The sequence below is a fragment of the Mesorhizobium sp. B2-2-4 genome, from assembly GCF_006442375.1.
Lineage (GTDB): Bacteria > Pseudomonadota > Alphaproteobacteria > Rhizobiales > Rhizobiaceae > Mesorhizobium.
The window spans coordinates 57,114-111,928 of the sequence record NZ_VFWB01000002.1; the positions used below are offsets into that span (position 1 = coordinate 57,114).

60 protein-coding genes (2 of these 60 cut by a window edge) are annotated in these 54,815 nt (G+C 62.2%); 31 read left to right on the forward strand and 29 right to left on the reverse strand.

Going from position 1 to position 54,815, the window contains the following annotated elements; translation table 11 throughout:
* The 3 genes in view from FJ959_RS05360 to FJ959_RS05370 are tightly spaced (each overlapping or abutting the next) and all read right to left on the reverse strand, a layout consistent with a single transcriptional unit that may run on beyond the window.
* Positions 1–294: the 5' end (the start) of a TIGR04295 family B12-binding domain-containing radical SAM protein gene (locus tag FJ959_RS05360; protein ID WP_140497414.1), read on the reverse strand. Its footprint begins 999 nt before the window's first position; only the first 294 of its 1,293 coding nucleotides appear in the window; the start codon lies at positions 292–294; the stop codon falls past the left edge of the window.
* Complete coding sequence (locus FJ959_RS05365; protein ID WP_140561678.1) at positions 291–1,370, reverse strand: NAD-dependent epimerase/dehydratase family protein; 1,080 nt, start codon at positions 1,368–1,370, stop codon at positions 291–293. Before FJ959_RS05365 ends, FJ959_RS05360 begins: the two co-directional genes overlap by 4 nt.
* Complete coding sequence (locus tag FJ959_RS05370; RefSeq protein ID WP_140628910.1) at positions 1,367–2,473, reverse strand: SDR family NAD(P)-dependent oxidoreductase; 1,107 nt, start codon at positions 2,471–2,473, stop codon at positions 1,367–1,369. Before FJ959_RS05370 ends, FJ959_RS05365 begins: the two co-directional genes overlap by 4 nt.
* 216 nt (positions 2,474–2,689) lie before the next feature.
* Between FJ959_RS05370 and FJ959_RS05375 the strand changes: the two genes are divergently transcribed.
* Positions 2,690–2,962 carry a hypothetical protein gene (locus tag FJ959_RS05375; protein ID WP_140497420.1) on the forward strand — a complete coding sequence of 91 codons (273 nt, stop codon included), beginning with the start codon at positions 2,690–2,692 and terminating at the stop codon, positions 2,960–2,962.
* A 40-nt stretch (positions 2,963–3,002) separates the two neighbouring features.
* Here the strand turns inward: FJ959_RS05375 and FJ959_RS05380 are convergent, their stop codons facing one another.
* Positions 3,003–3,740 (reverse strand): response regulator, encoded by a 738-nt coding sequence (locus FJ959_RS05380; RefSeq protein WP_246680780.1) that lies wholly within the window; start codon positions 3,738–3,740, stop codon positions 3,003–3,005.
* A gap of 132 nt (positions 3,741–3,872) precedes the next feature.
* Between FJ959_RS05380 and FJ959_RS05385 the strand changes: the two genes are divergently transcribed.
* Positions 3,873–6,980: a CheR family methyltransferase gene (locus tag FJ959_RS05385; RefSeq protein ID WP_140628913.1), complete on the forward strand. Its 3,108-nt coding sequence runs from the start codon at positions 3,873–3,875 to the stop codon at positions 6,978–6,980.
* Positions 6,977–7,348, forward strand: coding sequence for a response regulator (locus FJ959_RS05390; protein ID WP_140515210.1), 372 nt, complete (start codon positions 6,977–6,979; stop codon positions 7,346–7,348). The genes FJ959_RS05385 and FJ959_RS05390 overlap by 4 nt, the downstream gene beginning before the upstream one ends.
* A 404-nt stretch (positions 7,349–7,752) precedes the next feature.
* Here the strand turns inward: FJ959_RS05390 and FJ959_RS05395 are convergent, their stop codons facing one another.
* The 3 genes from FJ959_RS05395 to FJ959_RS05415 form a co-directional block, all read right to left on the reverse strand.
* Positions 7,753–8,931, reverse strand: a complete 1,179-nt coding sequence (locus FJ959_RS05395; RefSeq protein WP_140497428.1) for a zinc-dependent alcohol dehydrogenase — start codon at positions 8,929–8,931, stop codon at positions 7,753–7,755.
* Positions 8,932–9,003: 72 nt separating this feature from the next.
* Positions 9,004–9,789: an SDR family NAD(P)-dependent oxidoreductase gene (locus FJ959_RS05400; protein WP_140583960.1), complete on the reverse strand. Its 786-nt coding sequence runs from the start codon at positions 9,787–9,789 to the stop codon at positions 9,004–9,006.
* An 805-nt stretch (positions 9,790–10,594) separates the two neighbouring features.
* On the reverse strand, positions 10,595–12,928 hold the full coding sequence (locus FJ959_RS05415; RefSeq protein ID WP_140555673.1) for an FdhF/YdeP family oxidoreductase: 2,334 nt from the start codon (positions 12,926–12,928) through the stop codon (positions 10,595–10,597).
* A gap of 178 nt (positions 12,929–13,106) precedes the next feature.
* Here FJ959_RS05415 and FJ959_RS05420 point away from each other — a divergent pair, with 178 nt between their 5' ends.
* From FJ959_RS05420 to FJ959_RS05450, 7 genes are all read left to right on the forward strand, one after another.
* Positions 13,107–13,325 (forward strand): hypothetical protein, encoded by a 219-nt coding sequence (locus tag FJ959_RS05420; protein WP_140555671.1) that lies wholly within the window; start codon positions 13,107–13,109, stop codon positions 13,323–13,325.
* A gap of 34 nt (positions 13,326–13,359) precedes the next feature.
* Entirely contained in the window at positions 13,360–13,962 is a 603-nt protein-coding gene (locus FJ959_RS05425) for a diguanylate cyclase (protein WP_140628916.1), read from the forward strand.
* Positions 13,963–14,101: 139 nt separating this feature from the next.
* Complete coding sequence (locus FJ959_RS05430; RefSeq protein ID WP_140497440.1) at positions 14,102–14,338, forward strand: hypothetical protein; 237 nt, start codon at positions 14,102–14,104, stop codon at positions 14,336–14,338.
* A 185-nt stretch (positions 14,339–14,523) separates the two neighbouring features.
* Positions 14,524–15,141 (forward strand): hypothetical protein, encoded by a 618-nt coding sequence (locus FJ959_RS05435; RefSeq protein WP_246679021.1) that lies wholly within the window; start codon positions 14,524–14,526, stop codon positions 15,139–15,141.
* Positions 15,138–16,358, forward strand: coding sequence for an Nramp family divalent metal transporter (locus tag FJ959_RS05440; protein WP_140628919.1), 1,221 nt, complete (start codon positions 15,138–15,140; stop codon positions 16,356–16,358). Before FJ959_RS05435 ends, FJ959_RS05440 begins: the two co-directional genes overlap by 4 nt.
* Complete coding sequence (locus FJ959_RS05445) at positions 16,358–16,717, forward strand: hypothetical protein (protein WP_140515218.1); 360 nt, start codon at positions 16,358–16,360, stop codon at positions 16,715–16,717. The genes FJ959_RS05440 and FJ959_RS05445 overlap by 1 nt, the downstream gene beginning before the upstream one ends.
* Before the next feature lie 2 nt (positions 16,718–16,719).
* Entirely contained in the window at positions 16,720–17,070 is a 351-nt protein-coding gene (locus FJ959_RS05450; RefSeq protein ID WP_140497446.1) for a hypothetical protein, read from the forward strand.
* A gap of 82 nt (positions 17,071–17,152) precedes the next feature.
* On the opposite strand, the gene FJ959_RS05455 is transcribed toward FJ959_RS05450, so the two are convergent.
* Positions 17,153–17,482 (reverse strand): hypothetical protein, encoded by a 330-nt coding sequence (locus FJ959_RS05455; protein ID WP_140525120.1) that lies wholly within the window; start codon positions 17,480–17,482, stop codon positions 17,153–17,155.
* Positions 17,483–17,731: 249 nt separating this feature from the next.
* Here FJ959_RS05455 and FJ959_RS05460 point away from each other — a divergent pair, with 249 nt between their 5' ends.
* Together FJ959_RS05460 and FJ959_RS05465 are read left to right on the forward strand one after the other, a co-directional pair.
* A complete protein-coding gene (locus FJ959_RS05460; protein ID WP_140628922.1) occupies positions 17,732–18,478 on the forward strand; it encodes a DUF4142 domain-containing protein in 747 nt (248 codons plus the stop codon).
* Between the two features lie 21 nt (positions 18,479–18,499).
* Complete coding sequence (locus FJ959_RS05465) at positions 18,500–19,093, forward strand: general stress protein (protein ID WP_140628925.1); 594 nt, start codon at positions 18,500–18,502, stop codon at positions 19,091–19,093.
* Between the two features lie 138 nt (positions 19,094–19,231).
* On the opposite strand, the gene FJ959_RS05470 is transcribed toward FJ959_RS05465, so the two are convergent.
* The 8 genes from FJ959_RS05470 to FJ959_RS05500 all read right to left on the reverse strand — a co-directional run bounded on the left by FJ959_RS05470 (position 19,232) and on the right by FJ959_RS05500 (position 25,012).
* Entirely contained in the window at positions 19,232–19,393 is a 162-nt protein-coding gene (locus tag FJ959_RS05470) for a hypothetical protein (protein ID WP_140497454.1), read from the reverse strand.
* Between the two features lie 83 nt (positions 19,394–19,476).
* Positions 19,477–19,947, reverse strand: a complete 471-nt coding sequence (locus FJ959_RS05475; RefSeq protein WP_140497456.1) for a YbhB/YbcL family Raf kinase inhibitor-like protein — start codon at positions 19,945–19,947, stop codon at positions 19,477–19,479.
* A gap of 133 nt (positions 19,948–20,080) precedes the next feature.
* Positions 20,081–20,218, reverse strand: coding sequence for a hypothetical protein (locus tag FJ959_RS31570; RefSeq protein WP_181167175.1), 138 nt, complete (start codon positions 20,216–20,218; stop codon positions 20,081–20,083).
* 154 nt (positions 20,219–20,372) lie between these two features.
* Positions 20,373–20,891, reverse strand: a complete 519-nt coding sequence (locus FJ959_RS05480; RefSeq protein ID WP_140497458.1) for a ferritin-like domain-containing protein — start codon at positions 20,889–20,891, stop codon at positions 20,373–20,375.
* Between the two features lie 227 nt (positions 20,892–21,118).
* Positions 21,119–21,667 carry a DUF6496 domain-containing protein gene (locus FJ959_RS05485; RefSeq protein WP_140628928.1) on the reverse strand — a complete coding sequence of 183 codons (549 nt, stop codon included), beginning with the start codon at positions 21,665–21,667 and terminating at the stop codon, positions 21,119–21,121.
* Between the two features lie 120 nt (positions 21,668–21,787).
* A complete protein-coding gene (locus FJ959_RS05490; RefSeq protein ID WP_140628931.1) occupies positions 21,788–22,246 on the reverse strand; it encodes a DUF1772 domain-containing protein in 459 nt (152 codons plus the stop codon).
* Positions 22,247–22,325: 79 nt separating this feature from the next.
* Entirely contained in the window at positions 22,326–22,991 is a 666-nt protein-coding gene (locus FJ959_RS05495; protein WP_140628934.1) for a dienelactone hydrolase family protein, read from the reverse strand.
* A gap of 29 nt (positions 22,992–23,020) precedes the next feature.
* Positions 23,021–25,012, reverse strand: coding sequence for an erythromycin esterase family protein (locus FJ959_RS05500; protein ID WP_246679020.1), 1,992 nt, complete (start codon positions 25,010–25,012; stop codon positions 23,021–23,023).
* A 310-nt stretch (positions 25,013–25,322) separates the two neighbouring features.
* Between FJ959_RS05500 and FJ959_RS05505 the strand changes: the two genes are divergently transcribed.
* Positions 25,323–25,514: a DUF2934 domain-containing protein gene (locus FJ959_RS05505; RefSeq protein ID WP_140497466.1), complete on the forward strand. Its 192-nt coding sequence runs from the start codon at positions 25,323–25,325 to the stop codon at positions 25,512–25,514.
* 81 nt (positions 25,515–25,595) lie between these two features.
* On the opposite strand, the gene FJ959_RS05510 is transcribed toward FJ959_RS05505, so the two are convergent.
* Positions 25,596–26,024, reverse strand: a complete 429-nt coding sequence (locus FJ959_RS05510; RefSeq protein ID WP_140515225.1) for a hypothetical protein — start codon at positions 26,022–26,024, stop codon at positions 25,596–25,598.
* A gap of 252 nt (positions 26,025–26,276) precedes the next feature.
* Entirely contained in the window at positions 26,277–26,618 is a 342-nt protein-coding gene (locus FJ959_RS32060) for a sensor histidine kinase (RefSeq protein WP_224519092.1), read from the reverse strand.
* Here FJ959_RS32060 and FJ959_RS32065 point away from each other — a divergent pair.
* Positions 26,601–27,239, forward strand: coding sequence for a hypothetical protein (locus tag FJ959_RS32065; RefSeq protein ID WP_246670975.1), 639 nt, complete (start codon positions 26,601–26,603; stop codon positions 27,237–27,239). The genes FJ959_RS32060 and FJ959_RS32065 overlap by 18 nt on opposite strands.
* A 219-nt stretch (positions 27,240–27,458) precedes the next feature.
* On the opposite strand, the gene FJ959_RS05520 is transcribed toward FJ959_RS32065, so the two are convergent.
* Together FJ959_RS05520 and FJ959_RS05525 are read right to left on the reverse strand one after the other, a co-directional pair.
* Positions 27,459–28,232: a Crp/Fnr family transcriptional regulator gene (locus tag FJ959_RS05520; RefSeq protein WP_140497473.1), complete on the reverse strand. Its 774-nt coding sequence runs from the start codon at positions 28,230–28,232 to the stop codon at positions 27,459–27,461.
* Positions 28,229–28,618 (reverse strand): response regulator, encoded by a 390-nt coding sequence (locus FJ959_RS05525; RefSeq protein WP_140497475.1) that lies wholly within the window; start codon positions 28,616–28,618, stop codon positions 28,229–28,231. The genes FJ959_RS05520 and FJ959_RS05525 overlap by 4 nt, the downstream gene beginning before the upstream one ends.
* 231 nt (positions 28,619–28,849) lie before the next feature.
* Here FJ959_RS05525 and FJ959_RS05530 point away from each other — a divergent pair, with 231 nt between their 5' ends.
* Positions 28,850–29,071 (forward strand): hypothetical protein, encoded by a 222-nt coding sequence (locus FJ959_RS05530; protein ID WP_140497477.1) that lies wholly within the window; start codon positions 28,850–28,852, stop codon positions 29,069–29,071.
* 121 nt (positions 29,072–29,192) lie between these two features.
* Here the strand turns inward: FJ959_RS05530 and FJ959_RS05535 are convergent, their stop codons facing one another.
* On the reverse strand, positions 29,193–29,492 hold the full coding sequence (locus FJ959_RS05535; RefSeq protein WP_224519082.1) for a DUF1236 domain-containing protein: 300 nt from the start codon (positions 29,490–29,492) through the stop codon (positions 29,193–29,195).
* Positions 29,493–29,686: 194 nt separating this feature from the next.
* Here FJ959_RS05535 and FJ959_RS05540 point away from each other — a divergent pair, with 194 nt between their 5' ends.
* On the forward strand, positions 29,687–30,556 hold the full coding sequence (locus FJ959_RS05540; protein ID WP_140628937.1) for a DUF1236 domain-containing protein: 870 nt from the start codon (positions 29,687–29,689) through the stop codon (positions 30,554–30,556).
* A 93-nt stretch (positions 30,557–30,649) separates the two neighbouring features.
* On the opposite strand, the gene FJ959_RS05545 is transcribed toward FJ959_RS05540, so the two are convergent.
* Genes FJ959_RS05545 through FJ959_RS05555 form a run of 3 tightly spaced genes read right to left on the reverse strand, consistent with a single transcriptional unit; the run spans position 30,650 to position 33,339 of the window.
* Positions 30,650–31,759 (reverse strand): mannonate dehydratase, encoded by a 1,110-nt coding sequence (locus FJ959_RS05545; protein ID WP_140628940.1) that lies wholly within the window; start codon positions 31,757–31,759, stop codon positions 30,650–30,652.
* A gap of 10 nt (positions 31,760–31,769) precedes the next feature.
* The gene (locus FJ959_RS05550; protein WP_140583951.1) at positions 31,770–32,555 is read right to left on the reverse strand and encodes an SDR family oxidoreductase; all 786 of its coding nucleotides are present in this window, start codon (positions 32,553–32,555) and stop codon (positions 31,770–31,772) included.
* A complete protein-coding gene (locus FJ959_RS05555) occupies positions 32,548–33,339 on the reverse strand; it encodes a FadR/GntR family transcriptional regulator (RefSeq protein WP_224671760.1) in 792 nt (263 codons plus the stop codon). The genes FJ959_RS05550 and FJ959_RS05555 overlap by 8 nt, the downstream gene beginning before the upstream one ends.
* Before the next feature lie 134 nt (positions 33,340–33,473).
* Here FJ959_RS05555 and uxuA point away from each other — a divergent pair, with 134 nt between their 5' ends.
* The 13 genes from uxuA to FJ959_RS05620 all read left to right on the forward strand — a co-directional run bounded on the left by uxuA (position 33,474) and on the right by FJ959_RS05620 (position 47,933).
* Positions 33,474–34,658 carry a mannonate dehydratase gene (gene uxuA / locus FJ959_RS05560; RefSeq protein ID WP_140628943.1) on the forward strand — a complete coding sequence of 395 codons (1,185 nt, stop codon included), beginning with the start codon at positions 33,474–33,476 and terminating at the stop codon, positions 34,656–34,658.
* A 126-nt stretch (positions 34,659–34,784) separates the two neighbouring features.
* On the forward strand, positions 34,785–35,933 hold the full coding sequence (locus FJ959_RS05565; RefSeq protein ID WP_140583948.1) for an extracellular solute-binding protein: 1,149 nt from the start codon (positions 34,785–34,787) through the stop codon (positions 35,931–35,933).
* A complete protein-coding gene (locus FJ959_RS05570) occupies positions 35,933–36,784 on the forward strand; it encodes an IclR family transcriptional regulator (protein ID WP_140555656.1) in 852 nt (283 codons plus the stop codon). Before FJ959_RS05565 ends, FJ959_RS05570 begins: the two co-directional genes overlap by 1 nt.
* Before the next feature lie 27 nt (positions 36,785–36,811).
* Positions 36,812–37,843 carry a sugar ABC transporter substrate-binding protein gene (locus FJ959_RS05575; RefSeq protein WP_027027652.1) on the forward strand — a complete coding sequence of 344 codons (1,032 nt, stop codon included), beginning with the start codon at positions 36,812–36,814 and terminating at the stop codon, positions 37,841–37,843.
* Between the two features lie 132 nt (positions 37,844–37,975).
* Positions 37,976–38,959: an ABC transporter permease gene (locus tag FJ959_RS05580; RefSeq protein WP_140628946.1), complete on the forward strand. Its 984-nt coding sequence runs from the start codon at positions 37,976–37,978 to the stop codon at positions 38,957–38,959.
* Complete coding sequence (locus FJ959_RS05585; RefSeq protein ID WP_140515235.1) at positions 38,949–40,481, forward strand: sugar ABC transporter ATP-binding protein; 1,533 nt, start codon at positions 38,949–38,951, stop codon at positions 40,479–40,481. Before FJ959_RS05580 ends, FJ959_RS05585 begins: the two co-directional genes overlap by 11 nt.
* A gap of 3 nt (positions 40,482–40,484) precedes the next feature.
* Positions 40,485–41,480 (forward strand): ABC transporter permease, encoded by a 996-nt coding sequence (locus tag FJ959_RS05590; RefSeq protein ID WP_140515236.1) that lies wholly within the window; start codon positions 40,485–40,487, stop codon positions 41,478–41,480.
* A gap of 2 nt (positions 41,481–41,482) precedes the next feature.
* Entirely contained in the window at positions 41,483–42,268 is a 786-nt protein-coding gene (locus FJ959_RS05595) for an SDR family oxidoreductase (RefSeq protein WP_140515237.1), read from the forward strand.
* A gap of 22 nt (positions 42,269–42,290) precedes the next feature.
* On the forward strand, positions 42,291–43,496 hold the full coding sequence (locus FJ959_RS05600) for a CaiB/BaiF CoA-transferase family protein (RefSeq protein WP_140628948.1): 1,206 nt from the start codon (positions 42,291–42,293) through the stop codon (positions 43,494–43,496).
* Positions 43,497–43,498: 2 nt separating this feature from the next.
* Positions 43,499–44,287 carry an enoyl-CoA hydratase/isomerase family protein gene (locus tag FJ959_RS05605; protein ID WP_140497502.1) on the forward strand — a complete coding sequence of 263 codons (789 nt, stop codon included), beginning with the start codon at positions 43,499–43,501 and terminating at the stop codon, positions 44,285–44,287.
* Positions 44,284–45,300, forward strand: coding sequence for a hypothetical protein (locus tag FJ959_RS05610; protein WP_140628951.1), 1,017 nt, complete (start codon positions 44,284–44,286; stop codon positions 45,298–45,300). Before FJ959_RS05605 ends, FJ959_RS05610 begins: the two co-directional genes overlap by 4 nt.
* Before the next feature lie 14 nt (positions 45,301–45,314).
* Positions 45,315–47,084, forward strand: a complete 1,770-nt coding sequence (locus tag FJ959_RS05615) for a CoA-transferase (protein WP_140628954.1) — start codon at positions 45,315–45,317, stop codon at positions 47,082–47,084.
* A gap of 6 nt (positions 47,085–47,090) precedes the next feature.
* On the forward strand, positions 47,091–47,933 hold the full coding sequence (locus FJ959_RS05620) for an SMP-30/gluconolactonase/LRE family protein (protein WP_140628957.1): 843 nt from the start codon (positions 47,091–47,093) through the stop codon (positions 47,931–47,933).
* Positions 47,934–47,947: 14 nt separating this feature from the next.
* Here the strand turns inward: FJ959_RS05620 and FJ959_RS05625 are convergent, their stop codons facing one another.
* The 5 genes from FJ959_RS05625 to FJ959_RS05645 all read right to left on the reverse strand — a co-directional run bounded on the left by FJ959_RS05625 (position 47,948) and on the right by FJ959_RS05645 (position 53,548).
* The gene (locus FJ959_RS05625; protein ID WP_140515241.1) at positions 47,948–48,868 is read right to left on the reverse strand and encodes an ABC transporter permease; all 921 of its coding nucleotides are present in this window, start codon (positions 48,866–48,868) and stop codon (positions 47,948–47,950) included.
* Positions 48,869–48,899: 31 nt separating this feature from the next.
* A complete protein-coding gene (locus FJ959_RS05630; protein WP_140561639.1) occupies positions 48,900–49,994 on the reverse strand; it encodes an ABC transporter permease in 1,095 nt (364 codons plus the stop codon).
* A complete protein-coding gene (locus FJ959_RS05635; protein ID WP_140628960.1) occupies positions 49,978–51,525 on the reverse strand; it encodes an ABC transporter ATP-binding protein in 1,548 nt (515 codons plus the stop codon). Before FJ959_RS05635 ends, FJ959_RS05630 begins: the two co-directional genes overlap by 17 nt.
* 98 nt (positions 51,526–51,623) lie before the next feature.
* Entirely contained in the window at positions 51,624–52,718 is a 1,095-nt protein-coding gene (locus FJ959_RS05640) for a BMP family ABC transporter substrate-binding protein (protein WP_140555643.1), read from the reverse strand.
* Positions 52,715–53,548: a GntR family transcriptional regulator gene (locus FJ959_RS05645; RefSeq protein ID WP_140497518.1), complete on the reverse strand. Its 834-nt coding sequence runs from the start codon at positions 53,546–53,548 to the stop codon at positions 52,715–52,717. Before FJ959_RS05645 ends, FJ959_RS05640 begins: the two co-directional genes overlap by 4 nt.
* 249 nt (positions 53,549–53,797) lie before the next feature.
* Here FJ959_RS05645 and FJ959_RS05650 point away from each other — a divergent pair, with 249 nt between their 5' ends.
* Positions 53,798–54,655, forward strand: a complete 858-nt coding sequence (locus FJ959_RS05650; protein ID WP_140628962.1) for an aromatic ring-hydroxylating dioxygenase subunit alpha — start codon at positions 53,798–53,800, stop codon at positions 54,653–54,655.
* Between the two features lie 31 nt (positions 54,656–54,686).
* Positions 54,687–54,815 carry the start of an aromatic ring-hydroxylating dioxygenase subunit alpha gene (locus FJ959_RS05655; protein ID WP_140555640.1) on the forward strand. It continues 762 nt past the right edge of the window, so only the first 129 of its 891 coding nucleotides appear in the window; the start codon lies at positions 54,687–54,689; its stop codon lies beyond the right edge, outside the window.

The following is a 54,815-nucleotide window of genomic DNA, read 5'->3' on the forward strand; positions in this document are numbered from 1 at the left end:
AAGGCGGTTGAGAAAATCGGCCGGCACGCGCAATTCCGGCGGCGCGCAGCGCCAGAACAGATAGGTCGGCGCGGTGGTGACGACCGTCATTGCCGGCGCGAACTCGGCCACCCGTTCGGAAAGGCTGGAATTGTCAAGCTTCTGAAGCTGTCCGTCCAGCATCAGAACCTCATGGCCAGCCCGTTCGAGCAAGGCTTTCGAGTAGCCGAGTTCCAGGGGTAGATGCGGTTGGCGGCAGCCGAAATAGATGCTGTCGTCGTAGGTCCAGAATGGGTTGACCAACGCGATTTTCATGCGACGTACCTCTCGGCTTCGGCGTGGGGTTCGAGCCGGTGACGCTGCAACCATTCGGCGAGGTCGCGGATGCCTTCGCGCCACGAAACATGCGCCGTCCAGCCAAGCGTGGTTTGCATCTTCCTGGTATCGGCGACGAAGAAGGGCTGGTCGCCCGTCCGCTCTGCCTCATAACGGATCGACAGTGCTCGATCCGTCAGGGTACCGATCTCGCTCAACAGCATGCGCAGGCTGAGCGCATTTTTCGGTCCGCCGCCGAGATTGAACGCCTGGCCCGTGATCGTCTCGATCCGGTCGAGCACGGCCCTGTAGGCTGCAACCGCATCGGAGACGTGCAGGATGTCGCGCACCTGCCTGCCGTCGCCGTAAATGGTTATCGGCCGCCCCGAAAGCGCGCAAAGCAGGAAGTGCGCAACCCAGCCCTGGTCCTCCGTTCCGAACTGGCGCGGACCGTAGATGCAGCTCATCCGCAGGACCGCCGTCGGCAAGCCATAGGACTTGGCGTAGTCGAGCACGTACTGGTCGGCCGCGCCTTTGGAGCAGCCATAGGGTGTGCAAAAGTCCAGGCTGCGGCCCTCGCCGATACCCTCGGTGCGGATCGCAGGGTGGCAGGGCACATAGCGCTCGCCCTCCGGGCGAACTGCGATGTCGGGGAGGCTGCCGTACACCTTGTTGGTGCTGGCGAAGATCACCGGGATGCGTTCGCCGCTCTGTCGCGCCGCCTCCAGGACGTTGAAAGTTCCCCTAAGGTTAATGTCGAAATCCTCGCCCGGCCGAACCAGGCTGGTGGTAACGGCGGTCTGCGCGGCCAGGTGGAATATGGCTTTCGACCCCGTGAGGGCCGAAGCCAAGGCGTTGGCGTCGCGCACATCGACAGTTTCCACGGTGAGGCGGCTTCCATGCTTGTGCGACAACCATTCAAGGTTCTGTTCGACACCGGGGCGACTGAGATTGTCGATCACCAGCACCGGCTCGCCGTCCGACAACAGGCTGTCGGCGAGATTGGACCCGATGAAGCCGCTGCCGCCGACGATGGCGACAGGTGCTTCGCGACGATTGCGTCTACCCGGCTTCATGACACCAGCCCGCGTTCTTCGAGCTCGCGTTTCATGTCGGCGCCGCGATCGATGGCAATCGTGTTGCGCACCCAGGAAACGAAGTCGCCGAGGGAATTCTCCAACTGCCGCCCTGGTTCGAAACCCAGCAGTTCGCGCGCCTTGGAAATGTCGGCGAAGCAGTTGCGAATGTCACCGGAACGCGCTTTGCCGAGCAGCTCGGGCGAGCGGTCCGGCGTTCCCATGGCCTCAGCCAGCAGCCGCGCGACATCGCGGATCGCATAAGCCCGGCCGCTTCCGATGTTGATGACGTGGCCTTTTGCCTGGCGTTGCTCCAGTGCCAGGCGAAAGGCGCGGGCGACGTCACGTACATGAACGAAATCGCGCTTCTGCTGGCCATCTTCGAAGATCATCGGCCGCTTACCGTTGGCCAGACGCGAGGCGAAGTTGGCCAGCACGCCGGTATAGGGGTTTGAAAGCGCCTGTCCGGCGCCGAAAACGTTGAACAGGCGCAGCGCCACCGCATCGACGCCATAGGCTTCGCCGAAGATCAGCACGGCGCGTTCCTGGGCATATTTCGTCAATGCATAGATGGAGGCGAGATCGATCGGCTTTTCTTCGTCTGTCGGCAACGGCGAGAGAGGTTCACCGTCCGCCGACAAGGGATCCCACTGTCCGCCTTTGAGGTCGTTGGCCTTGCGCCGGGCGTTGCCGACGCGCCGGCCGTCGGGCGTGGCATACAGACCTTCGCCGTAGACGCTCATCGAAGACGCGACGACGATCCGCTCGACCGGGTGCTTGATCAACACCTCGAGCAGTGTTGCAGTGCCGAGATCGTTGGCGCCGACATAGCGGGCGATCTCGTACATGGATTGGCCGACGCCGACTTCCGCAGCCAGGTGAACCACCCCGTCGACGCCCTTCAGCGCCTTGGTGACGGCTTCGCGATCGCGCACGTCGCCCTTGATCAGTTCGGCTCCAGCGGGAAGGTTGACCGCTTCGCCGCCATGCACCTGATCCAGCAATGCATCTAGGATGCAAACCGAATAACCGTGATCGGCGAATTCTTGTGCGACGTGGCGACCAATGAAACCACAGCCCCCTGTGACCAGTATACGTTTCACGACAACTCCTCGGACTGGTGACCTCGGCGCCCCCAACTTCTCGGCAAAAGCTTTGTTCCCTGCGCATCAACAAAGTTCTCCTGGCGGTTTCATTCGACAGCAGGCGCATCGCACCACGCGACGGGTGCTGGAACATTGCCTGCCGTGTGCTGTTAGGACGCTCAACAGTTGCCGCGGTGCGTGCGCGGCGAGAGAGCTGGCTGAAAGGAGATTTCAATGTCGCAATCGCAGACGACCACCAATCACGAGGAGATTCGCAAATGGGCCGAGGAGCGGAACGGCCGGCCGGCAGTGGTGCGAACCAAGGGCGAGGGCGGCATCCTGCGGATCGATTTCGGCGAGCCCGAGGAGGCATTCGAACCAGTCGAATGGGATGAGTTCTTTCGGATATTCGATGAGAACCGTCTGGCTTTTCTTTACCAGGCCAACACCGGCGGCGGGCAAACCAGCCGTTTCAACAAGTTCGTCGAGCGTGACCAAAAGGGCTGACCGAGGGCCGGCTGGCGATCAATCGGAAACCTGGTTCGGCTCAGTTCAGAAGCCTTGCGCCGCCGGACTTTGCCAAATCGCGCATGATGGCGTTAAGCCAGTCTTCGGTGGACTGGCCGATCCGCCTTTGGTCGATGTCACGGATCGCTCGCTCGAGCGTCCTTTCGACAAGCCGGTCGGAGGCTTCCACATCCCCCAGCAACAGACGTGCCGCAAGCCTGAGCTTGGGCAGGAGCGAAAACACGTCATCCGGCGAACTTGGCACAAAGCCGCTCGCCTCAGCCGGGCCTTGCGGCGGGAAAAGGGCGTTGAATACAGCCCCGCTGCCCGAGGATTTTCGCAGGTTGCTGGCATGCCGGAGATGTTCGGGAATGGCGATATCGCTGTCACCGCTGAAAAACACGAACGGGACGCCGCGGCGCATCAGTTCGTCCGCGATCGGAAAGACACGTCGCCCGTTGAGGTTGACGTCGAGGATGGCAGCCTCGGCCGATTCAGTGTGCAATGATGCTTGTTCGACCGTCGCTGCCGGTCCCAGGATGATCGCACCCATATTGCTGAAATAGCGGGCGAGATCTCCGGCTACCATCCATTCGTCTTCGACGATCAGAAGATGCACCCCTTGCAGATCGCGCACCCGGTCATCCTTTCTCGAGCAGTATCTGGTGGAAACAGTGTCCCTCGCCGAGCCTGCTGGCGTTTCGGCACGAGCCCGGCAATTCCACGCCGCTGACTCCATGTGCGTCGGGAGCTTTGTTTCAGATGGACGTTTGGTCATTGAACACGTGAACTCCAAATTTAACGCCATCCGTCGCGACTTGTTCCGTATCTCCGCCGCGCCTATGCTTACCTGCTGTCCAGCCTGCTTCATAAGTGATTTCGCACACAGGTGCCGAAAGGGGAACTTCCAGTGACAGCCCAGGCGAAAAGATTTCCCATCGTGGGCGTCGGCGCGTCCGCCGGCGGGATTCCGGCGATGGAAGGGCTGTTCAAGGGGATGACCGATCAGCCCGGCATGGCGTTCGTCGTCATTACTCATCTCAGCCCTAAGCGAGAGAGCCTGTTGCACGAGGTCGTCGGCCGCTACACCGAAATGGCGGTCGAAATCGCGGCGGACGGCATGGTCGTTCAACCGAACCACGTCTATGTCATGCCGCAGAACGTGACCATGACCATCGACAAGGGAATGCTGCGCCTGCGCCGGCCCAATGGGTTCAGCCAGGAGCGCAAACCCATAGACATCTTCTTCAGCGCACTGGCCGAAGACCAGGGCGAACATGCCGTCGGCGTCATCCTGTCGGGCGGAGATTCCGATGGAACCTTGGGCGCCAAGGCGATCAAGGAGCATGGCGGGCTCACCGTTGCGCAGATCTCCGACGGCTACGGCCCGCGCAACCCCGATATGCCGCAGAGCGCCATCACCAGCGGACTTATCGATATAGCCGCGCCCGCCGAGGAGATCGGCACGAAACTGGAAGCCTTCACGCGCGGCTTCGACGCGTTGAATGGGTTGGCGGAGGAGGATAGCGTCCGCACGGCGGGTATGGAAAAGGTCCTGTCCCAGATCTACGGCATCCTGCGCAGCCACTCAGGCCATGATTTCTCGGGCTACAAGACCAAGACGTTCCTGCGACGCATCAAGCGGCGCATGCAGATCGCGCAGATGCAATCCATTGGCGCATACGTGGAATGGCTGCAGAAGGACCCTCGCGAGGTGATGAACCTTTTTCGCGACCTGCTGATCAACGTCACCAACTTCTTTCGCGATCCCGAGGCCTTCGAACTGCTCGAGCGAAAGATCGTACCGCAACTCTTCGAAGGCAAGACCGCCAACGACATCATCAGGGTGTGGATTCCCGGCTGCGCCACAGGCGAAGAGGTGTTCTCCATCGGCATCCTGCTGCGCGAACATGTGGAAAAGCTCCCGGTCGTTCCGCGAATCCAGATATTCGCGACCGATATCGACGAACCGGCGCTGGCGGTGGCGCGGGCAGGGCGCTATCCTGAAGCCCTGCTGCAGGGACTTTCCCCCGAACGCCGCCAGCGGTTTTTCAATGGCGACGGGGACACCTATGTCATCAGCAACGAGATACGGGAGCTGTGCATCTTTTCGCCGCACAGCGTCGTTCGCGACCCGCCTTTCTCACGCATGGACCTGGTGTCGTGCCGTAACCTGCTGATCTATTTCGGCCCCGCCATTCAAAACCGGGTCATTCCTATTTTCCATTACGCCCTGAAGCCCGGCGGTTATCTTTTCCTCGGCACCTCGGAGAGCGTCGGACAGAACGACGATCTGTTCGCTACCGTCGACAAGAAACATCGCATCTTCCAGGCGCGGGAGCATGCCTCGCCGCATGTCAGGCTGCCGGCCCTGATCGGCGATGGCCGTTCAGGCGCATTCCCGTCCGAGAGCACTGGCTTGAGGAAGGGAGCCGCCGGTTATCCCCTACGCCAGGCGGTCGAGGCGCAGGTGCTGGAGCGCTTCGCCCCCCCGCATGTGCTGGTCAACGCCGAGGGCGATGTCGTCTACTACTCAGCTCGCACCGGCAAATATCTCGAAGCGCCGCAAGGCATTCCCAGCCGGCAACTGTTGACAATGGCGCGCCGTGGGCTGCGACTCGACCTGCGCGCCGCGCTGCGGGAAGCGACGTCGACGCGCCGGACCGTCATACGGGAAAATCTCACGGTCGAGGAGGATGATGAGCGGATCCAGCCGATCAAGCTCACCATTGAGCCGCTGGCGGAACGCGACAATGGCGAGCCGCTCTATCTCGTCCTGTTCGAACCGTCGGGACCTACGCAGATCCGCACAGACGAAGGCGGCAGCCATGACATCGACAGCACCGCCGATCTGGAGCGAGAACTGCGCGATGCGAGGGAGCGCCTGCAATCGACGATCGAGGAATATGAGACCGCACTGGAAGAGGTGAAATCGTCCAACGAGGAACTCGTCTCTGTCAACGAGGAGGCCCAGTCGACCAATGAGGAACTTGAGGCCTCGAAGGAGGAAATGCAGTCGCTCAATGAGGAACTGAACACTATCAATGCCGAGTTGACGAACAAGATCGAGGAACTCGATCACGCCAACAGCGATCTGCGCAACCTGTTCGAAAGCACGGAGATCGCGACCATTTTCCTCGATCGCAATCTAGTGGTGCGGACCTTCACGCCCGCGGCTTCGTCGTTCTTCAGTCTGCGACCCTCCGACGTCGGCCGGCCGCTGACGGACCTGTCGAGCCAGTTGGAGTATCCCGAGTTGAAGCAGCATATCGCCGAGGTGTTCGAGACAGGCGAGACCCTGAACCACCACCTTGCGCGCGACAGCGCCGGGCGGTTTCACATGGTCCATATCAATCCCTATCGGGACAAGAGCAACCGCGTTCAGGGTGTGGTCGTGACACTGGTCGACGTCACCACTCTGGCTCAGGCGGAAGAACATCAGCAGGTTCTCATCTCTGAGCTCAACCACCGGGTCAAGAACATGTTGGCGGTGATCGTCAGCATTGCGAGCCGCACGCGGGAGAAATCCGTGTCGAAGGATGAATTCGCGGAAGCCTTGATCGGACGCTTGCATGCGATGTCGCGGGCCTATGGATTGTTGAGCCGGAAAAGCTGGAAGGAAGCTTCGGTCAGCGAGCTGCTTCACCAGGAGCTCGAGCCGTTTGGCATTGAACGGTTCGAACTGAACGGCCAGGAGATAGAACTTGGACCGCAACAGGGCCTTTCCCTTAGCATGGCCGTCCACGAACTGGCCACCAACGCGGCCAAATATGGCGGTCTTTCCAAACCTCGTGGCAAGGTGGTGGTGATGTGGTCGATCGCTGACGACATGTTTACGCTTACCTGGCGCGAGAAGGACGGTCCCCCTGTCAATGAACCCGTCGGCAGCGGCTTCGGCCTCACGCTGCTGCAGGGAGAGATCGGCTACAGGCTTGGCGGTCATGTCGAAACCGCTTTTCGCAAGGAAGGCCTCAACGTTCAGATCGCATTTCCCGTTAACCGGAAGGAGGGGTCGTGAACGACGGACCGCGCGTCCTGGTTGTCGAGGATGAATGGCTGATCGCGGAAGACACCGCGTTGGTCCTGCGTAGCGCCGGTTACCAGGTGGTCGGTCCCGCGCCTTCGGTAGCCGCGGCGCTTCGTCTCGTCGGCTCGGACAAGATCGACATGGCGTTGCTGGACATTCAGTTGAACGGTGAAACGAGCCTGCCCCTCGCGGAGACATTGCAGGCGCAGGGTGTTCCCTTCGCCCTCATGACGGGATTTGGCGCGCGCGACCTACCGGCATCCTTTCGCGACTGCAAATTCGTGCCCAAGCCGGCGACTGAAGCAGCTATCCTGGCTGCGTTGGCCGACCTGGGGTCGCTGCGCGACGTTTCGCGTTGACGGGCACTCGAAGGGCGCCATAGGATCAGTCCAAGGGCTTGTCCGTCGGTCGCGGAGTCGTGCTGGGCTGACGGGGACGACCGGCATTTCGATTGGCTGTGGGATTGTCCAGGGGAGGGGCTGAAGGGTGAGATCCTCCGGCAGTCTTCGGCGTCGGCGATTTCGCCCCTGCGTCCGTAGCACCGGCGTCTCGCCTCGGGTGTGGCAAACCATCGGTGTTCGGAGACCGAATAACGGGTTTCGAGCGAGAATTCTCGTTGGCCATGGCGGCACCCTTCTTCTGAACCGAACTCAGCGGGTCAATCGCCGACACAGCAGAAGGTTCCGAACTGCCAATGCCGATCGGGCGGGCGTCCAACGGATGCCGGGAATGAGACAGCTCTTGCCTCTGGAATTGCGACATCTCAGCCATGCGGCCGCATAACCACCTTGATGCAACCATCCTGCTTGTCTCGGAAGGTCTTGTAGAGGTCCGGCCCGGCTTCGAGCTCGGCTCTGTGGGTGATGACGAAAGACGGGTCGATCTCGCCATTCTGGACCTTGGCCAGAAGTGGTTCGAGATAGCGCTGGGTATGGGTTTGGCCCATTCGGAAGGTCAGCCCCTTGTTCATCGCGGCGCCGAACGGGATGTGATCGACCAGGCCGATATAGACGCCGGGAACCGAGATGGTGCCGCCCTTGCGGCAGCAATAGATCGCCTCTCGCAGCACATGCGGCCGATCGGTGCCGAGATAGACGGCGGCCTTCACCTTGTCGAGCATGGCGTCGGCGCTGGCGCCGGGGTCGGATTCAGTGCCGACGCAGTCGATGCAGCGATCCGGGCCGCGGCCGTCGGTCATCGCCATCAGTGCGTCGTAGATATTGGAATTGCTGAAGTCGAGCGTCTCGGCTTTGCCGTGTTCACGCGCCATGGCCAGCCGCTCCGGCACCTTGTCGATGGCGATGACGCGGCCGGCGCCGAGCATCCACGCGCTCTGGATGGCGAATTGGCCAACCGGGCCGCAACCCCATATCGCGACCGTATCGCCCGGCTCGATGCCGGCGTTCTCTGCCGCCATGTAGCCGGTCGGGAAGATGTCGGAGAGAAACAGCACCTGTTCATCTTCCATTCCCTCCGGCACCTTGATCGGACCGACATCGGCGAACGGAACCCGCAGATATTCCGCTTGTCCGCCCCAATAGCCGCCGACAAGATGCGAATATCCGAAAAGGCCGGCCGGCGATTGCCCCATCGCTTCGGCGGCCTGTTTTGCGTTGGGATTCGAGCGGTCGCAAAGCGAAAACAGCCCGTTCTGGCAAAACCAGCACTCGCCGCAGGAAATGTTGAACGGCACCACCACCCGGTCACCCTTCTTGAACTTCGAATGGCCCTGACCAACCTCCACCACTTCGCCCATCGTCTCGTGGCCAAGCACGTCGCCCGATTTCATCGTCGGCATGTAACCGTTCATCAGGTGGAGGTCGGAGCCGCATATGGCGCAGCACGTAACCTTGATGATCACGTCGCGGTCATCCTCGATGACGGGATCGGCCACTTGGTCGCAGCGTATGTCGCCTTTGCCGTGCCATGTAAGGGCTTTCACGATGTTGCTCCTGAGTTTCGAGGGCGCGTTTCAACGCGCGTTTCTCGTGCGTGGCGCCGGAGATGCCGCCGGTCAGTCCTGGGACGCCGAGCCCGGGGCCGCCATCTCGCGGTGCTGTTCGGCCAGCGTACCCGCTGGCGTGACATGCGCAGCGGCGACCTGCAGCTTGTTCTTCCAGCCGCTGACCACCTGTTCTTCGCCAGTCATCATCGCTTCGTAGCCGGCCTTGGCAACGTCGGCCGGATTGTCCTTCTCGTCGGTGCCGACCTTGGTGTCCATCATCTCGGCGCGTTCGAAGAAGCGTGTCTGCGTGGCGCCGGGCATCAACACGGTCACCGTGACGCCGGTGTCCTGCAATTCGTGACGCAAGGCGATCGCGAAGGAATCGATGAATGCCTTGGTGCCGTTGTAGACGGCTTGGAAAGTCCCGGGCATGAAACCGGCGATCGACCCGGTGACAAGAATGCGCCCGCGCCCGCGGCGAGCCATCTTGGCGCCGAGTTCATGCGCGAGATACACCGTTCCGGTGATATTGGTGTCGATGATGCGCCGGATCTTCCCCCAGTCCTGGTCGACGAAGCCATTGCCGAGCCCGCGTCCAGCGTTGAGAAACAGCAGGTCGATGTCACGCTCGCCAATTCGGGAGATCAGCCGATCCACGCCTTCGACGGTCGCGAGATCGGCCTCGACGGCTTCGACTGCGATATTATGTGAGCCGAGTGCCTCGGCGGCCTGCTGGATTGCCGGTTCATCAGCCGCAACGACGAGATCGTAGCCGTCCTTCGCGCAGAGTTTCGCAAGTTCCTTGCCTATGCCGCTCGAGGCGCCGGTGACCACTGCGAGTTTTGCATCCGTCATGATTTCCTCCGTCGTGCCGGCCGAACCAGCAGAGGAGATGATTGTTCCGTGGATCGGTATCGTCCGGTCGGCGCCCGCCGGGAGTCTGACTTCTGCTCTTGGCCGGGCGATGGATTTTCGGAGTTCGGGCGGGAACAACGGGTTGGTCCCGCAGTTCGGCGCGTGCAGGAGGAACATGATGCAACATGCTGATAAGATCGCGCTCCGGCGTGTGAAAATGCTGGTCGAGCAATATGTGCTGACCAGGAGCAGGCGATATGATTTCGTGTCGACGGAGCTGGCTTGCAGGGCCATTCGTGAGGTGATGCGCAGCCCCATCGAAGATGCCGAACTGGATCGCATGTTGGCCAGAAGCGCGGCCAGGCAGGGGCTTTCGGTGCGATTCGACCGGATGGAAGCTTGGCAGGCTGCTTCGCCATCTCCCACCGAAGGAGTATCGATATGAGAGCCGTGTTGCTGATGCTGGCACTGGTTTGTCTGGCCGGGTGCAACAATCCCGATCCCGACAAATCCAAAGCGGATACGAACAGTCAGCCGGTCGACAAAAACCCCACAACCGACACGAACCCCACCCCACAAACCACCACCGGCGGAGATCAGCAAGGCACCCAACCGGCCCAGCCGGCATCCCCTAAGCCGGCTGGCGGCTAGCTACGGCCTGGCCCACCAGACTGGGACCGCCATAGAGCAGTTCATCGTCTGCGGAAACGGCTAACCACTCTGTGTTGTTGTTTTTGCGCAATTCCTAAGGGAAAGCGCACCGCGCTTTTCCCTGGAAAGCCGTACACACTTTTCCTGGATTGCTTTAGTGGCGCGCCGAGCTTCTCGTTTTGGGTTCCCTGGCAACAATTCTGACGGGAACCGACTTTACGGCGGGGACGTGAGCCTTCTTGGCCCGGTGCCACAGAGGAACCAGGGGATTGAGTTCCGGATAATAACCGGCGCAGTTGCCTTCGGGCACGGAGTAGGGGGTGATGCGCAAACCTCGAACCCGCCGCTCCACGCCATCGTCGGCATGGGTTTCCAGATCGATTTCCTGCCCGGCGCTCAATCCGAACCGCTGAATGTCGGCCTCGTTCATCAACAGGACCATGCGTGTGCCGTGTATGCCGCGCAGTCTGTCATTGTACCCATAGACGGTGGTATTGAACTGGTCATTGGAGCGCACCGTTATGAGCGTCAGCACATTGTGACCCGAAACATCGATGTCCGGGTCTGTTTCAAGCGTCGTCGGCAGCTTGAAATTGGCTTTCTTGTTCGGCGTCTCCCAGACCCGTTTCGAGGCCTTGATATCGCGGTGAAAGCCTCCCGGCGTCAGGAACCGCTTGTTGAACTCACGAAAATGCTGCGGGTAACAACGCTCGATCTCATCGCGGATAAGGGAATAATCGGCGACCCATTTATCCCACGGGATCGAACTCACCCCCGATACGGTGGCCTTGGCCAGTTCCGCCACGATCTTCGGTTCGGAAAGCAGATGCGGTGAAGCCGGCGGACGCGAACCGAAGGAGCCGTGGATACAGGCGGTGGAGTCCTCCATCGAAACGGTCTGGTCGCCGCTCGCCTGATGGTCCCTTTCCAGCCGCGACAGGCAGGGCAGCAGATAGGTCACCGCCCCCGGCAGGAGATGACTGCGGTTGAGCTTGGTGGCGACTTCGACATGCAGCCCAAGCCGACGCCATGCTTTCTCGATCAGGCCGGTTTCGGGCACGGCGCGAACGAAATTGCCGCCGAGTCCGATGAAGCCTTTCACCGAGCCGGCGATGACGCCCTCGCAGGCCTCGACCGTGTCGAGACCCTTCTCGCGTGGCGGCTCGAAATCATAGAACCGGGCGAACTTGTCGAGCGGAACGAGCTCGGGTTTTTCGGATATGCCGACAGTGCGCTGGCCCTGTACATTGGAATGGCCGCGCAGCGGTGAAATGCCGGCGCCGGGCTTTCCCATGTTGCCGCGCATGAGCAGCAGATTGCATAGCATCTGGACGTTCTCGGTACCGTGCCGGTGCTGTGTCAAACCCATGCCGTAATTGCCGATCACCGCGTTGGAGCGGCTGTAGACCTCGGCAACATGTTCGAGATCCGCCTGCGCAATTCCCGAGCGCCTGACGATGTCCTCCCACCTGGCGGCCCGCAGGTAAGCCTCGAATTCGGCAAAACCATCCGTGTGCTCGGCAATGAAATCGCCGTCGAGGACACGCGGATCCCCGTGTTCCCGTGCCGCGTCGTCGAGCGCCAGCACCGCCTTGGCGATGCCGGTCATGGCGGCGATATCGCCGCCGCTGCGGACCTGGAAGAAGTCGCTGGACATCTTCGTGCCGGGGCCCGGCGACAGCATCTCAAGGGGATCTTGCGGATTCTTGAAGCGCTTCAGCCCCCTTTCCGGCAAGGGATTGAAGGTGAATACCGGCACCCCACGTTGACGAGCCTCTTGCAGCGGATGCAGCAGCCGCGGCGCCGTCACCCCGGTGTTGTGGCCAAAAAAGAACATCATGTCGCACTGGGAGAAGTCCTCGAGCTGCACGGTTCCAACCGGCGAGCCGATCGATTCGGGCAGCCCGACCGATGTCGATTCGTGGCACATGTTGGAAGAATCGGGCAGGTTCGATGAGCCATAGATACGCGCAAAGAGCTGATACATGAACGAAGCCTCCAGCGAGGCCCGGCCGGATGTGTAGAAGACGACCGATTTCGGATCGAGCCGCCGGAGCTCCATGCCGATCTCGAGGAATGCGTCATCCCAGGAAACCGGTTCATAGCGGTCAGTGACGGCATTGTAGCGCAGGGGATCCGTAAGCCTGCCTTGTTTTTCGAGGTCACGATCCGGCCAGTCGAGCAGTTCGGTGACCGTATGTCGCGCGAAGAAATCGGGGCCGCAACGCAGCTTCGTCTGATCCCACATGGTCGCCTTCGCGCCATTTTCGCAGAACTCGAAGGGCCGCGGATCGGCCGGCTTGGCCCATGAACAGGAAACGCACATGTAGCCATCGGCTTTGTTCTGCTTGAGCAGCGTGCTCCATATGCCCGACATCAGCAGGCCTTCGCCGTATGCCTTGCGGACCAATGACCTCAGGGATCCCCATCCGCCTGTGGGATGGTTGTATTTTTTTGTTTCAATACGGTCGGTTACGGCAGGTTTCATCGAGATCGTCCTTGAAGAACCGATACCGAACCTCGCCCGTCACCGATTGTTCCCGCGGCTCCGTGCAGAGTTGGCGTCGAATCTTGCGTGTCGAAGCCGACGCGGCCGAGGAGCGGTCGCGGCCGGTCGTGGAACTATTTTCGTGATCGGCTGTTCGGCTTGGGAAGGGAGCCTGGCAATGGTGCGACGCAATGCAGTGCTTTCGCTCGTGATAGCCGCCATCATCATCATCGGCTTCCTCATAGGCTTTCTCTATGCCGACATGGGCTGGCATACCTCGCCACTGAAGCGGGCGCCTGAACAGAACCGGGGCGGTAACGCGCCGACGGATACTTCGCCAGCCGCGGGCGTCCGGAAAAGTCCCCAGGAAAACACCGAAATGCCGGGGCAGCAGTAGCGACCTCGAACGGGATTCCGCGCGAAAGGATGTCATGCTGTCAGATCCTACCGTGCTGATCTTGATGTATTTCCTGCTGCCAATCTGGTTGGCCGCCGGATTTGCCGACTGGCTCTGCCATCGCGCGTCTCACATCGAATCGACGACAGGCGCCAAGGAGTCGTTGATCCACCTTCTGATGTTCGCCGAGGTCGGAATACCTTTGCTGGCCGCCATGTTTCTTGACGTGAATGCTCTCATCATTCTCATCATGATCGTCACCTTCTTCGTCCACGAGGCGACAGCGATGTGGGACGTCAGCTACGCCACCACCGCCCGCACCGTCACGCCGATCGAGCAGCACGTTCACAGCTTCCTCGAGATGATCCCGCTGATGGGGCTGGTCAGCGTCATTTCCCTCCACTGGGGACAGTTCCTCGCCTTGTTCGGGGCGGGGACGGAAACCGCGCGCTTCGAACTTGTCTGGAAATCGCAGCAGCTGCCGGTGACCTACATTGCCTGCGTGATGGCCGTGATCCTGCTTTTCGAACTGCTTCCCTATCTGGAAGAGCTCGTCAGGGGATTGCGGGCCAATGCCGGGAAACTGATCCCGTCGAAGGCCAGGCGAGGGGATCCGGGCCAGACGACATTGCGTTGACACGGATCGCGCGGCAGCACCCCTCCAGCCGCCGGCGTCGGATATCCCGCCGGTCCGCAATGCCAGCATCCTTGTGCGGAACATTTCTGCCGGGCTGGCCATTGAGCGAGCGGGCATGGCAGCGATGGGGAGTGCGATGATGGGATTTCTATCCGACCTCGACAAGAAACTGACGGACAATGTCTACGAACATGGCAGCCAGCTCACCGATTCCGCCGCGGATCTCCCGCAGACGGTCGGCGAAATTGTCGAACGGCTGATGCCTTTCGTCCAACCTGAGGCGCGCGAGACGGTCAAGGCTCAGATTCTGGGCCTGATCCACGAGTACAAAGCCGAGCGCACCCGGAGCGCCGCCGAGCAGGATCATCCAGACTGAACTACCCGTTCTGGTCTATCGCGTGAGGCGCCGGCTGGCTGCCGCCCCCGCTGCCCGATGTATCGCGACCGAACCATATCCAAGCCGCGACAAGCACAAACACCACGATGGCTATCCAGGCAATGAGACGGGGCATTGAGGGATCCTTCCCTGCCAGTCGATCATTTGGGGGCGCGACGATCAGGATGGAAATCGAACCGCCCCGCCGCCTCCTCGTTAATCCGGCTACCGATCCTTTGTTCCGCTCGCGCTGGTCCCTGCCTCGGTTGACGGGGAGGGCGGGCGCGCTAGATCAAAACTTGCGCCGAACATGGTTCTCGTTGGTGGGGGAGGTCATTCGTGTGGCGGATCCAACGCCGGATCTAATTCTTAGCGGTCGTCGCCTTAGCCGCAACAGCGCATGCCTGCTGTTGCTCATGGCCATGTCGACCGCGTGCTCGTCCTCGGACCAGATCGAACAGCAATCCCGAACTGCCGCCTCGACGGCGCAGACCGTATCAATGACGCTTGATGCCTGGGCGGCGGGAGCTGCCCCTTCCAAATATGCTTCGGGCACGCTGCAATCGGCCGGCACGACACTGGCCGATATCGACGCGAAGATCCGATCGGCCACTACGGCTGAACCTGCCGAGCAGGCTGCGTTGGCGGAGGCGGTCAAGGACCTGTCGATCGCGGTGAACCGCGCCCAGGCGGGAGTGCAAGCGGACCGCCGCCCGCAAGTGCAGGAGGCTCAAGAAGATATTCGGACGGCCACGCGCTCCCTGGCCGCCGCTTACTTCAGATATTTCGCGCCGAAGCCATGAAGAAGCTCCTGGAAATATCGCTGGGCATCGTCACCAGTGTTGGCGGCTTCCTGGAAGTCGGATCGATGGCGACGGCAGCCCAGGCAGGTGCGACCTTCGGGTTTCAGCTGATCTGGGCGGTGGTTCTCGGCACCATCTGCATCATTTTTCTGGTCGAGATGGCCGGCCGGTTTGCCGCCGTGAGCCATCACACGATCTCTGACGGGATCCGGGAACGATTTGGCTTCAACGTTTCGCTATGGCCATTGCTTGCCGCCCTGCTGGTCAATTTCATGGTGCTGTCCGCCGAGATCGGTGGTGTTGCCATCGCGCTCGAACTTGCCACCGGCATTGGCTTCCAATGGTGGGCTTTACCCGTGACTTTGATGGCATGGCTGTTGCTGTGGAAAGGCACGTTCGGGCTGATCGAGAAAGGCGTGTCGATACTCGGCCTCGTGACGCTGTGCTTCGTGGTCGCAGCGGTGATGCTGAAGCCCGATTGGACAGCTGTCGCGTCCGGCGCGGTGCCTACACTGCCGACCCATGATGCGGCGAGTTACTGGTTCATGGCGGTCAGCATCCTTGGCGCTTCGATATCGCCTTACCTGTTCATGTTCTATTCCTCGGGGGCGATCGAGGACCAGTGGGACAGAAGCTATCTCGGAACCAATCGGGCCATCGCCGGACTGGGCATGGCCTTTGGCGGCACCATTTCGATCGGCGTCTTGATGGTGGCCGCGCTCGTGCTTGCAACGCACGGCATCGATCAGGTCGACGACTATCATCAATTACCGTTGATGCTGATCCCGATATTCGGCTTCTGGGGGTTCGTCCTGTTCGTTGCCTCGCTCGCCATCGCTTGCTTCGGCGCCGCACTCGAGGTTGGGCTGCAACAGGCTTATCTGGTGGCGCAAGGGTTTGGATGGAACTGGGGCGAAAACCTCAAGCCACGCGACGATCCTGGCTTCAGTGCCGTCTACACGGTATCATTGTTTCTGGCCGCCATCCCCATCATGCTTGGGCTCGATCCGCTGAAGCTCACCATTTTTTCCATGGCGCTGACCGCCGCCAGCCTGCCGCTGACGGTAATTCCTTTCCTTTTCCTGCTGAACGACAAGCGCTATGTCGGCGAGCACCGCAACGGCATTGTCTCGAATGCCGCGGTGATCTTCATCATCGGGCTTGGTTTCGTGCTCGCCGTGGTGACCATTCCCCTGCAGATATTCGGAGGCACGTGATGGATTTGCTGCGCGACATCCTCGACAAGCAGATCGTCGACCGCGAACAGGTCAAGATCGGCAAGATCGACGGGCTGGTGGCGGAGTTGCGGCCGGGCAAGCCGCCGAGGATCATCGCGGTCGAGCTCGGCTCCGTCACCTTGGCGCGTCGCCTGGGCGTACGGCCAGGGCGTTGGATGACGCAACTCGCGGCAGCGTGGGGCGGCAAACGCCATCGCAAGCCGCACCGGATCGCCTGGAAGAAGGTCCAGGACATAGGCGTCGACATCCAGTTCGATATCGATGTGCGCGAAACCTCGATCTTCGCCTGGCAGGACTGGCTGCGCGACCATGTCATCGGACGCATTCCGGGAGCTTGATGATGTCCACCGTCAACCTCGAGCATCTGGCCGGACGACGCGTTCTCTCGCGGCAAGGCGAAAGCATCGGCTATATCGAGGAGATACGAGCCGAACCGGCCGGCGACGACTTCGTCGTTACCGAATTCCATGTCGGTATCTACGCCGCTTTCGAGCGTCTCTCGGCCTCGACCATCGGCACGGCGGTGCTGGATTTCTTCCGGCTGCGCCGTCGCGACGGCCTGTACCGTATTCCCTGGGACAAGCTCGACATCTCCGATCCTGCACGGCCGCGGCTGCTGTGTTCGACAACGGAACTTTCCGGCATGAAGGGCGCCCCCGAATTTCATCCACGAGGGAGGCAGGATCGATGACGACCCAGGCGGACGGCCGCGCGAAAGTGCTCGAACTCAGCCAAGGGTTGTCTGATGCTGTCTGCACTCAGGATGATGCGCCTTACCGCAGCAGGCTGGCTGCCAGGAACACCGCGGCCGCTATCAGTACGACGGCCGCAATCACCATTAGCGGCCAGTTGCTGCGGGGCTGCAGTTCGGGCTCGTTCTCCACCGGCCGCATCGCGTTGGCGAAGCTGGCATCGTTTTCGAATTTTGGCCGGAGAGAACGCTGCGGACCTGCTTCAGTGACCGGGTTCTGCGTGTCCGCCGCCTCGGCGTCGGTCTCGAACGGGGCAACTGCAGGATCGAATCCGGGCGTTTTGTCCCGTGTGGCTCCGGCCTGAACTTCTCCCCTGGCTGCGGCGGGCGTGGAATTTGAAATCTTGGCCATGAACTCTCTCCTCGGAACCCAATTCGGCAAGTTCGCTCGGTCGACAGATTGACGCTCATGGGTCGCATTTAAAATCAAATCTCGCAGCCGCCGATTTGTTCCGCGCCCCGGTCCCGATGTTGAAGGTCTCCTGGCCGGTCGTGGGGCCCGTCCCAAGGCGCTTGCAGCGCATCGAGCGGCGCCGGAACAAAGCCCATCCTGGCTTGTTAGGGCGCATCGTAAGTTCGCGCATCGACAAGGACAAAGCCAATGAAAACGCGACACCTTCTTGCCTCGCTCGCCGCTGCTTCCGTGCTTATCGCAATGCCTGCTTTGGCTGCTTCCGACAGTGCCCAGGATTTCGTCGACAAGGCCGCCGTCGGCGGCAAGTTCGAAGTCGACTCGAGCAAGATTGCCCAGGACAAGGCCCAGGATCAAAGCATCAAGAATTTCGCGCAGACGATGATCCGGGACCATGGCGCGGCCAACGCCAAGCTGGAAACTATTGCCGGCGAACAGAAGTTGAAGATGCCGACGGCGCTCGATGCGCAGCATCAGGCGGATCTGGATAAGCTCCAGAACGCACAGCCGCCAATCGATCCGGCCTATGTGGACATGCAGCGAAAGGCGCACGCCGATGCCGTCAATCTGTTTGAAAGCTACGCCCGCGACGGCGACAACGCGGCCCTCAAGACGTTCGCCCAGCAGACGGTCGATACGTTGAAGATGCATCGGCAGATGATCGAAAAGATCGCCGCCGCCCAGGACTCCATCACGGGAGCGACAACGCCCGCTGTGAAAACCACGAACACGCCCAATGCCGCGGCCCTGGTGCCCGGCGCAAACAGTTTCACCGAGACCCAGGCAAAGAGCCGCATCGAGGATGCCGGCTATTCCAATGTGTCGAAGCTTGCCAAGGACGATCAAGGCATCTGGCGCGGCCAGGCGACCAAGTCAGGCCAAAGTGTCGCCGTCGGGCTCGACTATCAGGGCAACGTCGTCGCCGACAGCAATTGAGCACGATCAGGAGATATCAAAATGAAAACCGTAACTGCACTGTTCGACAACTATGATGACGCAGCCGACGCGGTCGGCGAACTGGAAGCGTCCGGAGTGCCACATTCCAATATCAGCATCATCGCCAACAACTCGGATGGCTGGTACGAGAGAGATCGTTCCGAAGCCGCTGAAGATGCCGCGAGCGGTGCAGGGATAGGGGCCGTGGTCGGTGGCGCCGGCGGTTTGCTGACAGGGTTGGGCGTCATGGCCGTTCCGGGCGTCGGACCTGTGGTTGCGGCCGGATGGCTTGCCGCTACCGCCACCGGAGCGGTTGCCGGCGCGGTGGCTGGTGGTGCGGCGGGCGGTATCATTGGCGCTCTGACGGATTCGGGCGTTTCCGAAAACGATGCAAATGTCTATGCGGAGGGCGTACGTCGTGGCGGTACGCTGGTGACGGCCAAGGTGGACGATGAGCTTGTTCCGGAAGCCGAGGACATTCTGGGTCAGTCCAGCTCGGTTGACGTGATGGAACGCCGCAGGGCATACGAGGCGGATGGCTGGACTGGCTTTGACGTCAACGCGGGCGACTATGCCCCTGAGCGCGACGGCGGCAGGGCAATAAACCGGCCCTGAAGAACAAGCCTGCCAGGGTGGCGGGGCACTTTGTAGCCAGGCCGGCGTGGGTGCCTCGCCCGAAATTTGATCTTCGGGACATGTACGAGGGATGTTTGGTCCGCTGATCGAGTTTGCTGTGGGCCACGGTAGCTACAATCAATCCTTGTCCTGATGATAGAGCCGATCGGTGGCTCGATCGCTTTCTCTGCGTTCTGCGGGACCGCGGCGACGTCGGGTGACAATGACGTAGGCCAGCAATACGAGCAGCAACAATGGCCCGCCGGCGACGACGATCAACCACATGACGCTTTCAAACATGGGACGTCTCCTTTCCCTCACAACCGGCAAGGAGAAGAACCGTTCCGCGCGTGGACGACGGCGCCCGGATCAACTGCCTTCAATTACCGGCCACGTTCGTAGGTTCCAACGAGTTCTGCCTGCTCCAGCAAATGTTTTTGCGCCTCCTGCCAGATACGCTCCACGCCCGTGCTTGCGGGGATAGCAAGGTTCGGCGTGTCGAGCGCCGCCAGCCGGAAGTGGTAGTGATGGACACCGTGGCCCGCAGGCGGTTCAGGGCCGTCGTAATAGGCGTTGCCGAAATCGTTCCGCGCTTGCCTGAGGGCCTGTGGACCCGGTCTGCCGCTTTCCGCTTCGGGCAACTCCTGCACCTCCGGCGAAATGTTGAACACCCCCCAATGGCCGAACATTCCGCTCGGCGCGTCGGGATCCTGGACGACAAGGACGAGGCTCTTTGTGCCGTCCGGTACCCCGGCCCACTTCAGAGGCGGAGATACGTTCTTGCCGTCACGAGTATAGGCTTCGGGGATCTCTCCGCCGTCGGCAAAGGCGGGGCTGCTGAGCGTCAGGGGCATGGTTCGCACTCCTTTGGGGAACATTCGATCGCATCACCGCCGCCTCGCAAAGCGTGCCGGAATTGTTTGCGGTCATCGAATTGCTTGCGAGCACGTTCCGGCGCGGCTAAGCGCGCTGCGGCTCGAAAGGATTCTAAGATCCCGTCATAAGCGGCTTGAGGACGAATATGGCCAAGAGGCCAATAAAAAACACGGCGGCGATCACGACACCCCAGGTGATGAGCTTTCCGGTACCGCGTTGCTCTTCCTCGCGAGACAGGTCTTCCGGCATTGCGCGGATCCTCCTGTAAGGTTCGATGATTTTAACAACCTGTTTTGTCGAGGTCCCGGCAGCCAAATCCAGAGCAGGACCCGCAGTTCAACTCGAACACACCCCGCTCTGGACAGGAAGGCTGCCGGGCGCTTAGCGCCGGGCTGCCCCGCGGCTAAGCGGCTTTCTCAAGAGCGCGCTCATTGACCCCGCCTTCGCCTAAGCCTGTAAGCGCTTCATCGGTTGCCACTTCCTCTTTGAGCGTCTCGTTGAGGAGCTTGACCGCGTCGCTCTTGCCAAGCTGTTCAGCCCACGCGATCAACGTGCCGTAGCGTGCGATTTCATAGTGCTCGACCGCCTGTGCCGCTCCGACCAGTCCTGCATCCAATGCTGGGTCGCCCTTATAGTCGTCGAGAATCTCCGACCCCTCTTCGAGAATGCCGTCGATTGCCGGACAGGTCTTGCCGCGGGCTGGCTTGTCCATCAGGTCGAACACCTGTTCGAGGCGGTCGACCTGGCCTTCGGTTTCCACGCGATGTTTCTCGAACGCCGCCGCGACCTCCTCGGACTCGGCACCCTTGGCCATCTTGGGCAGCGCCTTTAGTATTTTCTTTTCGGCGTAATAAATATCCTTCAGCCCGTCGAGGAACAGGGCTTCCAGCCCTTTCGTCGCCGCCTTCTTCGCAGTCGCCATGTTTTCGTCTCCCTAAGGTTGTCATGAAAGCTCCACCACCGGTGTAGCTTTCCATAACCTTGAACACGGGCCGTTGTTCCCGCCGGATCGAGACAAAGACAAGGACGGCCGTATCTCACACGATCGCACTGTCCCAGCCGCCATAGTGCGCATCGCTTGAGGCTGGCTGCGGTCCAGCTACCTGTCACCAGCCGGCTGGAGAGAGCGCGCAGCGGGTTTTCGATCTTCTAGCTTTGGCCCGCACGCGTGCTGGCGGCCTTCTGCGCTGCTTTCTTTCTTCCGGCAGCACCCTTGGTGTGGACCGCCTTGCGTGCGGCGGCGGACCGGCCGGCAGCGCCCTTCGTCTCCGACGCTTTCTTGGCTGCGGCCGAGCGCTCCTCATCCGTCCGGCGCGACGCCGCCTGTTTGGTCTGTCTTGAGAGCGCCTCATGGGATGCCGTGCTCTTGGGTTCGTGCTTGAGAACCTCGGAAACGGCCTTCGAGACCTTGGGGCGGCGTTTTGGCTTGCGTTCGCCCTGGCCAACTTCATAGGCGTATTCGGCGCTCTTGCGGGTGCTCTCCTTGACGCTTCGTTTCTTGGGCGGAGGCAGGTCGACGCCTGCGCGGCGCGCCTCCGAAAGGCCGATGGCGATCGCCTGCTTGGTCGAGCGCGCACCGTGCTTGCCGCGACGGACCTTCTCGATCTCGTCATGCACGAATTCGCCGGCCTGCGTGGTGGGCGATTTACCTTCGCGCTTGTCTTTTTTCGCTTTCTCGATGGTTTTCTTATCCGGCATCGCTTTCTCCTCGTTGGATACAGCGGGACAGATGGCGGTGCGACGTCGCGACCTCCAGAAAACCTAACGCATCGATGGCGCGAATGATCCGGAGGAAAAGAGACTTTCTCCGGCGACAATCTACAGATCGGCCGGACGCCACGAGAGCGCCGACAGCGTCGCGAGACAGAGCGCGGCAAATACAATCGCGGTATTTACCGCATGAGAATATTCCCATTGCTGCCTGAGCGCTTCCCAGTTTGCGGGAACTGTCGTCCAGTTCTGCGTCGCCTGGTTGGCAGGGAGCGTCCAGACAACGAAGATCGCGAGCATGATCGCGAAACACAGCGCCGCAAGCAGGGCGAGCCAAAAGGGCCAAGCCTGTGAGCGCACGGAGATCGCCAACAATGCGTTCACGATCAGCGCGGCAGGCCAGAGCAATCCAAGGATCGCCCATCCGTAATAGATGCCTTGGACGGTGAAATATTCCGGCTGCGGCAGAGATATCTTGTTGGGAAGAGCGGCGAGATGGGCCCCTGCCGGGATGAGCGCGAGGGCCGAAATGACAATGGCGAGAAATTGCAGAACCCTGACTGTCATGGAACTCCTCCGCGGAATGATTTTTGACGCGCCGACGACCCAATCGATCTGGCTCTCTGATGAGGCGTTGGCGCCGGCGTCACGCGGGCAGTTGGCGCAGGAACCATTGGATCGCGAGGTCCGCCACTTCTTCCATCGCGCCGGGCTCCTCGAACAGGTGCGTCGCAGCCGGAACGATGGCCAGCTCCTTTTCACACCGCAGCGCCGCGAACGCCGAACGGTTGAGCGCAATCACCTGCGTGTCTGCGCCGCCGACCACGAGCAGCGTTGGTGCCCGGACGCGGGGCAGGGCAGGTGCCGCAAGATCCGGACGCCCGCCGCGCGAGACGACGGCGGCCGCTCGATCCGGGCGCTCTGCCGCAGCCATCAGCGCCGCGGCAGCCCCTGTGCTCGCGCCGAAATAACCGACGCGCGGCGCCGACGTTTCCTCGGACATGTGCAGCCAGTCGGTAACCTGAACCAGTCGATCGGCGAGCAAGCGGATGTCGAACCGCAACTCGGCGGTAATCTGGTCGATACGCTCCTCTTCGGTCGTCAACAGGTCGATGAGCAACGTGGCGAGTTCCGCCTCGTTCAACCGTCCGGCCACATAGCGGTTGCGCGGGCTGTGCCGGCTGCTGCCGCTGCCGTGAGCGAAGAGGACGAGCCCACGGGCTTCCTGCGGCAGCGACAGGTTGCCCGCGAGCATTGCGCCGCCGGCGGGAACCTGCACGGCCTTCTCGTTTGTCTTCAGGACTGAGACCATGGCGATCTCCATCTCAACTGGATCGGTCCCTAAACCCCGAACGGATAGGTCTCCGCGAGCTCACCGGCGTCCCATTGCGAGCTGCGCTCCAGCGGCTCAACCGCCCGCGTCTCGTCGAAATGCAGCAGCATGTCGAATTGCGCGGCAAGGTCGGCATGGAAGTAGTGGCTGGCCCGTTCGGTCTCAGGCCGGTAGATGACGCCGATCGCGCGCTCCAGGAGCCGTCGCGGCAGGGCTTCGCCGTCGCCGCGCAGATCCAGCTGGAAGCGATCAGCCGGGACTGCATGCAGCAGCGCCTCATAGCTGCGCGCTAGGGCAGGCCGGACAACCTTGCGCTCCGCCGGGCCGTCCCAGTTCGATGCCGCCGTCACCGTTCCTTGATACGTCGTGAAGCCGACGAGGAAGGCGTCGCGCTGATGCTTTTCGCGGATAAGCTGTCCGAGGTTGATCTCGCCATGCAGGCTCCTGTCCGTCGCCCTGGCGTCGCCGAGATGGGAGTTATGCGCCCAAACCACGATCTTCGGCGATCGCCCGAGCCGGCCGAGATGAGCGGTGAGAGCTTCGAACGTCTCGGCCATGTGCCGGTCACGCAGGTTCCAGGTCGATTCGGGCGCCAGGAACATGGCGCGATAATAGGCCTCCGCATTCTTCACCAGGCGGGCGTTTTGCTGCGCCGCGAAGAGTTCGTCCGCGATGGCGCCTTCGCGCGGCTCGGCCTTCGCCGGGCGCCGCTTCAGCATCTCGACCAGCTGTGCGACCACAGCCTCCTGGCAAGATTTATCGACCTCATTGCCGGCTATGAAGCCATAAGCCTGCGGGTCAGGGCCGAAATGGTCGAAACAGGCATAGCGGCGACGCGCGATCTCCGCCGCGGCCGGGTCGGCCTTTTCGAGATAGCGCAGCACAGCCTTCATCGCGCCATGCAGGGCATAGAGGTCGAGGCCGTAGAACCCGGCTTTCGGATTGCCCTTGCCGGGCGCTTCATTGTGCCGGCGCAGCCATTCGACAAAATCGACGACGACCCTGTTCCGCCACATCCAGATCGGGAAGCGCCGGAAATCGGCGAGCGCCTCTTCGGCGTCGATATCCTCGCCTGTTCCCTGAACATAGCGGTTGACCCGGTATGTGTCGGGCCAGTCGGCTTCGACAGCGACGGCGGCAAAACCCTGCTCCTCGATCAGCCGCCGCGTGATCCGCGCGCGCTCCTGATAGAATTCGTGTGTGCCGTGCGAAGCTTCACCGAGCAACACGAAGCGCGCCTCGCCGATCGCCGCCAAGAGCTCGTCGTAGTCTCGCGCGTCTCCGGAGAGCCGAACGACGTGCTTGTGCAATCGGTTTGCCGTATTCTGCGGCGCATCGCGGCCGGACGGTGCGGTTGGTCGCCCCGCCTTGGCGAGAAGGGCGCGGACCTCGTCGTCGCTGGTTTGGGAGAAATCTTCATACCAGCGCCCGACGCCGATGAGCGGCTGCGGCGTCGTCGCACAGACGACCTCGTCGGCCTCGCTCTCCATCGCCTCGCAGGTGTCGGGACTGCCGACCGGAACGGCCGCAACGATACGGGCAGGCCGCTTTCCGCGCAGCGCCCTGACCGCCGCGCGCATGGTCGACCCAGTGGCGAGCCCATCGTCCACGAGAATGACGATTCGATCCTCCACAAGGAGCGGTACCCGCTCGCCGCGATAGAGGTGCTCGCGGCGTAAAAGCTCCCTCTCCTCGCTGGCAGTGACCGCATCGATGACGTGGGCCGGCACAGCGAGGCCTTCCACGATCTCGTCGTTCAGGACGCGTACGCCGGAGGTCGCGATTGCGCCCATGGCCAACTCTTCGTAACCGGGAACGCCGAGCTTGCGTACGACGAAAACGTCGAGCGGTGCCTTCAATGCCTGTGCGACTTCGTAGGCGACAGGCACGCCGCCGCGCGGCAGCGCCAGCACGGTGACATCATCGCGCGCTGCGAAGTGGCCGAGCTTATCAGCGAGAACGCGTCCTGCCTCGCGACGATCCGAAAAGACAATAGTCATGATCTCAAGCCCAATATTTGCGTCGCGCCCACCCTTTGGAGTCCCGCTGCAAGGCTTTGATTGGCCGAGGCCACACGGGGCGGCAAGGCGTGGCGCAGGCACATCATTGGCGTGTTCGTCGCCAAGAGTTCGAGCGGCGGGCATTCCCAAGCCATCCCCCACTGCGCCGATGCTCGGAAACGGCCTAATCCCCCAAGCGTTCCGTGTCGCTCCGGTGCGGCTAGTCCGGATCGCTCCAAAAGCGTTGCCTTTGTTTCCGGAGGGAACAAAGCGGCCTGCCGGAGATTGGGGCACGCAGGAGGAGTTTCCAATGGACAAGGAAGAACTCATAAAGCGACGAGCCTACGAGATCTGGGAGCGCGAAGGCCGCCCGCCGGGCCGAGAGCAGGAGCATTGGGACCAGGCCGTGCAGGAAATAGAGGCGGAAGGATCGGAAGCCGAGCGCGGTCCGGTGGTGCCCGATCCGACCATCGGCAGCGGGTCGGAGCCTCGAAGCTCCTGAAGCGACGTCACTTGCCGCCAAGGAGGAAAAATGCGTCGACCGACTGTTCATTCCGTCGACGCATTCGAGATGGCGTCTCGGTCAACGTCCGAGCAGCGCCCTGAGCCTGGCGAAGATATTGAAACCTTCGCCCATGGCGGCGCGCACGCGAACGGCGACCCACCCGGCTTTCATGGTCGCACCGACGTGGCAATCGCAGACGATGTTGTGCAACTGCCAGTTGGACAGTTCGAAAAAGCGCTTTGCCTCGCCATAGGTGTCGCCTTCCAGACCCTGCGCCCGCAGTATCGGATCTTCGAACGCGACGCTGATGGGGGATTGCACGCAGTAGGCGTTTTCGCGCATGTCGGGGCTCATATATTCGGTGCCCGGAAGCGCTCCGAGGCGCCGTTCAGGATGACGCTCAAGAAGACTTGCCCAGCGCTCCAGGCGTTGGTTCCGCGTCATTGTCGGGCACACCGTATCAACTTCCGCGATTGCGTGTAGTTGTTCGAGTGTATGGGACTTCATGGTCAGCTCCTGTTGATCCAGGTTCCTCCCGCTTCAAGGTGAGTCGCGAGATCACGACAGCGCGCTCGCCGTCGCCGCGCTCCGAACTCTTTGTTGTCGCTGAAGTTCCATCATTTTGAGAATTTGAAGGCTGGTGCGGCGGCAACTCGGCAAACCCCAGGGCCGTTGCGCCACCTCGGTCGGTGCTGGGTCAGCCCCTTCCAACTCCACGCTCCTGGCCCCGGCCGCCTTTCGGCGCAGGAGTGTCGGTGTTCAATGCTGGAGATCGTCGGGCGGGTCCTCCAGGCTCCTGCTGGGGTGAATTTCGTTCGAGAGGGGGATATCCATCGTGCAGATCACCTCGGCATCGGTGAAGCGCAGCGAGCCAGCTCCGCCGATCTCATAGGGCACCACCTTTTCGATCAGCTCGGATCCGAAGCCGCGTCGCGCAGGTATTGCTGCCGGACCATGCAGGTCCTCGATCCAGCGGATCTTCAGCTCCTGTCTGGCGGGCGTGCCACCCACTTTCCAGCTTACGCTGATTGATTTGTCGGCTGCCGACAGCGCGCCATATTTCATCGAGTTGGTGGCGAGTTCGTGGAACGCCAGGCCCAAGGTCTCCGCCGTCTTTCCGGACAAGGAAATATCCGGGCCATCTATGGTGAACTGATCTTCCGTCCGGCCGCCTTGGGACGCAAGCTCGTCAAGGACAAGCATGTCAAGCTGCACGGTGGCCGAGGCCGATCGCATCAGCACATTGTGCGTGCGTGCAAGCGCATTGATGCGGCCCTCGAGGTGAAAGGCATAGTCCTCGACATTGTTGCTGTTTTCAACCGACCGGCGAGCGATCGAACGGACAATGCTCAACGTGTTGCGAACGCGGTGCTGCAATTCGGCGGCAAATGCCTTCGTCGCCTGGAGGCGGTCGCGTGTGACCTGGAGTTCGGCTTCGAGCCGGGCGATATGATCGTCACGTTCGTCCATCTGTTCATCGACATGGCTGAGCCGCATCGACGCGGAAGCATCGCGTTCTTCGGCGGACACACTTTGCGGACGGGAGAATGTACCCGTGACGTCTTTCTTGGGAGGTCTTTTTCCAGCCACCTGTCAGTCTTTCAACCGTTCATCGATCATGCGCGGTGCCAAGCGCATCGTCTCGTCGGCCTTTGGCTCGCGTTCACGCGCCCAGGATTGGCTTTCGTGCCGCCGCGCGCGGTTTTCAGCCGGCGAAAATGATACCGTCGAGCCGGCAGGAGCATTAATGCCGCCGCTGTCGGCGGAAATATGGAGGGCGATCGCAGCGGCCCAGCGGATCGATCGTACCTGCCGATCCGCCGATCAAATCGCGCTTGGCCATCGCTCGCTACCGCCTCCGGTCACGCCGAACCGGCAGAAGCAGGCCAGGTTCCCTATGATGTTTCATTTTTGCGCTCCACTCGATGAGGCCGTGCCTGATCATGCAAAAGGCTCCCTGACGTCCAACAGATGAAGGTAATCAGGATTGAAAAAGGCCGCCGCCTCCAGTTTCGCCAGGTTCTTGATCGTTACAGTGCCGTTGTTGAACGAAATGAGGCCATCGCGCCTGAGATCCTGAAGCGTACGGTTGATGTGCACGTTCGAAAGACCGAGCGTATCGCCCAGGGTCGCCTGGGTTACCGGTAGGGGATAGCTCTTGCCGGCCGTTTCACCAATTGCGTGAAGCCTGTGGAACAGCTCGCAAAAAAGGTGAGCCATCCGCTCATAAGCAGTCCGCTGGCCGATGTTGACGACCCATTCGCGGGTGATCGCCTCGTCGAGCAGCGTGGTCCACCAGAGCGCACGCGTAAGATTGGGATAGCTGTTGGTGAAGCCGAGGATGGCGCTCTGCGGGATCGCCGCAACCTTGGAGCGGCTGAGAGCACCGATCGAGTGGTCCATGCGCCGCAGCAGGAACACGTGAAGATCGCAAAGGTCGCCCGGCACCAAATAGGCAAGGATCTGTCGCCGACCGTCTTCGAGAATCTTGTAGCGGCAGGCAAATCCTTCGAGCAGCAGGTTGACCCCGCCTGTCCGGTCGCCCCTTTGGATGACGTCATCGCCGGCGGCGAATTCGGCGACCTTTGTTGTCGCGCTCTCGATGGCGTCGCATTCTTCCACGGACAGGACCGTGAAATTGGACAGCTTGCGGATAAGCGGGTGCCGCGCGGTCTTCGCTCTCAGGCCAACCGCCGGCTCGCTTCTCTCGTTCATCGCGTGTCATGTGCCGTCGCGGCAACGAACTCGACAATGCTGCCGAATTCCAGAGGCTTTTCAAATCGCCTGATCCCGCCGAGCTCTGCTGGTATGGCCGTCTGATCATAGCCGGTGGCGAAGGCGATCGGAACGCCTTTCGCCAACGACTCGCGGGCAATCTCGAATGTCTGCTCGCCGCGCAAGTTGATATCGAGAATCGCAAAATCGCATTGACCGCTGTTCAGCAATTCGATTGCGGGCTCGACCGTGGCGACCGGGCCGAGCACTATCGCCCCTTGTGTGACGAGAGCCTTACGCAGGTCATCGGCGAGAAAATATTCGTCTTCCACGATCAAAACGCGAATCCCGCCCAGAAAGGCTGATTTCGCCGCTTCCCCGTCCATGGTGCAAGAGCTCTCCCTTTGCAGCGGCCATCACTTGGGACACTACACCGCAACCCGCTGCACTCCCAGTTATATTTCCACCGATGCAGCGGAGGTGAACTCCAAAGCCACCGCCAGCCCCTATTTTCCTGAATCGACATCTTTTTCGTCTGCCGTTTTAACAATTGTGATGGCAGGTTTCGGTGTCCGTCAACACAGTGAGAAAAACGGGGAAATAAGGAGGAGGAACCGATGCCTGTGATCGATATGACCTCGAAGGAACTGATCCGGGCCATCGATCACTACATCAATTCCCGCAGAAATCTCGAATGGCCAATTTCCACGGCGCAGGCGGTGTCAGCCATCCGTTACGAACTGCCAGAATGCACTCTCTCCGACAAAGAACTGGCGGACATTGTTGCCAGCTCAGCAATTCAAAAGCATCGCAACATCGCATTTGACCTGCAGTCGTAGCCATGCTCATGCATGTCGCCCAAAACGCCTCGGTTTGGAACAAAGACATGCATGAAAACAGAAACCTGACACAGGTCGCCCGCCTCGACGCATGCCGGGGCGGGCGCTTTGGAACATGCGGTCATTGAAGGACCTGGACGATTTTCCGGGTTTCCGGGTCGACCAGAACTGTTCGATTGTCGACCACGACGTAGCGGTATTTCACATCGGGAACTTCATGAAGTTCGACCGTATCAGGCACGGTGGATCCGACATTGAGTTCCACGCCGGGCAGTTGGACCGAGGCCAGCGGCTGCTTCTTCACATACTCCTTGATAACGGTTTCTTGCTCCGGCTGGATGACCACATCTTGCGCCGCGGCCGCTCCGGCCCCCGCAAGAAACAGGATGCCCACTGCCGTTCCCAGTAGATATTTTTCCACTTCTGTCTCCATCAGATGTTGGGCAGGGCGCCAAGCCGACGACGCCACCGGCGTTTCGGCAGGTGCGCCCCATGCGCCGAACTTCGCAAAATGCCGGCAGTTCCATCCGCTCCGGAATATATTAGCCTTCGGTGGAACAATCACGGGGTGGCAAAGTTTTGCCGCGAAGGGACTGCCATCCTAGGAGATTTCCCATGAGAACCACTCTGATCACCAGCATGTTAGCGCTTACCCTCGGATGTGGGGCGGCAATCGCGCAGACCCACCAGCAGTCGGGCGAAGCGGCCCAATCGGGTGGGGCAGACACTTGCGCAGCCGGCTCGGCCAATTGCCAGAAGGGCGGCAGCACCGAGCAGCAGACGCAAGGCAAGGCCGGCATGAAGACCGACGAGCAGGCGCAAGGCAAAGCCGGAGCGAAGACCGATGAGCAGGCGCAGGGCAAGGCGGGCGTAAAGACCGACGAGCAGGCGCAAGGTAAGGCCGGCATGAAGACCGATGAACAGGCGCAAGGCAAGGCCGGCATGAAGACCGACGAGCAGGCGCAAGGCAAAGCCGGAGCGAAGACCGACGAGCAGGCGCAAGGCAAGGCGGGCGTGAAGACCGATCAGCAGGCGCAAGGCAAGCCCCGCATGAAGACCGACGAGCAGGCGCAGGGCAAGGCCGGTACGACTACCGATCAGCAAGCGCAGGGCAAGGCCGGTATGACGACCGACCAGCAGGCGCAGGGCAAGGCCGGTACGACTACCGATCAGCAAGCGCAGGGCAAGGCCGGTACGACTACCGACCAGAGTTCAACCGCTTCAATCAACAATATATCCGTCGAGCAGAAGACCGAAATCACCAACGTCATCCGCGAGACGAAGGTGGAACCGGTCTCGAACCTCGACGTGGACATTTCGGTCGGCGTGAAAGTGCCGAAGCAGAAGGTGCGGCTGCATCGACTTCCGCACCGGATCGTCGAAATCGTTCCTGCCTATGAGAGCTATGAATATTTCCTCCTGGCCGATGGCAGGATTGTTATTGTCGATCCGAACTCATATGAGATCGTCGCTATCCTGAGTTAGGAACCGAGCCGACTAACAAAAGCCCGCTCTCCATCGAAAGCGGGCTTTTGCGGCGCCTTCGGGCTCGAAAAATGTCAGTCGTGCGTCCCCTATTCACTCCGCTGCCATGTCGGGTGCCCGGCTTCGTACCGGGCCTAGCGCGTTGGCGTTCTGCACCAGTGCGCGCATGTAGCCCAATGCGAAGGCCTTGCCGGCGTGCCATGGCGCGTCGCAGGCCATCTCAGGCGTGTGATCGGGTATCATGACGCCTTGATAATTCTCGTCGCGCAGAATGCGCACGATCTCGGCCATGTCGATGTCGCCGTCGTCGACGAAGGTTTCGTGATATTTCGGCACTTTGCCCCGCACATTGCGGAAATGGATATAGCCGATGCGGCCACGCCGCGCGAAACGGCGCACATGGCTGTAGATCTCCTCGGTCTGCGGCATCTCCTGCAGCGAGCCGAGGCAGAGCTCCAGCCCGTTGGCGGGCGAGTCGACGATATCCATCAGCCGATCATATTTCTGCGGCCGGTTGACGAGGCGCGCCGTGCCGCGCAGCGCCTCGGCGGGTGGATCGTCCGGATGCGCAGCCATCACGACGCCGGCCTCTTCGGCCACCGGTACGATTTCGCGCAGAAAGACGCCAAGCCGTTCCCACAGTTCTTCTTGCGAGACCCTGACAGGCGCGGCGCCGGCTCGGCCCGGCCGGTAGCGCATATTCCAGACCACTCCGTCGGGCAGCGGCAGGTCGGGATCGATATTGGACAAATCGAGCCCCACGGACATGGCGTCGCCGCGCGCGAATGGCCCGCGCTGCCAGCCCCACACGCCCGCGATCGAGAAGTTGTAGCCTATGCAGGGAATGCCGGCCCGGCCGGCGTCACGCACCAGGCGCTTGAGGCCGTCGAGCTGCCTCGACCGATCGGGGCCGCCGAGCAGCACGTCGGACCAGAAGCGCGGCGACAGGTTTTCGATGCCGGCGATCTCCAGGCCGTTGTCGCGTACGGTTTTCACCAGTCCGGTGAAATCCTCGTAGCTCCACAATCCATCCGTCGAACAATCGCCCCAGCCATCCGTTTCGGTGCCGGCCGACAGCGAGGGATCGCGGCCGCGAAAATAGTTGGTGAGATGCGCAACGACATGCGTTGCGCCGGCCTGCCGGGCAAAACGGAAATTCTCCGGCGTCAGCGAATCGCGATAGAGGCCAAGTCCGATCTTCATCCGCGTCGCCCTACTTGACGCCGATGCCGGCGGTGAGGCCGCCATCGATCTTGTAATCAGCGCCGGTGCAGAAGCCGGCTTTCGATGAACACAGGAAAGCGATGAGTTCCGCCACTTCCTCCGGCTCGCCGATACGGCCGAGCGGATGGGCGGCGCCGAAGCGCCTGTAGGCTTCTTCGACATCGGCGTCGCTGCCATTGTCGCCACGCGCTGCCTTCTCGAGGATTGGCGTGCGGATCGAGCCCGGGCTGACCGAATTGACTCGGATGCCGGCCGCGGCATAGTCGAGCGCCAGCGAACGCGTCAACGTGTGGATGGCGCCCTTGGTCGTGGCATAGGCTGCGACGTTCTGCTGGCAGGCGAACCCCTGCACCGAGGCGACATTGACGATGGCACCGCCGCCTCGGCGGATCATTTCGGGAATGCCGAAATGCGCGGTCAGGTAGATCGACCCGACATTGACCGTCATCGCCCGGTTCCAGGTTTCCCAGTCGGTGGTGGTCGCCGTGCCGTAGGGGTGGACCGCCGCCGAATTGACGATGATGTCGATGCCGCCGAACCTCGCGACGCCCGCTGCGACCGCGTCGCGCACCTGGTCGGAAACGGAGACATCCACCGTTTGCACCAGCGCATTCGCTCCGGCCTTGGCGAGGCTCTCCTGCATGGCGGCATTGGCCGCCCGGTCGATGCCGCAGGCGATGATCGCAGCGCCGCCTCGCGCCAGGCGACTCGCAGTGGCGAGCGCGATGCCGGTCGTGCCGGTGATCAGCGCCACCTTGTTCTCAAAATCAGACATGATGCAAATCCTTGGAAGATGCCGGACCCGGATGCACCGGGTTTGCCGCCGACATACGGGCGTTTTCGAGGTCGTCGGGAACGAAGCGCAAGCCGAAATCGAGATGCCGGCTCATCAGGTAGCAGTAGGCAATGCGGTCGCGCGCGCGCAGCGCCGCGATGATCTCGCCATGCGCGTGGCGTGTTTCGCTCAGCACCGGCCGGATGGATTTGCCGACGGTCATGATGTGCAGGATGACCGGCGACAGGAACTGATAAGTCTGCACCAGCATGCGGTTGCCGGCGAGCTTCATCAGCGCCAGATGGAAATCGAAATCGCGTTGCGCGGCTTCCTGGACATCCTTGCTGGTCTCGATCAGGCCATTGACCTCGTCCAGGGCTTCAAGTTCGGCGGCGCTGGCATTGAGGATGATGTGGTCGCCGACGCTCACTTCGATGATGCGGCGAAATCCTTGTATGTCGTGAAAGGACGTTTTCGATATGTCCATTTGCGCGGCGAAAAAATTCTGGATCGCGACATTCTGGCGATCGGCGAGCACCGCGCCGACGCGCGGCTTGGGATCGATCAGCCCATAGGTTCGGATGGTGCGCAGCGCCTCGCGTATCGTGTTGCGGCTGGCGCCGAACAGTTCGCCAAGCTCCCGTTCGGTGGGCAGCACATCGCCGATGGACATGGCGCGATTGCGGATGAGGTCGAGGATCTGCCGCACGGTCTGGTCGACGGCGGAACTGCTGATCCCGGCTTCGTCTGCCGCCTCCATCGAATCGTGGCTCGCCTGTTCCACCGCAGAACTCCTTGCTATTTGTTGGACCACCCTAGGGCTCGATCCACAGGAAATCAACTGTATGGCGACGGAAAGGTTCTGTTGACAGGCTTGTGGTCCGACAATATGGTCGCCGCCAACCCTGAGGAGGCTTCATGGAACAGTGCTGGCGCTGGTATGGTCCCGATGATCCGGTGACGCTTGAACATGTCAGGCAGGCCGGCGCCACCGGCGTTGTCTCCGCGTTGCACCAGATCTATGACGGCCGCGCCTGGCCTGAGGCCGATGTGCTCGAGCGCAAGCGGATCATCGAGGCGGCTGGCCTGAAATGGTCGGTCGTCGAGAGTATTCCGGTGCACAATTCCTTCAAGATCGGCGCGCCCGAGCGCGAGCGCTATGCCGGCTACTACCGCGACAGCATCCGGGCGCTCGCCAAGGCCGGCATCGAGACGATCTGCTACAATTTCATGCCTGTGGTGGACTGGACCCGCACCGACCTAACGTATCGCCTGCCGACAACCGGCTATGCGCTGCGCTTCGATGCGATCGATTTCGCGGCCTACGATCTTTTCGTGCTGCAGCGCAAGAACGGTGCGGCAAGCTATACGCCGGCGCGTATCGCCGAGGCCGAGAAGCGGCTGAAGATGCTGACGCCAGAGCAGATCGACCGGATCGAGCGCAACCTCATTGCCGGCCTACCGGCGACCGAACGCAGCTATAACAGGGACAGTTTTCGCGAAGCCCTGGCTGAATACGATTCGATCGGGCCGAAGGAGTTGCGCGACAACCTCGCCTGGTTCCTGCGCGAGATCATTCCGGCGGCCGAAGAGGAGGGGGTGCGCATGTGCATCCATCCCGACGACCCGCCATTCTCGCTCTACGGCCTGCCGCGCGTGGTTTCGACGGCACAGGACGCGCGTTTCATCCTCAACGCCGTCGACAGTCCCGCCAATGGACTGACCTTCTGCACCGGCTCCTATGGCACGCGCGCCGACAACGACATCGTCGCCATGGTCAAGGAATTCGCCGACCGCATCCATTTCGTCCACCTGCGCAACATCACCATCGAGGAGGACGGCTCGTTCTATGAAGCCGAGCATCTCGAAGGCGGCACCGACATGGCGAACGTCATCCTCGCTCTGATGCAGGAAGAAAAGCGCCGTCGCGAGCAAGGCCGGGCCGACTGGCAAATCCCGATGCGGCCGGACCATGGGCATCTGCTTGCCGACGACATCGGCAAGAAAAAGATCAACCCCGGCTATTCGCTTATCGGACGGCTCAAGGGGTTGGCTGAACTGCGCGGCATCATGCGCGCCGTGGAGCGTTTCGATCTGGCTTGAACCCTGCATCGGCCAGTCGGGAGGATGTGTGCGCTTGCGCGAATGAAAACAAGTTGCGCATATGAAAAATGGTGCTAGTGTCGATGGCGAGCCGGCTATTGCCGGTGCCGGGAGGATTTGAGTGGCATGACGAAGCTGCGCGGACTGGCGTGGGATCATAGACGATGCTGGGGTCCGCTGGACGCCAGCATCGAGTCCTATTGCGCCGCGCATCCCGGCCTGGAGATCCAATGGGACCGCCGCAGCCTCTATGAATTCGGTGAGGGCGCCCTCGGTCCGGTGCTCGGCACTTACGATCTGGTCGTGTTCGACCATCCCTTCATCGGCGATATCGCCCAGGATGAACTGATGGTCCCGTTCGACGCTTATCTGTCGGCCGAACAGATCCATTTCTTCGAACGTGACTCAGTCGGGGCGTCCTGGCGCTCCTACCAGAAGAACAGCCGTCAGTGGGCGCTGCCGATCGATGCCGCCTGCCAGGTCGCCTCCTATCGGCCGGATTTGCTGGAGCGCTACGGGCCGGTGCCCAGCACGCACCAGGACGTGCTGGAGCTTGGCCGGCGCGCGCGCAGCGACGGCAAGTGGCTCGGCCTGCCCTTCGTGCCGACCGACGCCATGTGTCTGCTTCTGACGCTTGGCCGTCCCCAGGAAGATGGCGAGCAATTCATCGCGAAGGAAATGGTCGAGCAGGCGATTGCGCAATTGCGCGAGCTTGTCGCGCTTTCGCACCCGGACTCGTCGAAGTGGAATCCGATCCGCTGCTACGACCACATGATCGCGCATGACGACGTTGTCTACGTGCCGTTCGCCTTCGGCTATGTGAATTACGCCTCGAAACCCGACAGGCCCCATCTGCGCTTCGCCGACGTGCCCACCCCGCAAGCCGCCGGCGCCTTGCTCGGCGGTGCCGGCATCGGCGTCAGCGCCCAATCGAAGCACAAGCAGGCCGCGATCGACTATGCACTGTTCCTGTGCTCGCCCGAATACCAGCGCGGCGACTATGTGAAATCTGGCGGACAACCGGGTTCGCTGGCTGCCTGGAAGGATGGCGGGGTCAATGGTCTTTCCGGCGATTTCTTCGGCTCGACGCTGCGGACGATCGCCTCGTCCTATCTGCGTCCGACCCATCCGGGCTTCATCGCCTTCTTCCGCGAATGCGCGCCGCATGCCGCCGCAGCCATAGCCGGTGACATGTCGGCGACCGAACTCGCAGGCCACGTCAACAGCCTCTACCGCGAAACCAGGCAAGTGCAGCCGGAACGGAGCGTCGCCTGATGGCCGCCAGCGTTGCCGAGACGCTCGATGAGGGCGAAAGCGGCCGCAACGGCTATCGCGTGCCGGCGGTGGAGAAGGCGCTCGACGTTCTGGAATTCATGGCCTCCAGCGCCGAAACGCTGACCCAGACCGAGATCGCGACCGGCCTCGGCCGCTCCATTCACGAGATCTACCGCATCCTGCTTCTGCTGGAGAAACGGGGCTATATCTTTCGCACGCAATCGGACCGTTTCCGGCTGTCGCTGAAGCTGTTCGAACTGGCGCACATGCATCCGCCGGTAAACCGGCTGGTGGAATGCGCTCTGCCGGTGATGCGCGAATTGACCGCCAATGCCGACCAGAGCTGCCATCTCGTGGTGCGCGAGGGCCAGAACGCACTGGTGGTTTTGCAGATCGATTCGCCGCTGCCGATGCGCTACTCGGTAGCACTTGGGTCGCATTTCCCGATCCTCGAAACAAGTTCGGGTGCCGTGCTGCTCGCCCATTCGAACCGGGCCGAGCGCGACCGCATCGTCGAGCGCATCGTGGCCGCCGGTGAGGGTCAGGGCACGCGGGCCGAAATCGAGGCGCGGCTGAACGAGGTCGCCAGGCTCGGCTACGAGATGCGCGCTTCCTTGGCCGTTGCGGCCTGCACCAACATCTCCATGCCTGTGCACGATCACACCGGTGCCGTCATCGCCGCGCTAACCGTGCCGCTGCTGCCGCAGAAGGCGGCGCGGTTCGACAGCGAAACCGTCTTCGAACGCGCCCGCGCCGCCGCCGAGAAGATATCGGCGGCACTCGGCTGGGGCGAAGCCACCAACTCCTTACGTGCCGACCCGGAACGGCGGGACTATCCGTTCAGCGACTAACAAAAGCGATAAATCTGGGAGAAGAAAATGCTCTGGTCCAAGTCAATCCTGTTTGCGTCCGCCGCCGTGCTGGCGCTCGGCGCCGCCGCCGCGCATGCCGAGAACATGCCCAAGCGCATCGGCTACGTCACCAACTACGCCACCCATGAGTGGTATCAGAACGTCATCAAGGGCATGAAGGCTCACGGCAAGGAACTCGGCATCGAGGTCGAGGTGCAGGATGCCAATCTCGACATAGCCAAGCAGGTCGCCGCGGCCGAAGACTTCATCGCCAAGGGCGTCGACGTGCTGATCATCACCCCGGTGAACGAAGAAGGCGTGGTGCCGCTGCTGCGCCAGGCCAAGGCCGCCAACGTGCCGGTCGTGCTGGAAGGCAATCCGGTCAAGGGCATGACCACCATGGTCGCCATCTGCGACTACGACACCGGCTATTTCTCCGGCGTCGAGGCCGGCAAATACGCCAAGGAAAAGCTCGGCGGCGTTGCCAAGGTGATGAATGTCGGCCTGCCGCTGCTTTCCGCCACCGTGCTGCGCTCGCACGGCTTCATGGACGGGCTGAAGACCATCATCCCCGATGCGGTCATGGTCCACGATCTCGACGGCGGCGGCAATCCGGACCGCGCTCTCGAAGTGTCCTCCGCGGCACTGGCCAAGAACGCCGATATCAACATCATCTACGGCATCAACGATTCGTCTTCGTTGGGTGGCCTGCAGGCCTGGAAAGCGGCGGGCAAGTCGCAGGATGGCCTGTTGACGGTCGGCACGGGCGGCGAAGGGCTTGCCTTCATCAACGCGATGCAGAACGAGCCTTCCTACCGCATCGAAGCCGCGATGTTCCCCGAGAAGGAAGGCTTTACCGCCATCGATGCCGCGGTGAAGCTTTTCAACAATGAGGAAGTGCCGGAGCACATCGTCAGCCCGACCGCGCCGATGAACGGCGACGATTGGAAGAAGTTCTATGACTATGACGGCACCACCCGCACCATCAAATGGGATGCCGTCAACGCGCTGCAGCCGCCGGCAAAGTGCATGAAGACCTCCGCCGACCTGAAGAAATAAGGCCGGCCGATATCGCCCTTCCCGTGTTGCGGGAAGGGCAGGCGGCCAGGACCTTTCGGTGGCCAAGACAAATGCCGGGTTCGACACGGCAGGTTCCAGAGGGACCAGGCAAACGGCCGGGAATGGACTGAAATGAGCGAGCTTACACAGGCCTCCGCGTCGAAGCGTTTCATCGGCGGCAACCTTCTGGGCAGCAGCCAACTCGTGCTGGGCGCAATCCTGGCCGTGCTGTGCATCGCCATCTCTATCGCGGCGCCGCAATTCTATTCGGAGGCCAACATCATCGCCATCCTGCGCCAATGCGCTCTGGTGCTGATCGTCGCCTCGGGCATGACCATGCTCATCATCACCGCCGAGGTCGACCTGTCGGTCGGCGCGTCGCTCGCCTTCGTCGGCTGCATCGGCATGGCGGTGCTCAATTCCACCCATAGTCTTACGCTCGGCATGCTGGCGGCGCTCGCCTTTGCCGGCGGGGTCGGCCTGTTCAACGGGCTGGTCGTCACCAGGCTCAGGGTGAATTCGCTGATCGCCACCATCGGCACGATGATGATACTGCAGGGCGGCGTCTATCTGTTCACGCGCGAGGCGGTGCAGAACCACAACCAATTGGCAAGCTTCACCGATCTCGGCGCCGGTTATGTCGGCCCCGTGCCGGTTCCCGTCATCCTGGCGGCGCTGATCTTCGTGGTTGCCTATGTGACGCTGCGCTTCACCACGCTCGGCCGCTACCTCTACGCAGTCGGCGCCAATGAAAAGGCGGTGCGCCTGTCAGGCATTCGCTCGGAACGGCTCAAGCTGTTGGCCTTCGTCGTCACCGGCCTGTGCGTCGGTGTTGCCGGCATGATCCTGTCGTCGCTGATGAATGCCGGCCAGCCGACCGCCGGCCGTGGCTTCGAGCTGACGGTGATTGCCGCCGTCATCCTCGGCGGCACCAGCCTGCTTGGTGGCCGCGGTTCGCTGTTCGGTACCTTGCTTGGCGTTCTGGTGCTGAAGGTGATCGACAACGGCATCATCATCCTCGGCTGGAACCAGGATTTGCAGATGGTGGTGCCGGGCATCGTCATCATCCTGGCAACCTATCTCGACATCATCCGGAACAGAGCCAATGTCCGTTGATTTCCTGCATCCTGGCGAAGGCGCGGCCATCGATACCGATGTGCCGGCGCTGGAATTGCGCGGCATCGGCAAGCGCTTTCCCGGCGTCGTGGCGCTCGACAATGTCGACTTCACCCTGGAGCCCGGCAAGATCCATGCGCTGATGGGCGAGAACGGCGCCGGCAAGTCGACGCTGATCAAGATCATGGCCGGCGTCTACGGCAAGGATGCCGGCTCCATCCGCATGCACGGACGCGAGGTCGACATCAAGTCGCCGCGCGACAGCTTGAAGCAAGGCATCAAGGTCGTGTTCCAGGAGATCGCGCTGATCTCCGAATTCACCGTTGCCGAGAACATCTTCCTGGAAGGCTATCCGACCGGCAGAAGCGGCTCCATCGACTGGAAGAAGATCCGCGCCGATTCAGCCGCGCTCTTCGACCGCATCGGCTTCAACGTCGATCCGGCGGCGCGAACCGGCTCGTTGCCGGTCAGCCAGCAGCAAATGGTCGAGATCGCCCGCGCGCTCGCTCATGAAGCCCGCGTGGTGGTGATGGACGAGCCGACATCCTCGCTGACGCCGAACGAGGTTTCGCTGCTGTTCACCGTCATCCGCCGGCTTGCCGACCTCGGCATCGCGGTGGTCTATGTCAGCCATAAGCTCGACGAAGTGTTCGAGATCGCCGACACGGTGACGGTGCTGCGCGACGGGCGCCACATCTCGACCAAGCCGATCCGCGAGCACACCAACGACACGCTGATCCAGGACATGATCGGCCGGCGCATCGAAAATCTGTTTCCCCGCAAGCGTGGCGCACCGGCTAGCAAGGTAGCCCTGTCAGTGGACAAGCTCAGCACGGCGAAGAAGCTCAACGGCGTGTCCTTCGAGGCGCGCGCCGGCGAGGTGCTCGGCTTCTTCGGGCTGATGGGCGCCGGTCGCACCGAACTCGCCAAGGCGATCGTCGGTTACGATCCGATCACTTCGGGCACGATCACCGTCGACGGCCAGCGCCTCTCGCCGCACGATACGCGCACCGGCGTCAGGTTAGGTATCGGTCTGCTCACCGAGGATCGCAAGAGCGAAGGGCTGATGGGCGAGCTGCCTGTCTACCAGAATGCCAGCCTCGCCTCGCTCGGCGCCTTCGCCCGCATGGGCTTCGTCGATAAGGCCAGGGAACACAAAGCGGTGCAGGATTACGTCGACCGCTTCCGCATCAAGACGCCCAGCCTGTTCCAAGAGGTGAAGAACCTGTCTGGCGGCAACCAGCAGAAGGTGCTGATCTCGCGCTGGCTGATGCGCGGCCTCAAGGTCATCGTCGTCGACGAGCCGACCCGCGGCATCGATGTCGGCGCCAAGTCGGAGATATTCGCCCTGATCGACCGGCTCGCCGGCGAAGGCTTGGCTGTCGTCATGATGACGTCGGAGATGCCGGAACTGCTCGGTCTTGCCGACCGGGTCGCGGTGATGTGCGAAGGCCGCCTGACCGCGATCATGCCGCGCGACGAAGCCACGCAGGAGAAGATCCTCAATGCGGCGATCGGATAAGACATGAGCGTTGTGAATACAGTCTCCGCGAAAGCCCGGCCGTCCATGCTGGCGCGGCTCTTTGCCCGGCAGGAATTGGCGCTGCTGGTCTGCCTCGTGCTGGTGCTGGCTTTCTTCTCCGTTACCGTCGAGAATTTCTTCTCCGTGCGCAACATGACCAATGTGCTCGGCCAGGCCTCGCTCGCGCTCACCGCCGGCATTGGCTGCGCCATCGTCTTCATTTCCGGCGAGGTCGATATTTCGATCGGATCGCTGCTGGCGACCATTGCACTGCCGCTGATCATCATCATGAACGACACCAATTCGCTGCTGCTCGGCGTCGGCGGCGCGCTGTTGTTCGGGCTGATCATCGGTGTCGTCAACGGCTATCTCACCGCCTATGCCGGCATCAACTCGCTGATCGTGACGCTGGGCACGATGTTCATCATGCGCGGCGGCGTCTATCTCTACACTGGTCAGCGGGCGATCCCTGACGATGCCAGCCTCGACAGCTTCATCGCGCTGTCGGATGGCCGCCTGTTCAACGTCATCCCCTATTCGGCCGTCATCGCCATCGTCCTGCTCGCCGCCTTCGCCTACATGATGCAGCACCGGCCGTTCGGACGGCAAATCTATGCCGTCGGCGGCAATCAGGAAGTGGCCCGTCTTGCAGGCTACGACGTGCGGCGGGTCAAGTTCATCTGCTTCATCATCAGCGCGCTGCTGGCGACGGTCGCCGGCATCATCCTGGCCGCGCGGGTCGGCTCGGCACAGCATACGGCGGGGCTCAATTTCGAATTCCAGGTGGTTGCCGCCACCGTGCTCGGCGGGGTCAGCCTTGCGGGGGGCATCGGCAGCCTGACCGGCATGGCGCTGGGCGTGCTGATCCTGCAATTCCTGTCCAACGGCCTGCGCGGGCTTGGCCTGCCGACCGAGTGGCAGCTGGTCATCACCGGCATGATCATCATTGCCGCGGTCGCCCTTGATGAAGCGAAACGCCGGCGTGCGAATGGAGGCTGAAGATGGCTCGTCTTGAAGCAAAAATCGCCGTCATCACTGGTGCGGCCGACGGGATCGGCCACGCGATCACGCAAGCGATGGCGCGCGAAGGGGCGCATGTCTTCCTGGGCGACATCGCCGACAGCGCTGGTGAGGATTTCGCGGCCGCACTTCGCGCCGCCGGCCACCGCGCCGACTATCTGCATTGCGACGTTTCGCAGGAGGCCGACATTTCAGGCCTCATCGACAGTGCCGTCAAAAAGACGGGACGCCTCGACATCCTCGTCAACAACGCGGCCATTGCCATTGGCGGCATGCCGGTGCACGAGATGACCGACGAGCAGTGGCACCGGCTGATAGCAGTCAACCTGACCAGCGTGTTTCGCGCCTGTAAATACGCGCTGCCGCACATGATCGCGCAGAAATCGGGCTCGATCATCAACATGGCCTCCGCGCAAGGCCACATCGGGCTTGATGGCTGGACCGCCTATGCCGGTGCCAAGGGCGCGGTCATGGCGATGACACGCCAGATGGCGGTTGAATTCGGGCCGCTGAACATCCGCGTCAATTCGATCTCGCCGGGCACCATCAACACGCCGATGAACGACAAACTCATCAAGGAGATCGGCGGCAATCTTGCCAAGGCCTGGGTCAAGATGCATCCGCTCGGCCGTATCGGCGAGCCTTCGGAAGTGGCCGAGGCCGCCGTCTATCTTGCCTCCGATGCCGCCGGCTTCACCACCGGCACCGACCTGCGCGTCGATGGCGGGCTGACGGCGGCGCCGCGCTACGTTCCCGAACTGCTTTGAAAATTTTGAAACGAGACATGACATGAACAAGGCCCTCGAAGGCGTCCGCATCCTCGATTTCAGCCATCTGCTGCAGGGGCCGTTCGCTACCCAGCTGCTCGGCGACATGGGCGCCGATGTCATCAAGATCGAGCGCGCCGGCGCCGGCGACATGTTCCGTGGCATGACCTTCTTCGCCAAATGGGTCGGCGGCTCGGAGAGCCCGAACTTCCTCGCCTGGAACCGCAACAAGCGTTCGATCGCGCTCAATCTGAAGAGCCGCAAGGTGCATGCCATCATCATGGAAATGGCGAAAAGCGCCGACGTGGTGGTGCAGAACTTCCGCCCAGGCGTGCTGGCCAAGCTCGGCTATGGTTATGAGGATTTCAAGACTGTCAATCCGCGCATCATCTATTGCTCGGGCTCGGGCTATGGCGAGGAAGGGCCTTATGTCGAGCGCCCCGGCCAGGACATGCTGATCCAGGGGCTCGCAGGGCTGATCGCCAACACCGGCCGCGGCGATCAAGCCCCGGTTCCCGCCGGCGCCGGCCTCGCCGACCAGATCGGCGCCATGAACATGGTCTACGGCATCCTGTCGGCGCTCTATTATCGCGAGAAGACCGGCAAGGGCCAGAAGATCGAGGTCAACCTGCTGGCCGGCCTCTTGGCGCACCTCAACCAGGAATATGTCGCGGTGCTCAACCTTGGTGAGGACTTCGTGCGGCCGAATTCCGGGATCGGCCATCCCGGCATGCAGGCGCCGTTTGGCATCTACGAGACCAGCGACGGCGGCTACGTGTCGATCGCCATGAGCCCGTTCAAGACGCTCTACGAGGTGCTGGAGGCGCCGCAGCTTGCCGTCTACGACGATCTCAAGACTTTGTTCGACAAGCGCGATGAAGTCTTCGAGAAGGTGAATGCCGAGACCAGGAAATTCGCCACGCAGGATTTGTTGGCGCGGCTGCTGGCAGCCGACATCTGGTGCGCCGAGGTGAAGGATATCCGCCGCGCCGCTGAGGACCCGCAGGTCAAGCACATGAGCATGATCACCAGCTACGACCATCCGCGCGGCGGTAAGGTGCAGGTGGTCGCCCCGGCGGTCAAGATGAGCGAGACGCCCGCGACCATAGAACGGCCGGCGCCGCTGGTCGGCCAGCACGGCCGCGAGATCCTGGCCGAGTTCGGCCTCTCCGAGGACGAGATCGCCGCATTGGAGGCGTCCGGTGACATGACCGTGGACGCCGCCTGACGATGCGCGCCTACCAGACACTCACGGTCGAAACCGCGGGCCGCGTCGCGATCGTCACCTTCCGCCGCGCCGATCAGCTCAACGCCATGAACCGGCTGATGCAAGGCGAGATCACTGAAACCTTCGAGTCGCTATCCGGCGATGCAAGCATCGGGGCGATCGTGGTGACAGGGGAAGGGCGCGGCTTCATGGCCGGCGCCGACATCAAGGAATACGCCGCCCAGACCGGACCGGAATTCGACATTTTCCAAGCTGCCGGCATGCGCATGTACGCGGCCATCGAGAACAACCGCAAACCGGTGATCGCGGCGGTCAACGGCTTCGCGCTGGGCGGCGGCATGGAGCTGGTGCTGTGCTGCGACCTCGTCATCGCCAACCAATTCGCCAAGCTCGGCCTGCCGGAAATCAAGCTCGGGCTGATCCCCGGCGGCGGCGGCACGCAACGCAGCGTGGCCAAGCTCGGCCGCAACCGCGCCAATTTCCTGCTGATGACCGGCGCCATCGTCCCGGCCTCGGAATTCGTCGCTGCCGGTCTGGTCAACGAGATCGTCGAGGTCGACCGGCTGATGCCGCGCGCGCTGGAACTGGCAGAAATGATCGCCGCCGAGCCTGCTGCCGCAATCGAGGGACTGAAGGCGCTGACGGCGCATGCCGTGTCCGGTGATCTGGACGATGGGCTCACCATGGAGCGCGACATATTGGGTGAGCTCTATCGCAGCGAGATCGGCCAGCAGCGCGTCAAGGAGTTCGCCGAGCGGAGCACGACAAAGGCAAAGAAGGGCGGGCCGTGAACGCGGGCGACGATTATCGCGGATTGGGCTGGGCGCGTGGCGCGCTGACTGTCCAGCGGCTTGGCGCGATGCTGGCGCCGGTTACGTTCATTCTGGAGGACGGTCGGCAGGTTTCGCCGATGCACATTGCGCCGTGGTCGAACGAGCCGCAGGCGCAAGCGCTGCCAGGCATCCTGCGCAAGTTGCGCGGCGAATGGCCCTGCGTGCCCTTCGGCTATTCGGTGCCGGCCGATGGATGGCCCGAGGACTGGGCTCGGGTGATGGGCTCGCCGGAGGAGGGCGAGGAAGCCCATGGCCATAGCTCCAACCATGACTGGCAATGGCGCGAGAGCGCCAAAGGATCGTTGTCACTGACACTCGCCTATCCAGCCGGAAGCCCGGTCGGGCGTGTCGAGCGGACGGTGACGCCCGATCCGTCGATGCCAGCCGTCGACGTTGAATTCAAGATCGTCGTTCGCCATGCCTGCCGATTGCCGATCGGCTTGCATCCGGTGTTCCGGCTGCCAGCGGAGATCGGCGCCGCCGCGCTGGAACTTGGTTCCTTCGATCACGGTCGCACCTATCCACACGATGTCGAAACTAGCGCTGAACTGTTCGCCCGGAACGCGTCCTTCACTGACTTGTCGAGCGTACCGGCCCGCGCGGGCGGCATGGCTGATGCTTCGCGACCGCCGCTGGTGGCCGACACGGAGGAATTGTTGCAGATCGAGGGCCTGGATGGCACGGTGGCGCTCGCCAATCATGCGGACGGGTACCGCGTGAAACTTTCCTGGCAGAAGGAGCATTTCCCGAGCCTTTTGCTCTGGTACTCCAATCGTGGCCGCAAAGCAGCACCCTGGAACGGGCGCCATGTCGCCATCGGCATCGAGCCGATCTGCTCGCCCTTCGGGCTCGGCCCGGCGACAGCGTTGGCCGACAATCCGATCGCGCAATCCGGCATTGCGACGGCGCAGGAATTCTCGCCTGAAAAACAGTTCGTGACCCGCTATCGCATCGAGGCATCCGCGCTGTGACGAACCGTGCCGCAATGTCCCTGGTCAAGCCGAACCGGCCGCGCTTCACGGATGTCGAAGGACTGGCCGCGATGGTCGGCCATGGCGAATCGTTTGGTGTCGGCGGCCACCATTTCGCCCGGCTGCCGATCGCATTGCTGCGTGCGATAGCCCGGTCGGGCGTCAAGGATCTGCATTACATCTGCTGGGCCGGCGGCTTGCCCCTCGAACTGCTGCTCGAAGCGCATGCCGTGGCTGAGATCGACCTCTGTTTCTCCAGCCTCGACATTTTCGGCTTGCCGCCAAAATTTCGCGCAGCCGCCGAAAGCGGCGCGATACCGGTTCGCGATTGGACGGCGCTGGCCATGATCCAGGCGCTGCGGGCGGCGCAGCAGAACCTGCCCTCGATGCCGTTCCAGCTTCCGCTGGGATCGGGCATGCTGGCGCGCGTGCCGGGTGCGAGCGCCAGACCTGATCCGATTGCCGGTACCGAAAACGGATTCATCCCGCCGCTGCGGCTCGACACATTCGTCGTCCATGCCCAGCGCGCCGATGAAAGCGGCAATGTGCAGATCATCGGGCCCCGCGCGCTGGACTTCGCCATGGCGGGTGCGGCGCGCAAGGTGCTGGTCACGGTCGAGGAAATCGTGCCGGGCGGGACGCTGCGCCAGGACGGCCGCCAGAGCGTGCTGACCCGCAACCAGGTTTCGGCGATTGCGCTGGCGCCGGCCGGCGCCTATCCGGCCTCGTGCCTGCCGTTTTACGTCACGGATTATCAGCGATTGTCGGAGGCGTTCGCCGACCGGCAAAGGCCTTTGGCGGACAATCTGCGCCCGCCTTCCGAGGGCGTGCCGAAGTCGCTGCAAAGAGCCGCGAAGCTTCGAGCTGACACAGTGCTTGCCATGCCGGCGCTTGCGCGCGCCGAAGAGAAAGCATCCGTCGACGAGATCATCGCCGCCCGCATCGCCGCCGAACTCACCAATGAGAGCTTCGCCAGCGCGGGTGCCGTCTCGCCGCTGGCCAATGTCGCCTATCGCCTGGCCAAGGCGACGCACGCGCCGGATATGATCATCGCGACGATGAGCTGCGGCCATCTCGACATCGCGCCGAGCCCGATGATCCTGTCGCTGATCGAAAGCCTCGATTGCGAAACGGCCGTCGCGCATGCCGGCGGCGACGATACCTACTCGACCTATTACCAGGCCGGCGCGGTGACGCACGAGATCGTCGGCGCGGCACAGGTCGACCGGCGCGGCCGCGTCAACACGATCGCACTGCGCAAACCAAGCGGCGGCCTCATCCGGTTGCCGGGGCAAGGCGGCATGGCCGATGTCGCCAACATGCACCGCGATTACCTGCTCTACATCCCCCGCCACTCGATCCAGTCGCTGGTGGACGAGGTCGAGATCGTCAGTTCCGCCCGGGGGTTGCTGACGGCGGCCGAACGCGAGCCGATGGGCTATCGCACCGGCAGGGCGCTGGTCTTCACTGATCTCTGCGTCTTCCGGCTCGACGAGACTTCGAGGGAATTGATCGTCATCGAAACCATGCCGGGCGTTACGCAGCAGCAAATCCGTGACGCCACCGGATTTGCGGTGTCGTTCGACGCCTGTTGCCGCGAGGTCTCGCTGCCTTCCGACAGCACGCTCGCCATCTTGCGAAACCGCATCGACCCGCTCGGTCTGCGCCGTCTGGAGTTCGTCAGCGCCAAGGAGCGCGGCGCGCTGATCGCCGAGATTCTTGAAGCCGACCGCGCGATGGTCGAACGCTGCATCGCCGCGCAGACGGCGCTTGTCGAAAGCTGAGATCCCATGGCCAAGCCGTTGCTCGACATGTCAGCCGCGCGCGTTTTCTTCGACGGCATCTTCACCAGCCCGCGCGTCGCGCATCCGGAGGGCGTGGCCGTTCACCGCGATGGCTCGATCTGGTGTGGCACCGAAACCGGCGACCTGCTGCGGCTGGCCGCCGATGGCGGCTCGGTCGGGCGCATGGGCGGCACCGACGGTTTTCTGCTCGGCATCGCTTTCGACAGCGCGGGAAACTGCTTTGCCTGCGACCTCAGGCATGCCGCGATTTTCCGCTGGGATGCCGCGACAGCGCGCATGGAGCGCTTCGCGTCGGCCGGCATTCGCGTGCCGAACTACCCGATCGTCGACGAGGCGAGGGGTTGGCTCTTCGTTTCGGACAGCGTTGGCCAGGACAATCGCTCGGGCATCTTCCGCTACGATCTCAAGACGGGCGAGGGCGGCCTGTGGTGCCGGGAGGCGATGTCGTTCGCCAACGGCATGGCGATGGCGCCGGACGGCAACGGCCTCTATGTCGTGGAAAGCGACGCACCCTGCATCAGCTATGTGCCGATCCTTGCTGACGGATCGGCGGGGGCTCGTGAGATCGTCGTCGAGGGCGTGCACAATGTTCCGGACGGAGTGGCCTTTGCGCCTGACGGCTCATTGTTCATCTCATGTTATGAGCCCAGCCGTATTTATCGCTGGCAAAAGGACAAAGGTCTCGAAGTGCTGATCGAGGATTCCGCCGCAACCACGCTGGCGCACCCCACCAACATCGCCTTCAAGGGCGACAAGCTCTATACCGCCAATCTGGGTCGCTGGCATATTACCGAGATCGACTTGAGCCTTCTCCAGCAAGGGAAGTAGCATTTCGCAGAAGGTCAACTCGTCGGGCGAAAGGGTTTTGCCAGCGAGGCCGGGAAGTGCAGGGCCAGCATCTGACGGTTTCGTGAGATCAGCACCAGAACGATGATGGTGGCGAGATAAGGCAAGGCCGAGAGCAGTTCGGATGGCACGTCCAGCCCCAGCGCCTGACCTTGCAACTGAAGGATCGTCATCCCGCCGAACAGCCACGCGCCAAGCAGGATGCGCAGCGGCCGCCAGGTGGCGAAGACCACCAGCGCAAGCGCGATCCAACCCTTGCCGGCAGTCATGTTCTCGACCCAGAGCGGCGTGTAGGCGACCGACAAATAGGCGCCTGCCAGGCCTGCCATCAGCCCGCCGAACAGCACGGCCATGTAGCGGATCCTGATCACGGGATAGCCGATCGCATGCGACGTCTGCGGCGACTCGCCGATCGTGCGCAGCACCAGGCCAGCTTTCGTGCGGTAGAGAAACCAACTGATGGCGACGAACATCAGCAGGGCCAGATAGACCATCGGATCGAAGCGGAACAGTAGCGGACCGATCAGCGGCAGATCGGACAGAACGGGGATGTCGAGGCGGCGCAGTGCCTCGATCGGCTCGCTGCCGAAGCCGCGCCCGAGGAAGGCAGAGACGCCCGAACCGAAGATCGCCAGCGCCAGGCCGGCTGCATATTGGTTGGTCAGGAACGTCAGCGCCAGAACGCCGAACAGCAGCGAGGCGGCCGCACCCGCCAACGCGCCGGCGAGGATCGCCACAGGCATCGGATAGCCCGCGGTGACGGCCCAGAATGCCAATGCGGCGCCCATCAGCATCATGCCTTCGATGCCGAGATTGAGGACACCCGACTTCTCCACCACGAGCTCGCCGAGCGCGGCGAATATCAGCGGTGTGGCGGCAATGACGGTGCCGGTGAAGATGGCGATGAACAGATCCATCAGGCTGTCTCCCGCACGACCCGAAATCCGCTCATCGTGCCGTCTCCAGCGCATGCGTGTCCCGGACGGGTCGCACCAGTCGAACGCGATAGAAGATGAAGAAGTCGGCGGCGAGCAGGAAGAACAGCAGGATGCCCTGGAAGATCCGCGTCAGGGCCGAAGGCAGGCCGAGAGTCATCTGCACACCTTCGCCGCCGAGGAAAAGCAGCGACATCAACAGCCCGCCAAGCACGATGCCGAAGGCGTTCAGCCGTCCGACGAAGGCAACGATGATGGCCGCGAAGCCGTAGCCTGGTGAAATCTGAGGTGAGAGCTGCCCTAGCGGCCCGGCGGCTTCCGCCATGCCGGCGATGCCGGCCGCGGCACCTCCCGCCAGCAGTCCGATCCAGACCGCAGCCGATTCGCGAAAGCCGGCATAGCGGGCGGCAAGCGGTGCAGCCCCGCTCACCGACATCTTGTAGCCGAGGAAGCTGCGGTCGGTGAACAGCCACATCAGGAGCACGGCGACGACCGTGATGAAGATCGACGGGTTGAGCCGATAGGCGGGGTCAAAGGATTCGAACAGGGCCGCCGTCGGCAGAAGTGCCGTCTGCGGATAGTTGAAGCCGGCCGGATCGCGCCACGGTCCGTGCACGAGATAGGACAGGAACAGCGTCGCGATATAGGTCATCATCAGCGTGACCAGGATCTCGTTGGTGTTCATGCGGGCGCGCAGAAAGGCGGGGATTGCCGCCCAGGCCATGCCGGCGCCCATGCCGGCGATGAACATCAGCGGCAACAGCAGCACGCTTTCGGGGTTCGGCCAGAAAAGCCCCACGCCGCTGGCCGCGATTGCCCCCATGGTGAACTGGCCCTCGGCGCCGATATTCCAGACATTGGCGCGGAAGCCGACCGCCAGCCCGCAAGCGATGAGGATCAGCGGCGAGGCCTTGAGCAGCCATTCGGACAGGCCGTTCATGGAAGAGAGCGGCTCGATGAAGAAGGCATGGAGGGTCGCCAGCGGATCATGTCCGAGGGAGGCGAAGAAAATCGATCCGACGACGACGGTCAACAGGGTCGCCAGTGCCGGCGCGGCGACGCGCATCAGCGAGGAGGGCTCCGGCCTTTGTTCAATCCTGAAGCGCATTGTTGCCACCCCCATTTGCCAATGCGCCGTCGCTCATGCCGCGGCCCGTCATCAGAAGTCCGATCTCCTCGCGATCGGTCGTCTTGCGCGCCAGCGGTGGGGAAACCTTCCCTTGGCAAATGACCAGCAGCCGGTCGCAGATCTCGAACAACTCGTCGAGTTCCTCGGAGACGACGAGCACCGCCGCGCCGGCGCGGCTGAGATCGACGATGGTCTGCCGGATGAAGGCGCTCGCGCCGACGTCTACCCCCCAGGTCGGCTGAGACACCAGGAGGAGCTTCGGCTGGAGCGCGATCTCACGCCCGACGATGAATTTCTGCAGATTGCCGCCGGACAGGCTTTGCGCGGTCGCCTGCGGCCCGTTGGCCTTGACCTTGAACCTATCGATTATGCCGGCGGCGAACGCCTTGGCCCGGCGCCGGTCGACCAGCCCGTTGCGCACCGTGCCGAAGCGGTGCGCGGTCAGCACCGCATTCTCCCACAGCGTGTGCGAGGGCACGGCGCCGCGCCCGAGCCGCTCTTCGGGAACGAAGGCGACGCCGAGCTTGCGGCGCTCGTGCGGGCGAAGGCGGGCTGCGCCGGTTCCGCAAATCCGGATGGCGTCGCTGCGCTCATGCGTGCGCTCGCCGCTGAGCAAGGCGATCAGCTCGGCCTGGCCATTGCCGGAAACCCCGGCCAGGCCGACAATCTCGCCGCCATGCACCTTGAAAGAAATGTCCTTCAGGTCGACGCCGAAATGATCCCGGGACTTCACCGTAAGTCTGTTGACCTCGAGCACCGGTCTGTCGCTTGGCGTCGGCGGGCCGACATGCATTTCAGGCAGCTTCGAACCCACCATCATGCGGGCAAGCTCCAGCGACGTCGTCTCCTTCGGACGCGCGGTACCGGTGACCTTGCCGTTGCGCAGCACGGTGGCGGTGTCGCAGAGCTCCTGGACCTCGTCGAGCTTGTGGCTGATATAGACGATGCTGCAGCCCTCGGCGGCAAGTTGGCGGAGCGTCTCGAACAGCTTCACCACCGCCTGCGGCGTCAGTACCGAGGTCGGCTCGTCGAGGATCAGCAGTTTCGGCCCCTGCAGCAGGCAGCGCACGATCTCGACGCGCTGGCGCTCGCCGACCGACAGGTCGTGCACCTGGCGATGCGGGTCGATGGGCATGCCGTAGCGGCGCGACAGATCGCGGATCTTGTCGGCGAGCGAAGGCAGGTCGTATGCGCTGCTTGCCGAGAGCGCTATGTTCTCGACCACCGAAACGGATTCGAACAGCGCGAAATGCTGATAGACCATTTCGATGCCGAGTGCGCGCGACATCGCCGGGGTGTGCGTGGCGATCGGATTGCCGTCGCAAAAGATCTCGCCGGAATCGGCTTGCGTCGCCCCATAGATGATTTTCATCAGGGTGGATTTGCCGGCGCCGTTTTCGCCCAGCACGGCATGGATCTCGCCGGGTTGAATCGACAGCGACACATCGTCATTGGCGACGACGCCGGGATAGCGCTTGCAGATGTTGCGCAGTTCTAGTCGCGGATGCATGGCGGGTCCTGCCGTGGCGTGAAGCGAGGTTGGACGGGAACCAGGCAAGGAGACGCCGAAGGTATGGACTTGGGCGTCTCCCGGCACTTTTACGGTGATCAGCTCAGCCTGCCGATCATCCCCTTCACAAACCAGTTCATGCCGCGAATGTCGTCATCGGCCAGAACCGAACCGGCGGCAACCTTGACGTTGCCGTCCTGATCCTTCAGCTCCCCGGCGTACGGATGAAGCTTGCCGCTGCCGATGTCGGCCTCGAGCTGCTTGAGCTTGGCGCGCGCATCGGCGGGGATACCCTCATTGTAGGGGGCCATTTTCACCACCCCGGCCGCCAATCCGTCCCAGCGGACTTCCGGCTTCCAGGTACCGGCGGCCACGGCCTTGGCTGCGCCGACATAGTCGCTGGTCCAATCGAGAACGAAAGAGGTCAGCTGCTTGCCCGAGGCGAATTTCGACATGTCGCTGGCATAGCCGATCGACCAGGCGCCACCTTCGCCGGCGACCTGTACGCCGGTCGCGGTGTCCGTCATCGAGCAGACCACGTCGCAGCCTTGAGAGATCAGCGTCTTGGCCGCCTCCTTCTCCTTGCCCGGGTCGAACCAGGAATTCAGGAAGATGGTGTTGCAGGTCGCGTTTGGATTGACGCTCTGCGCGCCAAGCAGCAGCGCATTTGCCGGACCGACGATGTCGGGGATCGGAAAGCCGCCGATGAAACCGATCTTGCCCGATTTGGACATGTAGCCGCCCGCCGCGCCGGCGACGAAGGTGCCTTCGTAATATTTCGCTTCGAAGGTTCCCAGATTGGCTAGGTGGACGATGCCTGAGCAGTGTTCGAACGCCACCTTGGGAAAGCGCGGCGCCACCTTCTGCATCGGCGTTCCATGCGAAAAGCTTGTGCCGAAGATCAGCCTGTTGCCGGCGCTGGCCAGTTCGCGGAAGACACGCTCGGCGTCCTGCGGCATGAAGATGTTGTCGATGACGGTGAGCTCGACCTTGTCGCCGAATTCGGCCTTGATGGCCTCGACGCCGAGGCTGTGCTGCTTGGTCCAGCCGATCTCGGCGACCGGCGAGACGTAGACGGCACCGATCTTCAGCACCTCCTGCGCCTGTGCGATGGTGCTCAGCGCTCCCGCGCCAAGAGCCGCGCCGGCCGCGCCGCTGTGTTTCAGGAATTCACGTCTCGTCAGTTTCTTCATGATGGTAGCCCTCTGTTGGTCTTTTTTGTTGATGCCCGGCTTGTCGGTGCCCGGTCTGTTCTGGGGATATGGAGGTGGAGATGCGTTGCCGCGTCGCCGCCGCCGGATGCATTCGACAATCTTCGCAGCGGCACAGTCGCGCCGTCGGCCTTGCCGTCGAGATAGGGCGCTAGCGCTTCGGCAGGCGTCATCTCTGGAAACACTGCGCGATCCATGATGTAGCCGCGCACCACCGCGCGGTGGTGGGTGTCGATCAGGTCCATGGCCGGTTTCAGCCGGCCCTTCTCCAGCAGGTCGACGACCCGCGAGTGGTCGTCCAGCAGATTGCAATAGTCGAAATCGGCTGAAATGAGGGAGCGCAGCAGCGTCGTGCGGCGCACCAGCTGCGCGTGGATTTCCTGCATGACCTTGTTGCGGCTGAGGCGTACGAACACGGTATGGAACTCTTGGCCCAGCACGTCGGCCAGCGCATCGTTGCCGGCGGCAACAGCTTGGCGCTGGCGCTCGACATGCTGGCGCAGTTCGGCCCAGCCGGCCGGCCCAAGGCGATCGCTGAGCTGTGCTGCGACGCCCTGTTCGACGAGCGTCAACGCGTCGTAGATCTCCATCGCCTCCTGCATGCTCGGCTTGGCGACGAAGGCACCGCGGTTGCGTTCGATCTGGGCCAGCCCGTCATCGGCGAGCCGGATCAGGGCCTGGCGCACCACGATGCGGCTCACGTTGAATATTTCGGAGAGTTCGCGTTCGCCGAGCTTGCAGCCGGGCACGAGGCGATGGTCGATGATGGCGCGGGTCAGCGTATCCGCGATGGTCTGGGAACGGCTGCTCAAGGCATGGTTCTCCGCCATTTCGACGACATGATCAGCGGGCTTTCGTGATGGCGACATGCCTCGTCAGGACATGACATATCCCAGGTTCAGCTTTCTCATATCGGAATTCAATCATCATAATCTGTCAACACAAAAAAGGATTTTGGACGACAAAAAAATGTTGATTGGTATCCAATCTTGTGGTTTCGTCGTCCCGAAACGTCGGGCTAGGTTCATGGTGAAGGGCTAGCCGAGTTGGGAGGGAAGCCGATGGCAACCCGTTGCGTTGACCGCGAGCTTTTGAACGACTGGCACATCGTCGCGGATCAGGAATCGCTAAGCCAGGATACGCGGTTTGCCACATGCCTGCTTGGGGTCGCTCTCTCCGTTCACAAGTGTTCAAACAAGATCGAAGTCGTTCGCAGCGATACGGGCGCCACGCTGAAAAGCGCCCAGCGTTATGGCTTCATCTGGACCTGCCTGGACAAGCCCTGGCGCGACATCATCTATATCCCTGAGGCCAATGAGGCAGACCGGCATCTGGTCAGCGGCGGTTCGATCGCGGTCAAGGTGTCGGGCCTCCGCGCGGTCGAGAATTTTCTCGATATGGGGCATTTCCCCTTCATTCATACCGGCTGGCTCGGCGAGGAGCCGCATACCGAGGTCGCGCCCTACAAGGTTGAGATCACAGCGCAGGACGAGGTGCTGGCGACCGAATGCAAATTCTATCAGCCGGTGGCTTCGCCGACCGCCAAGGAAGGCTTTGTCGTCGACTACATCTACAGGGTGATTCGGCCCTACACGGTGGCTCTCTACAAGAGCAACCCGATCCAGAAGGACCGGCTCGACGTCATTACCCTGTTCGTGCAGCCGGTGGACGAGGAAAACTGCATCGCGCATCCTTACCTCTGCTATCTTAAGGAAGGCATGGAGGCGGCAACGGTGCGCAGCTTCATGCAATTGATCTTCGCCCAGGACAAACCGATCCTGGAGAACCAGGTACCCAAGCGCCTGCCGCTCGATCCACGTGCCGAGACCCCGATCCGTGCCGATGCCGTGTCGGTTTCCTACCGGCGCTGGTTGCGTGATCGGGCCGTCACCTATGGCGCGATACCGGCACAAGCCTGATGACGTCTGAGGGCTTCCAGAGGATAAAACGATGACAAAATGCTCGGATCCTGTGATCCTCAATCTCTGGCATCCCGTAGGGGCGATCGCCGAGACCATTCCCGGCGCTGTCCAGGACACCGTTCTGCTCGAGGAGCGCCTCAGTTTTGCGGTCGATATG

Excerpts from the sequence above, each read along its gene's own strand:
- FJ959_RS05365 (WP_140561678.1), bottom strand. The coding sequence starts at position 1,370 with ATGAAGCCGGGTAGACGCAATCGTCGCGAAGCACCTGTCGCCATCGTC.
- FJ959_RS05375 (WP_140497420.1), top strand. The coding sequence starts at position 2,690 with ATGTCGCAATCGCAGACGACCACCAATCACGAGGAGATTCGCAAATGG.
- FJ959_RS05380 (WP_246680780.1), bottom strand. The coding sequence starts at position 3,740 with ATGACCAAACGTCCATCTGAAACAAAGCTCCCGACGCACATGGAGTCA.
- FJ959_RS05400 (WP_140583960.1), bottom strand. The coding sequence starts at position 9,789 with ATGACGGATGCAAAACTCGCAGTGGTCACCGGCGCCTCGAGCGGCATA.
- FJ959_RS05415 (WP_140555673.1), bottom strand. The coding sequence starts at position 12,928 with ATGAAACCTGCCGTAACCGACCGTATTGAAACAAAAAAATACAACCAT.
- FJ959_RS05420 (WP_140555671.1), top strand. The coding sequence starts at position 13,107 with ATGGTGCGACGCAATGCAGTGCTTTCGCTCGTGATAGCCGCCATCATC.
- FJ959_RS05425 (WP_140628916.1), top strand. The coding sequence starts at position 13,360 with ATGCTGTCAGATCCTACCGTGCTGATCTTGATGTATTTCCTGCTGCCA.
- FJ959_RS05430 (WP_140497440.1), top strand. The coding sequence starts at position 14,102 with ATGGGATTTCTATCCGACCTCGACAAGAAACTGACGGACAATGTCTAC.
- FJ959_RS05435 (WP_246679021.1), top strand. The coding sequence starts at position 14,524 with ATGGAAATCGAACCGCCCCGCCGCCTCCTCGTTAATCCGGCTACCGAT.
- FJ959_RS05440 (WP_140628919.1), top strand. The coding sequence starts at position 15,138 with ATGAAGAAGCTCCTGGAAATATCGCTGGGCATCGTCACCAGTGTTGGC.
- FJ959_RS05445 (WP_140515218.1), top strand. The coding sequence starts at position 16,358 with ATGGATTTGCTGCGCGACATCCTCGACAAGCAGATCGTCGACCGCGAA.
- FJ959_RS05450 (WP_140497446.1), top strand. The coding sequence starts at position 16,720 with ATGTCCACCGTCAACCTCGAGCATCTGGCCGGACGACGCGTTCTCTCG.
- FJ959_RS05455 (WP_140525120.1), bottom strand. The coding sequence starts at position 17,482 with ATGGCCAAGATTTCAAATTCCACGCCCGCCGCAGCCAGGGGAGAAGTT.
- FJ959_RS05460 (WP_140628922.1), top strand. The coding sequence starts at position 17,732 with ATGAAAACGCGACACCTTCTTGCCTCGCTCGCCGCTGCTTCCGTGCTT.
- FJ959_RS05465 (WP_140628925.1), top strand. The coding sequence starts at position 18,500 with ATGAAAACCGTAACTGCACTGTTCGACAACTATGATGACGCAGCCGAC.
- FJ959_RS05470 (WP_140497454.1), bottom strand. The coding sequence starts at position 19,393 with ATGTTTGAAAGCGTCATGTGGTTGATCGTCGTCGCCGGCGGGCCATTG.
- FJ959_RS05475 (WP_140497456.1), bottom strand. The coding sequence starts at position 19,947 with ATGCCCCTGACGCTCAGCAGCCCCGCCTTTGCCGACGGCGGAGAGATC.
- FJ959_RS31570 (WP_181167175.1), bottom strand. The coding sequence starts at position 20,218 with ATGCCGGAAGACCTGTCTCGCGAGGAAGAGCAACGCGGTACCGGAAAG.
- FJ959_RS05480 (WP_140497458.1), bottom strand. The coding sequence starts at position 20,891 with ATGGCGACTGCGAAGAAGGCGGCGACGAAAGGGCTGGAAGCCCTGTTC.
- FJ959_RS05485 (WP_140628928.1), bottom strand. The coding sequence starts at position 21,667 with ATGCCGGATAAGAAAACCATCGAGAAAGCGAAAAAAGACAAGCGCGAA.
- FJ959_RS05490 (WP_140628931.1), bottom strand. The coding sequence starts at position 22,246 with ATGACAGTCAGGGTTCTGCAATTTCTCGCCATTGTCATTTCGGCCCTC.
- FJ959_RS05495 (WP_140628934.1), bottom strand. The coding sequence starts at position 22,991 with ATGGTCTCAGTCCTGAAGACAAACGAGAAGGCCGTGCAGGTTCCCGCC.
- FJ959_RS05500 (WP_246679020.1), bottom strand. The coding sequence starts at position 25,012 with ATGACTATTGTCTTTTCGGATCGTCGCGAGGCAGGACGCGTTCTCGCT.
- FJ959_RS05505 (WP_140497466.1), top strand. The coding sequence starts at position 25,323 with ATGGACAAGGAAGAACTCATAAAGCGACGAGCCTACGAGATCTGGGAG.
- FJ959_RS05510 (WP_140515225.1), bottom strand. The coding sequence starts at position 26,024 with ATGAAGTCCCATACACTCGAACAACTACACGCAATCGCGGAAGTTGAT.
- FJ959_RS05520 (WP_140497473.1), bottom strand. The coding sequence starts at position 28,232 with ATGAACGAGAGAAGCGAGCCGGCGGTTGGCCTGAGAGCGAAGACCGCG.
- FJ959_RS05525 (WP_140497475.1), bottom strand. The coding sequence starts at position 28,618 with ATGGACGGGGAAGCGGCGAAATCAGCCTTTCTGGGCGGGATTCGCGTT.
- FJ959_RS05530 (WP_140497477.1), top strand. The coding sequence starts at position 28,850 with ATGCCTGTGATCGATATGACCTCGAAGGAACTGATCCGGGCCATCGAT.
- FJ959_RS05540 (WP_140628937.1), top strand. The coding sequence starts at position 29,687 with ATGAGAACCACTCTGATCACCAGCATGTTAGCGCTTACCCTCGGATGT.
- FJ959_RS05545 (WP_140628940.1), bottom strand. The coding sequence starts at position 31,759 with ATGAAGATCGGACTTGGCCTCTATCGCGATTCGCTGACGCCGGAGAAT.
- FJ959_RS05550 (WP_140583951.1), bottom strand. The coding sequence starts at position 32,555 with ATGTCTGATTTTGAGAACAAGGTGGCGCTGATCACCGGCACGACCGGC.
- uxuA (WP_140628943.1), top strand. The coding sequence starts at position 33,474 with ATGGAACAGTGCTGGCGCTGGTATGGTCCCGATGATCCGGTGACGCTT.
- FJ959_RS05565 (WP_140583948.1), top strand. The coding sequence starts at position 34,785 with ATGACGAAGCTGCGCGGACTGGCGTGGGATCATAGACGATGCTGGGGT.
- FJ959_RS05570 (WP_140555656.1), top strand. The coding sequence starts at position 35,933 with ATGGCCGCCAGCGTTGCCGAGACGCTCGATGAGGGCGAAAGCGGCCGC.
- FJ959_RS05575 (WP_027027652.1), top strand. The coding sequence starts at position 36,812 with ATGCTCTGGTCCAAGTCAATCCTGTTTGCGTCCGCCGCCGTGCTGGCG.
- FJ959_RS05580 (WP_140628946.1), top strand. The coding sequence starts at position 37,976 with ATGAGCGAGCTTACACAGGCCTCCGCGTCGAAGCGTTTCATCGGCGGC.
- FJ959_RS05585 (WP_140515235.1), top strand. The coding sequence starts at position 38,949 with ATGTCCGTTGATTTCCTGCATCCTGGCGAAGGCGCGGCCATCGATACC.
- FJ959_RS05590 (WP_140515236.1), top strand. The coding sequence starts at position 40,485 with ATGAGCGTTGTGAATACAGTCTCCGCGAAAGCCCGGCCGTCCATGCTG.
- FJ959_RS05595 (WP_140515237.1), top strand. The coding sequence starts at position 41,483 with ATGGCTCGTCTTGAAGCAAAAATCGCCGTCATCACTGGTGCGGCCGAC.
- FJ959_RS05600 (WP_140628948.1), top strand. The coding sequence starts at position 42,291 with ATGAACAAGGCCCTCGAAGGCGTCCGCATCCTCGATTTCAGCCATCTG.
- FJ959_RS05605 (WP_140497502.1), top strand. The coding sequence starts at position 43,499 with ATGCGCGCCTACCAGACACTCACGGTCGAAACCGCGGGCCGCGTCGCG.
- FJ959_RS05615 (WP_140628954.1), top strand. The coding sequence starts at position 45,315 with ATGTCCCTGGTCAAGCCGAACCGGCCGCGCTTCACGGATGTCGAAGGA.
- FJ959_RS05620 (WP_140628957.1), top strand. The coding sequence starts at position 47,091 with ATGGCCAAGCCGTTGCTCGACATGTCAGCCGCGCGCGTTTTCTTCGAC.
- FJ959_RS05625 (WP_140515241.1), bottom strand. The coding sequence starts at position 48,868 with ATGGATCTGTTCATCGCCATCTTCACCGGCACCGTCATTGCCGCCACA.
- FJ959_RS05630 (WP_140561639.1), bottom strand. The coding sequence starts at position 49,994 with ATGCGCTTCAGGATTGAACAAAGGCCGGAGCCCTCCTCGCTGATGCGC.
- FJ959_RS05635 (WP_140628960.1), bottom strand. The coding sequence starts at position 51,525 with ATGCATCCGCGACTAGAACTGCGCAACATCTGCAAGCGCTATCCCGGC.
- FJ959_RS05640 (WP_140555643.1), bottom strand. The coding sequence starts at position 52,718 with ATGAAGAAACTGACGAGACGTGAATTCCTGAAACACAGCGGCGCGGCC.
- FJ959_RS05650 (WP_140628962.1), top strand. The coding sequence starts at position 53,798 with ATGGCAACCCGTTGCGTTGACCGCGAGCTTTTGAACGACTGGCACATC.